This is a genomic window from Dorea acetigenes, from assembly GCF_025567385.1.
GTDB classification, from domain to species: Bacteria; Bacillota; Clostridia; order Lachnospirales; family Lachnospiraceae; genus Claveliimonas; species Claveliimonas acetigenes.
This window is the reverse complement of the sequence record NZ_JAOQJU010000002.1, coordinates 173,015-230,685: the sequence shown is the minus strand read 5'-3', so window position 1 is coordinate 230,685 and position 57,671 is coordinate 173,015. Positions and strand designations below refer to the sequence as shown.

At 41.9% G+C, this 57,671-nt stretch carries 58 protein-coding genes, 1 tRNA gene and 1 pseudogene (2 of these 60 running past the window's edge); 45 read left to right on the top strand and 15 right to left on the bottom strand.

Translation table 11 applies throughout. From position 1 onward, the window contains the following. Both OCV99_RS03530 and trpS read left to right on the top strand, forming a co-directional pair. Positions 1-326, top strand: the 3' portion of a protein-coding gene (locus OCV99_RS03530) for a histidine phosphatase family protein (RefSeq protein WP_158368219.1). Its footprint begins 313 nt before the window's first position; only the last 326 of its 639 coding nucleotides appear in the window; the start codon falls outside the window, past its left edge; it ends in the stop codon at positions 324-326. Positions 327-366: 40 nt separating this feature from the next. Beyond that, positions 367-1,371 (top strand): tryptophan--tRNA ligase, encoded by a 1,005-nt coding sequence (trpS, locus tag OCV99_RS03525; protein WP_158368216.1) that lies wholly within the window; start codon positions 367-369, stop codon positions 1,369-1,371. Positions 1,372-1,451: 80 nt separating this feature from the next. Here trpS and truA read toward each other — a convergent pair whose 3' ends face one another. Continuing rightward, complete coding sequence (truA, locus tag OCV99_RS03520; RefSeq protein WP_158368213.1) at positions 1,452-2,186, bottom strand: tRNA pseudouridine(38-40) synthase TruA; 735 nt, start codon at positions 2,184-2,186, stop codon at positions 1,452-1,454. 112 nt (positions 2,187-2,298) lie between these two features. Between truA and OCV99_RS03515 the strand changes: the two genes are divergently transcribed. Next, positions 2,299-2,778: an acyl-CoA thioesterase gene (locus tag OCV99_RS03515; RefSeq protein WP_158368210.1), complete on the top strand. Its 480-nt coding sequence runs from the start codon at positions 2,299-2,301 to the stop codon at positions 2,776-2,778. Positions 2,779-2,787: 9 nt separating this feature from the next. Here the strand turns inward: OCV99_RS03515 and OCV99_RS03510 are convergent, their stop codons facing one another. The 3 genes from OCV99_RS03510 to OCV99_RS03500 all read right to left on the bottom strand — a co-directional run bounded on the left by OCV99_RS03510 (position 2,788) and on the right by OCV99_RS03500 (position 3,905). Further along, positions 2,788-3,066 carry a hypothetical protein gene (locus OCV99_RS03510; protein WP_158368209.1) on the bottom strand — a complete coding sequence of 93 codons (279 nt, stop codon included), beginning with the start codon at positions 3,064-3,066 and terminating at the stop codon, positions 2,788-2,790. Continuing rightward, positions 3,026-3,523: a hypothetical protein gene (locus tag OCV99_RS03505; protein WP_262574734.1), complete on the bottom strand. Its 498-nt coding sequence runs from the start codon at positions 3,521-3,523 to the stop codon at positions 3,026-3,028. Before OCV99_RS03505 ends, OCV99_RS03510 begins: the two co-directional genes overlap by 41 nt. A 115-nt stretch (positions 3,524-3,638) precedes the next feature. Continuing rightward, on the bottom strand, positions 3,639-3,905 hold the full coding sequence (locus OCV99_RS03500) for a chorion class high-cysteine HCB protein 13 (protein ID WP_158368203.1): 267 nt from the start codon (positions 3,903-3,905) through the stop codon (positions 3,639-3,641). A 146-nt stretch (positions 3,906-4,051) separates the two neighbouring features. Between OCV99_RS03500 and ylxM the strand changes: the two genes are divergently transcribed. The 14 genes from ylxM (at position 4,052) to OCV99_RS03430 (ending at position 13,021) form a co-directional block, all read left to right on the top strand. Next, positions 4,052-4,396 carry a YlxM family DNA-binding protein gene (gene ylxM, locus OCV99_RS03495; RefSeq protein ID WP_158368200.1) on the top strand — a complete coding sequence of 115 codons (345 nt, stop codon included), beginning with the start codon at positions 4,052-4,054 and terminating at the stop codon, positions 4,394-4,396. 1 nt (position 4,397) lies between these two features. After that, a complete protein-coding gene (ffh, locus tag OCV99_RS03490; RefSeq protein WP_158368197.1) occupies positions 4,398-5,759 on the top strand; it encodes a signal recognition particle protein in 1,362 nt (453 codons plus the stop codon). Positions 5,760-5,792: 33 nt separating this feature from the next. Next, positions 5,793-6,038 (top strand): 30S ribosomal protein S16, encoded by a 246-nt coding sequence (rpsP, locus tag OCV99_RS03485; RefSeq protein ID WP_158368194.1) that lies wholly within the window; start codon positions 5,793-5,795, stop codon positions 6,036-6,038. A gap of 24 nt (positions 6,039-6,062) precedes the next feature. Further along, positions 6,063-6,293, top strand: coding sequence for a KH domain-containing protein (locus tag OCV99_RS03480; protein WP_158368191.1), 231 nt, complete (start codon positions 6,063-6,065; stop codon positions 6,291-6,293). Positions 6,294-6,361: 68 nt separating this feature from the next. Further along, on the top strand, positions 6,362-6,868 hold the full coding sequence (gene rimM / locus OCV99_RS03475; protein ID WP_158368188.1) for a ribosome maturation factor RimM: 507 nt from the start codon (positions 6,362-6,364) through the stop codon (positions 6,866-6,868). A gap of 10 nt (positions 6,869-6,878) precedes the next feature. Continuing rightward, positions 6,879-7,637, top strand: coding sequence for a tRNA (guanosine(37)-N1)-methyltransferase TrmD (gene trmD, locus OCV99_RS03470; RefSeq protein WP_158368186.1), 759 nt, complete (start codon positions 6,879-6,881; stop codon positions 7,635-7,637). Positions 7,638-7,718: 81 nt separating this feature from the next. Further along, positions 7,719-8,066, top strand: coding sequence for a 50S ribosomal protein L19 (gene rplS, locus OCV99_RS03465; protein ID WP_158368184.1), 348 nt, complete (start codon positions 7,719-7,721; stop codon positions 8,064-8,066). Positions 8,067-8,150: 84 nt separating this feature from the next. Then, entirely contained in the window at positions 8,151-8,792 is a 642-nt protein-coding gene (gene lepB / locus OCV99_RS03460; RefSeq protein WP_158368183.1) for a signal peptidase I, read from the top strand. Between the two features lie 13 nt (positions 8,793-8,805). Then, the gene (gene ylqF, locus OCV99_RS03455; RefSeq protein WP_158368181.1) at positions 8,806-9,654 is read left to right on the top strand and encodes a ribosome biogenesis GTPase YlqF; all 849 of its coding nucleotides are present in this window, start codon (positions 8,806-8,808) and stop codon (positions 9,652-9,654) included. Between the two features lie 32 nt (positions 9,655-9,686). After that, positions 9,687-10,256: a signal peptidase I gene (gene lepB / locus OCV99_RS03450; protein WP_158368179.1), complete on the top strand. Its 570-nt coding sequence runs from the start codon at positions 9,687-9,689 to the stop codon at positions 10,254-10,256. Next, positions 10,249-10,911: a ribonuclease HII gene (locus OCV99_RS03445; protein ID WP_158368178.1), complete on the top strand. Its 663-nt coding sequence runs from the start codon at positions 10,249-10,251 to the stop codon at positions 10,909-10,911. The genes lepB (OCV99_RS03450) and OCV99_RS03445 overlap by 8 nt, the downstream gene beginning before the upstream one ends. A gap of 9 nt (positions 10,912-10,920) precedes the next feature. Then, entirely contained in the window at positions 10,921-11,289 is a 369-nt protein-coding gene (locus OCV99_RS03440) for a YraN family protein (protein WP_158368175.1), read from the top strand. Between the two features lie 8 nt (positions 11,290-11,297). Then, on the top strand, positions 11,298-12,146 hold the full coding sequence (gene pgeF, locus OCV99_RS03435; RefSeq protein ID WP_158368174.1) for a peptidoglycan editing factor PgeF: 849 nt from the start codon (positions 11,298-11,300) through the stop codon (positions 12,144-12,146). 5 nt (positions 12,147-12,151) lie between these two features. Continuing rightward, positions 12,152-13,021 carry a mechanosensitive ion channel family protein gene (locus tag OCV99_RS03430; protein ID WP_158368172.1) on the top strand — a complete coding sequence of 290 codons (870 nt, stop codon included), beginning with the start codon at positions 12,152-12,154 and terminating at the stop codon, positions 13,019-13,021. A gap of 30 nt (positions 13,022-13,051) precedes the next feature. Here OCV99_RS03430 and OCV99_RS03425 read toward each other — a convergent pair. Next, positions 13,052-13,124: transfer RNA gene (locus tag OCV99_RS03425), tRNA-Thr, on the bottom strand. 119 nt (positions 13,125-13,243) lie between these two features. On the opposite strand from OCV99_RS03425, the gene OCV99_RS03420 reads away from it, so the two are divergent. After that, positions 13,244-13,489 (top strand): hypothetical protein, encoded by a 246-nt coding sequence (locus OCV99_RS03420; protein ID WP_158368170.1) that lies wholly within the window; start codon positions 13,244-13,246, stop codon positions 13,487-13,489. Between the two features lie 59 nt (positions 13,490-13,548). Here OCV99_RS03420 and OCV99_RS03415 read toward each other — a convergent pair whose 3' ends face one another. From OCV99_RS03415 to OCV99_RS03400, 4 genes and pseudogenes are all read right to left on the bottom strand, one after another. Next, positions 13,549-14,181, bottom strand: coding sequence for a PepSY domain-containing protein (locus OCV99_RS03415; protein ID WP_158368169.1), 633 nt, complete (start codon positions 14,179-14,181; stop codon positions 13,549-13,551). A 60-nt stretch (positions 14,182-14,241) separates the two neighbouring features. Continuing rightward, positions 14,242-15,615 (bottom strand): sensor histidine kinase, encoded by a 1,374-nt coding sequence (locus OCV99_RS03410; protein WP_158368167.1) that lies wholly within the window; start codon positions 15,613-15,615, stop codon positions 14,242-14,244. 3 nt (positions 15,616-15,618) lie between these two features. Next, positions 15,619-16,293, bottom strand: a complete 675-nt coding sequence (locus tag OCV99_RS03405) for a response regulator transcription factor (RefSeq protein ID WP_158368165.1) — start codon at positions 16,291-16,293, stop codon at positions 15,619-15,621. Between the two features lie 157 nt (positions 16,294-16,450). Then, positions 16,451-16,579: pseudogene (locus OCV99_RS03400) on the bottom strand (ABC transporter permease); the annotation flags it as partial. A gap of 107 nt (positions 16,580-16,686) precedes the next feature. Between OCV99_RS03400 and OCV99_RS03395 the strand changes: the two are divergent. Both OCV99_RS03395 and OCV99_RS03390 read left to right on the top strand, forming a co-directional pair. Further along, complete coding sequence (locus tag OCV99_RS03395) at positions 16,687-16,824, top strand: hypothetical protein (RefSeq protein WP_227191931.1); 138 nt, start codon at positions 16,687-16,689, stop codon at positions 16,822-16,824. Continuing rightward, the gene (locus tag OCV99_RS03390; protein ID WP_262574723.1) at positions 16,821-18,593 is read left to right on the top strand and encodes a recombinase family protein; all 1,773 of its coding nucleotides are present in this window, start codon (positions 16,821-16,823) and stop codon (positions 18,591-18,593) included. Before OCV99_RS03395 ends, OCV99_RS03390 begins: the two co-directional genes overlap by 4 nt. A gap of 63 nt (positions 18,594-18,656) precedes the next feature. Here the strand turns inward: OCV99_RS03390 and OCV99_RS03385 are convergent, their stop codons facing one another. The 3 genes from OCV99_RS03385 to OCV99_RS03375 all read right to left on the bottom strand — a co-directional run bounded on the left by OCV99_RS03385 (position 18,657) and on the right by OCV99_RS03375 (position 20,801). Next, a complete protein-coding gene (locus OCV99_RS03385) occupies positions 18,657-19,214 on the bottom strand; it encodes a hypothetical protein (RefSeq protein WP_158368162.1) in 558 nt (185 codons plus the stop codon). Between the two features lie 107 nt (positions 19,215-19,321). After that, positions 19,322-20,041: an ABC transporter permease gene (locus OCV99_RS03380; protein WP_158368160.1), complete on the bottom strand. Its 720-nt coding sequence runs from the start codon at positions 20,039-20,041 to the stop codon at positions 19,322-19,324. Further along, the gene (locus OCV99_RS03375; protein ID WP_158368157.1) at positions 20,034-20,801 is read right to left on the bottom strand and encodes an ABC transporter ATP-binding protein; all 768 of its coding nucleotides are present in this window, start codon (positions 20,799-20,801) and stop codon (positions 20,034-20,036) included. Before OCV99_RS03375 ends, OCV99_RS03380 begins: the two co-directional genes overlap by 8 nt. A 148-nt stretch (positions 20,802-20,949) precedes the next feature. Between OCV99_RS03375 and OCV99_RS03370 the strand changes: the two genes are divergently transcribed. The 9 genes from OCV99_RS03370 (at position 20,950) to OCV99_RS03330 (ending at position 29,733) form a co-directional block, all read left to right on the top strand. Next, positions 20,950-21,573 (top strand): epoxyqueuosine reductase QueH, encoded by a 624-nt coding sequence (locus OCV99_RS03370; RefSeq protein WP_158368155.1) that lies wholly within the window; start codon positions 20,950-20,952, stop codon positions 21,571-21,573. A gap of 20 nt (positions 21,574-21,593) precedes the next feature. Next, the gene (argH, locus tag OCV99_RS03365; protein ID WP_158368153.1) at positions 21,594-22,973 is read left to right on the top strand and encodes an argininosuccinate lyase; all 1,380 of its coding nucleotides are present in this window, start codon (positions 21,594-21,596) and stop codon (positions 22,971-22,973) included. Between the two features lie 57 nt (positions 22,974-23,030). Continuing rightward, positions 23,031-24,116 (top strand): aspartate-semialdehyde dehydrogenase, encoded by a 1,086-nt coding sequence (gene asd / locus OCV99_RS03360; protein WP_158368574.1) that lies wholly within the window; start codon positions 23,031-23,033, stop codon positions 24,114-24,116. 240 nt (positions 24,117-24,356) lie between these two features. After that, positions 24,357-25,457: a recombinase RecA gene (gene recA / locus OCV99_RS03355; protein ID WP_158368151.1), complete on the top strand. Its 1,101-nt coding sequence runs from the start codon at positions 24,357-24,359 to the stop codon at positions 25,455-25,457. A 1-nt stretch (position 25,458) separates the two neighbouring features. After that, positions 25,459-26,073, top strand: a complete 615-nt coding sequence (locus tag OCV99_RS03350; RefSeq protein WP_158368149.1) for a regulatory protein RecX — start codon at positions 25,459-25,461, stop codon at positions 26,071-26,073. 72 nt (positions 26,074-26,145) lie between these two features. After that, complete coding sequence (rny, locus tag OCV99_RS03345; RefSeq protein WP_158368147.1) at positions 26,146-27,699, top strand: ribonuclease Y; 1,554 nt, start codon at positions 26,146-26,148, stop codon at positions 27,697-27,699. A 101-nt stretch (positions 27,700-27,800) separates the two neighbouring features. Beyond that, positions 27,801-28,343 (top strand): NUDIX domain-containing protein, encoded by a 543-nt coding sequence (locus OCV99_RS03340; RefSeq protein WP_158368145.1) that lies wholly within the window; start codon positions 27,801-27,803, stop codon positions 28,341-28,343. 59 nt (positions 28,344-28,402) lie between these two features. Next, entirely contained in the window at positions 28,403-28,942 is a 540-nt protein-coding gene (locus OCV99_RS03335; RefSeq protein ID WP_262574716.1) for a stage II sporulation protein M, read from the top strand. Positions 28,943-28,995: 53 nt separating this feature from the next. After that, complete coding sequence (locus OCV99_RS03330) at positions 28,996-29,733, top strand: tyrosine-type recombinase/integrase (protein WP_158368141.1); 738 nt, start codon at positions 28,996-28,998, stop codon at positions 29,731-29,733. A gap of 37 nt (positions 29,734-29,770) precedes the next feature. On the opposite strand, the gene OCV99_RS03325 is transcribed toward OCV99_RS03330, so the two are convergent. Continuing rightward, entirely contained in the window at positions 29,771-31,099 is a 1,329-nt protein-coding gene (locus OCV99_RS03325; protein ID WP_158368139.1) for a polysaccharide biosynthesis protein, read from the bottom strand. A gap of 137 nt (positions 31,100-31,236) precedes the next feature. Here OCV99_RS03325 and OCV99_RS03320 point away from each other — a divergent pair, with 137 nt between their 5' ends. The 10 genes from OCV99_RS03320 (at position 31,237) to OCV99_RS03275 (ending at position 41,068) form a co-directional block, all read left to right on the top strand. Next, positions 31,237-31,698, top strand: a complete 462-nt coding sequence (locus tag OCV99_RS03320; protein WP_158368137.1) for an RrF2 family transcriptional regulator — start codon at positions 31,237-31,239, stop codon at positions 31,696-31,698. A 14-nt stretch (positions 31,699-31,712) separates the two neighbouring features. Beyond that, complete coding sequence (gene nifS / locus OCV99_RS03315) at positions 31,713-32,894, top strand: cysteine desulfurase NifS (RefSeq protein WP_158368135.1); 1,182 nt, start codon at positions 31,713-31,715, stop codon at positions 32,892-32,894. A gap of 16 nt (positions 32,895-32,910) precedes the next feature. Next, positions 32,911-33,354 carry a Fe-S cluster assembly scaffold protein NifU gene (nifU, locus tag OCV99_RS03310; RefSeq protein ID WP_158368133.1) on the top strand — a complete coding sequence of 148 codons (444 nt, stop codon included), beginning with the start codon at positions 32,911-32,913 and terminating at the stop codon, positions 33,352-33,354. Between the two features lie 14 nt (positions 33,355-33,368). Next, positions 33,369-34,457: a tRNA 2-thiouridine(34) synthase MnmA gene (mnmA, locus tag OCV99_RS03305; protein ID WP_158368131.1), complete on the top strand. Its 1,089-nt coding sequence runs from the start codon at positions 33,369-33,371 to the stop codon at positions 34,455-34,457. Next, positions 34,458-35,261 (top strand): histidinol-phosphatase HisJ family protein, encoded by an 804-nt coding sequence (locus tag OCV99_RS03300; protein WP_158368129.1) that lies wholly within the window; start codon positions 34,458-34,460, stop codon positions 35,259-35,261. 160 nt (positions 35,262-35,421) lie between these two features. Next, positions 35,422-36,435: a type I glyceraldehyde-3-phosphate dehydrogenase gene (gene gap, locus OCV99_RS03295; protein WP_158368127.1), complete on the top strand. Its 1,014-nt coding sequence runs from the start codon at positions 35,422-35,424 to the stop codon at positions 36,433-36,435. Positions 36,436-36,540: 105 nt separating this feature from the next. Next, positions 36,541-37,734, top strand: a complete 1,194-nt coding sequence (locus OCV99_RS03290) for a phosphoglycerate kinase (protein ID WP_158368125.1) — start codon at positions 36,541-36,543, stop codon at positions 37,732-37,734. Positions 37,735-37,794: 60 nt separating this feature from the next. Further along, entirely contained in the window at positions 37,795-38,544 is a 750-nt protein-coding gene (gene tpiA, locus OCV99_RS03285; RefSeq protein WP_158368123.1) for a triose-phosphate isomerase, read from the top strand. A gap of 76 nt (positions 38,545-38,620) precedes the next feature. Further along, positions 38,621-40,159, top strand: a complete 1,539-nt coding sequence (gene gpmI / locus OCV99_RS03280) for a 2,3-bisphosphoglycerate-independent phosphoglycerate mutase (protein WP_158368122.1) — start codon at positions 38,621-38,623, stop codon at positions 40,157-40,159. A 15-nt stretch (positions 40,160-40,174) separates the two neighbouring features. Next, the gene (locus tag OCV99_RS03275) at positions 40,175-41,068 is read left to right on the top strand and encodes a LysR family transcriptional regulator (RefSeq protein WP_158368120.1); all 894 of its coding nucleotides are present in this window, start codon (positions 40,175-40,177) and stop codon (positions 41,066-41,068) included. 49 nt (positions 41,069-41,117) lie between these two features. On the opposite strand, the gene OCV99_RS03270 is transcribed toward OCV99_RS03275, so the two are convergent. Further along, positions 41,118-43,499, bottom strand: a complete 2,382-nt coding sequence (locus tag OCV99_RS03270) for a phosphoketolase family protein (protein ID WP_158368118.1) — start codon at positions 43,497-43,499, stop codon at positions 41,118-41,120. Between the two features lie 288 nt (positions 43,500-43,787). Here OCV99_RS03270 and OCV99_RS03265 point away from each other — a divergent pair, with 288 nt between their 5' ends. The 3 genes from OCV99_RS03265 (at position 43,788) to arsS (ending at position 49,814) form a co-directional block, all read left to right on the top strand. After that, positions 43,788-46,547: an S-layer homology domain-containing protein gene (locus tag OCV99_RS03265; RefSeq protein ID WP_262574709.1), complete on the top strand. Its 2,760-nt coding sequence runs from the start codon at positions 43,788-43,790 to the stop codon at positions 46,545-46,547. A gap of 142 nt (positions 46,548-46,689) precedes the next feature. Continuing rightward, positions 46,690-47,781 (top strand): GTP-binding protein, encoded by a 1,092-nt coding sequence (locus OCV99_RS03260; RefSeq protein WP_158368114.1) that lies wholly within the window; start codon positions 46,690-46,692, stop codon positions 47,779-47,781. 2 nt (positions 47,782-47,783) lie between these two features. After that, the gene (gene arsS / locus OCV99_RS03255; RefSeq protein ID WP_158368112.1) at positions 47,784-49,814 is read left to right on the top strand and encodes an arsenosugar biosynthesis radical SAM (seleno)protein ArsS; all 2,031 of its coding nucleotides are present in this window, start codon (positions 47,784-47,786) and stop codon (positions 49,812-49,814) included. A gap of 197 nt (positions 49,815-50,011) precedes the next feature. On the opposite strand, the gene OCV99_RS03250 is transcribed toward arsS, so the two are convergent. Next, the gene (locus OCV99_RS03250) at positions 50,012-54,256 is read right to left on the bottom strand and encodes a 2-hydroxyacyl-CoA dehydratase (RefSeq protein WP_158368110.1); all 4,245 of its coding nucleotides are present in this window, start codon (positions 54,254-54,256) and stop codon (positions 50,012-50,014) included. Positions 54,257-54,474: 218 nt separating this feature from the next. On the opposite strand from OCV99_RS03250, the gene OCV99_RS03245 reads away from it, so the two are divergent. The 3 genes in view from OCV99_RS03245 to OCV99_RS03235 are tightly spaced (at most 38 nt apart) and all read left to right on the top strand, a layout consistent with a single transcriptional unit that may run on beyond the window. Then, the gene (locus OCV99_RS03245) at positions 54,475-55,332 is read left to right on the top strand and encodes a rhomboid family intramembrane serine protease (RefSeq protein ID WP_158368108.1); all 858 of its coding nucleotides are present in this window, start codon (positions 54,475-54,477) and stop codon (positions 55,330-55,332) included. A gap of 21 nt (positions 55,333-55,353) precedes the next feature. Beyond that, on the top strand, positions 55,354-56,790 hold the full coding sequence (gene pyk / locus OCV99_RS03240) for a pyruvate kinase (RefSeq protein ID WP_158368106.1): 1,437 nt from the start codon (positions 55,354-55,356) through the stop codon (positions 56,788-56,790). Positions 56,791-56,828: 38 nt separating this feature from the next. Then, on the top strand, positions 56,829-57,671 hold the 5' portion of the coding sequence (locus OCV99_RS03235) for a diaminopimelate decarboxylase (protein WP_158368104.1). Its footprint extends 432 nt past the window's final position; only the first 843 of its 1,275 coding nucleotides appear in the window; it begins with the start codon at positions 56,829-56,831; its stop codon lies beyond the right edge, outside the window.

The following is a 57,671-nucleotide window of genomic DNA, read 5'->3' as shown; positions in this document are numbered from 1 at the left end:
GTTTTTTTACAGATCCGGTAAATTATATCGCGCCGAAAGGCGGAGAAGGCTTTGCTGATGTAAAGAAAAGGACAGGTGATTTTCTGGAAGAGCTTTATCAGAAAGAAGAGTACAAGGATAGTAATATCCTGATTACAACGCATGGCGCGGCGCTTGCCGGATTGCTGAACAATATCAAGAAGCGGTCGCTTGCAGAATACTGGGGCGTTGGCGTGCATAAGAACTGCGCTGTAACAGAGGTTCTTGTGGAAGAAGGCGTCCCCAGGATTATTTTTGAGAATAAGGTTTACTATGATGATGTGACAGAACCATGGGAAGATCTTTAGACTATTTGGAAAATGTACATAGATAATGGAGGATAATGAGATGATTAATGACAAAAAGGTATTATTTAGCGGAATGCAGGCAACTGGTAATCTTACGCTTGGCAATTATCTGGGAGCGCTGAAAAACTGGGTAACATTAAGTGACGAGTATGAGTGCTTCTATAGTGTGGTAGACATGCATTCTATAACGGTAAGACAGGATCCCGCAACCCTGAGAAAGCGTGCAAGAGCGCTTCTCACTCTTTATATTGCAGCGGGGCTGGATCCGGAGAAGAACTGTATTTATTATCAATCGCATGTATCAGGCCATGCAGAGCTTGCATGGATTTTGAACTGTTTTACTTATATGGGAGAACTGAACCGGATGACACAATTTAAGGATAAAGCTGCGAAACATGCAGATAATATCAATGCCGGGCTTTTTACTTATCCGGTTCTGATGGCGGCGGATATCCTTCTGTATCAGGCAGATGTTGTCCCGGTTGGTATCGATCAGATGCAGCATCTTGAGCTTACCCGCGATATTGCTGAGAGATTCAATAATATTTATGGGGATGTATTTACCATCCCGGAGGCGTATATCGGAAAGGTGGGGGCAAAGATTATGAGTCTTCAGGATCCATCTAAGAAAATGTCTAAATCAGATGAGAATCCCAATGCAAGTATTTATCTGATGGATGATCCGGATACGATTATGCGGAAATGTAAGCGTGCTGTGACGGACTCACAGGCACAGATATTATACCGGGATGAGCAGCCGGGTGTGAAGAACCTGATTGACATTTACAGTGCATGTACAGGCATGAAGCCGGATGAAGTTGTCAAAGAATTTGACGGCAAGGGCTACGGAGAATTCAAGCTGGCAGTAGGCGAGGCGGTAGTATCCGTTCTTCGTCCTCTTCAGGAAGAGGTGGCGCGCTTGAATAAAGATAAAGCTTATATTGATGGGATTATTAAGGAAAATGCGGAAAAAGCAGGATATTATGCCAATAAGACTCTGCGTAAGGTGCAGAAAAAAGTAGGTTTCCCGGAAAGAATCCGTTAGCAGATGAGATAACATATAGCAGGCAGAATGCCGAATCAACGAAGACTGCCTGCTATTGATATACCTGACGGCATGCGTTCTTAATAGATGATTTCCTGGAGGTACAGACCTTTGGGATCGCAGGGGGCGCTTGGAAGCAGCTTGCCGGCGAAAATGCCTTCGATGTCTTCCTTGGGCCTGGTGCCCATGCCGATTTCTAAAAGAGTTCCTACAATCAGGCGCTGCATATTGTGAAGGAAGTCATTGGCATGAATGGTAATCAGCATTTCTTCACAATCACCATAAATATCAATGTCATAGATCACTTTTTCTGTTGATTTGCTTTGCTTGGAAGAAGAGAAGTTTTTAAAATCATGGTTACCTACAAGCAGCAGTGCGGCTTGTTTCATGGCTGATATGTCTGGTGTACGGAAGCAATGATAAGTATATTTGCGCTCAAATACACTGGGGACATCGTCTATTGTCATCCGATAAACGTATATCTTTGATTTTGCATTCAGGCGGGCGTGGAAACGCTCAGAGACCTCTTCTACGTTGGTTATAGCGATATCCATGGGAAGATAGCGGTTGAGATAATGCTTAATATCAGAAACCGTTTTGTCGGTATTGGTTTTAAAGTTTGCAATCTGTGCATAGGCATGGACACCGGATTCTGTACGCATTCCGCAGAATAACTCGATGGTTTCGCCGGTCATTTTTTCGATGACCTCGGTGATTTTATTAGAAATTGTATTGGAAGATTCGTTTTTTCCAAGACGGGTCCAGCCCTGATAACGGCTGCCGTCGTATTCAATTGTAAGTTTTATATTTCGCATAAGAGTCACACTCCTGATATTTTAGTTAGATTTCTTATAGTATAGCAGATGTTTGTATAGGCTGTCCAGCGGACAGAAATTGAAATAATAAGAAAATGTGGAGGAATATTGTATGTTAGTGGAGAGCAGAAAGGTATCCGATTCTATTGTTGAGACGGTACACATGATAAGACCGAATCATTTGAATTCCGCAGGCCGCCTTTTTGGCGGGATGCTAATGCAGTGGATGGACGAAATTGCAGGGATTGTTGCCAAGAGGCATACCCGGATGAATGTGATTACTGCATCTATTGATAATCTCAGGTTTTTAAAGGGTGCATATCAGAGAGATATCGTTATTATCATAGGAAAGATTACTTATGTTGGGAAAACTTCTATGGAAGTTAAGGTGGATTCCTATGTCGAACACCCGGAGACAGGAGAAAGGACATTGATTAATCGGGCGTATTTTACGATGGTGGCGTTGGATGTTAACGACCGGCCGACGCTTGTTCCGAGGTTGGAGCTTACTACAGATGAGGAAAGAGAAGAGTGGGAGAAGGCTGAGAAACGAAGAGAGATGCGGAAAATGCGGAAAGAGGAAGGATTTTGATTTCCTTCCTCATTTCTTTTTCATATATGTGGTTACCATTCGAACCATATTGTCAATTTGCAGTTTCTCTTCCGTAGTTTTTCCCTCTTTCAAGATTTCCAGAATCAGGGAAATTTCTTCGGATGTAAACTGGATTCCTTTCTTATTGGCAGAAGCAATCAGCGCCATCATGACTGTTGCAAGGGAATTCCCTTTTTTCCCGGAAGTCTGCGCGGCTGCGGTTTTAATCAGCTCCAGCTTGACAGGGTCAATGGTTTTCATTGCTGGATGATTCATCCATTCGTTCATATTCCTCAGATCCTTTCTTAGTGTTATTTTCGGTATCTTGATAGTCGTCATCATCAGGATTGCCTGTAAACATGTTCATCATGTCCATCATACCGGACAGATCACCCATTTGAGAGAAATCTGGCATATCCATATTTTGCATCATATTCATTATGTTCATGGCAGAAAGGATGGAATCGAGTGTCTCGGCATCCTTTCCAATATAGGGTCTTAAGTCTTCCAAAATATCTATTGGTGAGGAAGTTTCTTTTCTAAAGGAATCTTTGCTGTGTCCCCGGCCGGAAGGATTAAAGTAGCGAATGGTATTCTGCAGTTCGGAAAATTTAATAAAAAAAGCAAGAAAACGCTGATAAAAGTCAGGAATATAGGGGAGCAGAAGCTTCATCATCTGTAGCTCGGAGGATGTAACAAGAATATCAAACGGTGTCATGGGAAGCGGCGGATGTTTCTCCATCAAACCCCACCTTCCGTAGCGTTATAACCATGTATATGAAAATAGATGGAGATTTATGAAAAACGAATAAAGTAAAACGCAGGGATACCATAAAAGGTATCCCTGTATGCCATTATAACTAGCATCCACAACCGCATCCGCAGTCATTGCCATTTCCGAAACCGCCGCAGCAGAAGAGAAGCAGGATAATCCAGATACAGCTATTATTGCCACAGCCGCATCCACAGTCATTGCCGCGTCCGAAGCCGCCGCAGCAGAAGAGAAGCAGGATAATCCAGATACAACTGTTGTTGCCGAAGCCACATCCACATCCACAATCCATGCTGCGTCCACAGCCTCCGTTAGATTCACAGCCACATCCGCAGTTTGATGATAAGTCACCCATAAAATTGCCTCCAAAATTGTTTGTTTACACTATATAGTATGTGAAACCTGCAAATGTGTTCCGAATGAAAGAAAAAAATTAAGGTGTCAAGAAAAAATACTTGACACCTCATGGCTTTTAGTATATGATTACACAGGTGAGAAATGATGAATGAAATTTTAGAACAAGCCTTACTATTTGATTTTTATGGGGAGCTTCTTACAGAGCATCAAAAAGAGATTTACGAACAATTTGTGTTGGAGGATCTGTCGCTGGGTGAGATTGCGAAGGAGACAGGAATCAGCCGGCAGGGAGTTTATGATCTGATTAAGCGCTGTAATAAGATATTGCAGGAATATGAAGAGAAGCTTCATTTAGTGGAAAAGTTTTTGAAAATTAAGAGTAAGGTTCATCAGATTGATTCCATATTGAATGATTATCAGGAAACGGACAGCCGGAAGATGGCAGAAGAGATCCGAAAGATTTCTGGTGAAATTATAGAGGAGTTATAGAATGGCATTTGACAGTTTGACAGAGAAGCTTCAGAATATTTTTAAAAATCTAAGAAGCAAAGGACGTTTGACGGAAGACGATGTAAAGGAAGCATTGAAGGAAATCAAGCGTGCGCTTTTGGCGGCGGATGTCAGCTTTAAGGTCGTTAAGGATTTTATAAAGAATGTTCAGGAACGGGCGGTAGGGCAGGATGTGATGAATGGCCTGAATCCCGGGCAGATGGTGATTAAGATTGTAAATGAAGAACTTGTGAAGTTGATGGGTTCTGAGACGACGGAGATTAAGCTTCAGCCCGGAAGCGCTGTTACGGTAATTATGATGGCTGGTCTTCAGGGTGCTGGTAAGACAACTACAACTGCGAAGCTGGCAGGAAAATACAAATTAAAAGGTAAGAAACCGCTTCTTGTCGCATGTGATGTGTACCGTCCTGCGGCAATCAAACAGCTGCAAGTCAATGGAGAGAAGCAGGGAGTGGAAGTGTTCTCTATGGGAGAAAATCACAGACCTGCCAATATTGCAAAAGCTGCCTTGGAACATGCGCAGAAAAATGGGAACAATATCGTAATTCTGGATACTGCCGGGCGTCTTCATATTGACGAGGATATGATGGCTGAACTTCAGGAAATCAAAGAGACGGTCACGGTGCATCAGACGATTTTGGTTATTGATGCTATGACCGGTCAGGATGCAGTAAATGTTGCGGCCGATTTTAATAACAAGATAGGTATTGACGGAGTCATCATTACGAAGCTTGACGGTGATACCAGAGGCGGTGCTGCGCTATCAGTAAAGGCTGTGACAGGAAAGCCAATCCTGTACGTTGGTATGGGTGAGAAATTATCTGATTTGGAGCAGTTTTATCCAGATAGAATGGCGTCCCGTATTCTTGGTATGGGCGATGTGCTGACGTTGATTGAGAAGGCAGAAGCACAAATTGATGATGAAAAAGCAAGACAGATGAGTCAGAAACTTAAAAAGGCTCAGTTTGATTACGAAGATTTCCTGGAAAGTACACAGCAGATGAAGAATATGGGTGGCCTTTCCAATATTATGAATATGCTGCCGGGTATAAGCGGCATGGGAGGTATGGGAAAGAAAGGGATGCAGATTAATGAGGAGCAGACCGAGCTTGCAGAAAAAAGTATGGCGCGTATGGAGGCAATGATTTATTCTATGACTCCGGAAGAACGCAGAAATCCGGATCTGATGAATCCGTCCAGGAAGCATCGTATTGCAAAAGGTGCAGGAGTTGATATCAGCGAAGTGAACCGAATGGTTAAGCAATTTGAAAATATGAAAAAGATGATGAAGAAAATGGGAAACATGGGTGGTAAAAAGGGAAAATTCAGATTACCTTTTTAACATATAGATTAAAATAATATGGAGGTGAATAAAATGGCAGTAAAAATCAGATTAAGAAGAATGGGACAGAAGAAGGCTCCTTTCTATAGAATCGTTGTAGCTGATTCCAGGTCTCCGAGAGACGGCAGATTCATTGAAGAGATTGGTACTTACGATCCGAATCAGGATCCAAGCGTATTTTCAGTAGATGAAGAAGCAGCTAAGAAGTGGTTGAACAATGGCGCACAGCCTACAGAAGTAGTTGGAAAGATTTTCAAAGCAGCTGGCATTGAAAAATAGTAGTCTTGCGGAGGTGCGCATATTATGAAAGATTTAGTGGAAGTCATTGTGAAAGCATTGGTAGACGATCCGGACGGTGTTGTTGTGACAGAACGTCAGGATGGGCGAACTACGGTTGTTGAAGTAAAGGTAACAGAATCCGATATGGGGAAGGTTATTGGCAAGCAGGGAAGAATTGCAAAAGCAATTCGTTCCGTAGTAAAAGCTGCTGCTGCTAAGGATGACAAGAAAGTGATTGTAGATATCGCTGGATAGTGAAAAGCTGTCACAAAGCTTTCGGGTTTTGCGGCAGCTTTTTGTATATAACATGACAGGAGAAATATATGGAGACAAGACTGCAGGTAGGGATTATTTCTTCTACTCACGGTATCCGTGGAGAAGTGAAGGTGTTCCCTACAACAGATGATGCAAATCGTTTTAAAAACCTTAAGAAAGTTTATCTGAATACGGGAAAAGAGCAGATTCCTTGTGAAGTACAACATGTAAAATTTTTTAAGCAGTTTGTGATTGTTAAGTTCAAAGGAATTGATAATATAAACGATATAGAGATGTATAAAGGCAGCAGCCTTTTGGTTGACAGGGAAGATGCGGTGCCTTTGGAAGAGGATGAGTATTATATTGCTGATATGCTGGGAATGGAAGTGTATACAGAAGATGGAGAAAAATTGGGCATTCTGAAAGATGTGATAGAAACAGGAGCCAATGATGTGTATGTTATTGCTTCGGAGAAATATGGAGAGGTGCTGGTTCCGGCAATTAAACAATGCATTTTAGATGTAGATATGGAACAGGGTAGAATGGAGATTCATCTGCTGGATGGATTAATATAGGAGCAGAGTTATGAAGTTTTATATTATGACACTATTTCCCGACATGGTTTTGCAGGGACTTAACACCAGTATTATTGGCAGAGCTATGGATAAGGGGATTCTATCAATAGAGGCTGTTAATATCAGAGATTATGCGTTCAATAAGCATAACAGTGTAGATGATTATCCCTACGGAGGCGGAGCGGGGATGTTGATGCAGGCAGAACCCGTATATCAGGCATATAAAGCAATTGAAAAGAAAAAGACGGCAGAGCAAAGCCCCAGAGTTATCTGTCTTTCCCCCCAGGGAAGAACCTTTAGCCAGGGAATGGCAGAAGAACTGGCGGGTGAGGAAGAACTCATATTTTTGTGCGGACATTATGAAGGGATTGACGAAAGAGTCCTGGAGGAAATTGTAACGGATTATGTATCCATCGGCGATTATATTTTGACCGGCGGTGAGCTTCCGGCAATGATTATGGTAGATGCCATATCCAGGTTGGTTCCGGGCGTCCTTCACAATGATGTATCGGCGGAATTTGAGAGTTTCCAGGACAGTCTGCTGGAATATCCGCAGTATTCCAGACCGGAGATATGGCATGATAAAAAAGTCCCGGAGGTATTGTTGTCCGGACATCATGCGAATATTGAAAAATGGCGGAGAGAACAGTCAGTTATCCGGACAGCCAGAAACCGTCCGGATTTATTAGAGAAAGCAGCACTTACAGAAAAAGAGAAAGAACTGGCAGAAAAGTTCTTGCAACCTGAAGATAACTGTGATAACATATAACTTGTTGTGGAATGAAAAGAGATGGTCCTCTGGTACAGTATAATGTATTAAGAACATCCGATAAAATAAGGAGGTTACACAATGAACGAAATTATTAAGAACATTGAAGCTGAGCAGCTCAAAGAAAATGTGTCAGCATTCCGTGTTGGCGATACCGTAAAGGTATATGGCAAAATCAAAGAAGGAAATCGTGAAAGAATTCAGGTGTTTGAGGGTACTGTCCTTAAAAAACAGGGCGGAAGTTCAAGAGCTACTTTCACGGTAAGAAAGATTTCCAATGGTGTAGGTGTTGAAAAGACATGGCCGCTTCACTCACCAAATGTAGAAAAGGTTGAAGTTGTGCGTAGAGGTAAAGTAAGAAGAGCGAAGCTTAATTATTTAAGAAAACGTGTTGGTAAGGCTGCTAAGGTAAAAGAATTAGTAAAATAGTAAAAAGGGTGAGGAAGGGACAATACATATCATGTATATTGTCCCTTTTCCTGCTTTCATAAGAATTAATAAAGGGCAACCATTATGGATAAAAGGAAAATCAATAGTAAACGCAGAGCGAAAAAAAGAGCACAGAAATTAAAGAAGCTGCAGCGAATGCAGAAAAAACAGAAGAAGCAGATAAAGCTGAATTTGCGAATGTTAAAGCAGATCGGTTCGTGGGTTGTAAAGATAGGGATTGTTTGTCTGTTGGCATTTGTCTTTGTATGGTATTTCGGGCAGCAGATTAGTACGGTTGGAGATTCTATGAATCCGGTACTCAGCAATGGAGATGTGGTGTTGGTAAATCGGATTGTATATGATGCTACATCGCCGAAACGTGGAGATATTATTGTATTTAAACCGAAAGGAAATGAAAATTCCCATTATTATACAAAACGGATTATAGGTCTTCCGGGTGAGACTCTGGAGATTATTGAAGGTTCAGTTTATATTGATGGAGAGAGGCTGGAAGAAGACTACGAGACAACAGAGATTAAAGATGTAGGGATTATAACAGAAAAGATGAAGCTTGATGGGGATGAATATTTTGTGCTTGGGGATAACAGAGAGAACAGTGAGGATAGCCGTATGGCAGATGTAGGGACTGTAAAAAGGTCATATATATACGGAAAAGCCTGGTTCGTGGTGTCGCCTTGGAAGCATTTTGGATTTATAAAAGATTAACAGGAGGAGAAGTATGCATTTTCAGTGGTATCCCGGACATATGACGAAGGCAAAGCGTATGATGCAGGAAAATATAAAATTGATAGATTTGGTGATAGAGCTTGTGGATGCAAGAGTGCCCATAAGCAGCAGAAATCCTGACATTGATGATTTGGGAAGAAATAAGGCAAGGATGATTCTTCTGAACAAGGCAGATCTTGCTGAAGAGAGATGGAATGATGCCTGGGTCGATTATTTTAAGGAAAAAGGATTCTCTGTGGTGAAAGTAGATTCCAGAAAAGGCAGCGGTATGAAAAACATTCATTCCGTTATACAGGAAGCTTGCAGAGAAAAGATAGAAAGGGACCGGAGAAGAGGAATTTTGAATCGTCCTGTGAGGGCAATGGTGGTGGGAATTCCCAATGTAGGGAAATCTACATTTATTAATTCACTGGCTGGTAAAGCATGTGCAAAAACCGGGAATAAACCGGGAGTTACAAAGGGAAAACAGTGGATACGACTGAATAGGAATGTAGAACTTTTGGATACTCCCGGAATACTGTGGCCGAAATTTGAGGATCAGCAGGTTGGACTCCGTCTGGCGTTCATTGGTTCTATTAAGGATGAAATCCTCAACGGTGAGGAGCTTGCCGCGGAATTTATTTTATTTATGGGAAAGAATTACCCTGGCGTGCTTGCAGAGAAATATGCGATAGAAGAGATGGAAGATCCTTATGCTGTTCTGGCAGAGATTGCCGAAAGCAGGCATTGCCTTATAAGAGGAAATGAATTAGATACGAATAAGGCCGCTTCACTTCTTTTGGATGATTTTAGAAATGGAAGGATTGGACGGATGACACTGGAATACCCGGTGCAGATGTGATATGATGAATTAGCAGGAAAGGGGCGAGAAATATGGCGGAACGTACTAAAAAGCGAGAAGGAGAGACTAGCATTATAAGAGAATTATTAGGATGGATTGTGTATATCATTATTATTATAGCTTTGACTTATCTGATTGTAACCTATATCGGACAGAGGACAAGCGTCCAGGGTTCATCCATGGAGACTACATTAAGCGATGGAGATAATCTGATTGTAGATAAAATTTCTTATCGTTTCCGTGATCCATCCAGATATGATATTATTGTATTCCCCTATCAGTATGAGGAAGATACATACTATATTAAGAGGATCATCGGTCTTCCGGGCGAGACAGTCCAGGTGAAAGATGGGGCGGTATATATTAATGATGAACTCCTGGAAAGTGATATATATGGCAGGGAGCCTATGAATGATCCGGGGATTGCCGCAGAGCCTATTACCTTGGGAGAAGATGAGTATTTTGTGTTGGGTGATAATCGAAATAACAGTTCAGACAGCAGAAGCCCGAGTGTAGGTGTTCTTCACAGAGAAGATTTAATCGGAAGAGCCTGGGTGAGAATCTATCCATTTAGTAAAATGGGAGTTATCAAACATGAATAAGCGCGAAGAAGAAAAAAGAAGGCGCCGGGAAGAAAAACTACAAAAAGAAATTGCCCGCACAGAAGCTATGAGTGTTTATGAGAAAAAATATGGAAGCTATCTGGCAATCTGCGGGATTGATGAAGTAGGCAGGGGACCGCTTGCAGGGCCGGTTGTGGCAGGTGCGGTCATCCTGCCTAAAAATCATCAGATACTGTATCTGAATGATTCCAAAAAGCTGTCTGAAAAAAAGAGAGAAGAACTTTTTGCTGTTATTATGAAAGAAGCAGTGGCGACAGGAATTGGGATGGTGAGTCCGGCAAAGATAGATGAGATTAATATTCTGCAGGCAACTTATGAAGCAATGCGTCTTGCGATTGCCGATCTGGGTACAGAACCCGATCTTCTGCTGAATGATGCGGTGACGATTCCCGGGGTTCCCTATAGGCAGATACCGATTATAAAAGGAGACGCTCAAAGTGTATCTATAGCGGCTGCAAGCATTATAGCCAAGGTTACGAGAGATCGTCTGATGGTAGAGTATGATAAAGTCATACCAGGTTATGAGTTCGCGAAAAACAAAGGTTATGGCACGAAAGCGCATATTGCGGCATTAAAGGAGCTAGGACCATCACCTATTCACAGAGCAACATTTATTAAAAATTTTGTCGACTGATGGAGGAATATGGAAGGAAATAAACGAAAAACAGGAGCAGCGTATGAAAAACTTGCCGGAAAATATCTGGAAGGGCAGGGGTACCAAATACTGGAATATAATTTTCGCTGCCCGGCGGGTGAGATTGATATTATTGCCCGGGATGGAGAATATCTGGTATTTTGTGAAGTAAAGTACCGCAGAGATTCCCGAAAAGGGACACCGGCAGAGGCAGTTACCCGCGCTAAGCAGAAAACGATCTCTAAATGCGCCCTGTTCTATATGATGATGAAAGGGCATGACAATGTGCCTTGCAGATTTGATGTTGTGGAAATTAGCGGAACAAAGGGAAAAGAAAGTGTGAGAATCATAAAAAATGCATTTGATTACGCAGAATAGGAGGTTATATGAGTCTGGGATTACGATATAAAAATAATGACCTTGTCTTGGAAGAAAGAGAGGTAAACGGTGTGCCTTTTTTAAGTTATCCGCTGCTTGATGGAACCGGATGTGTGCTGCACGGCTTCTCCACAAGACTTGGGGGTGTCAGCGAAGGGCACTGTAAAACGATGAATATCAGTACGAAGAGAGGAGACAAGCCGGAAGCTGTGGAAGAAAACCGCAGAAGGATAGCTGCCGCAATTGGCGTAGAGCCGGACAGGATGGTTTATACACAGCAAACCCATACAACGAACGTGGTTGTAGTACATGCCGGGGACGAAGGCAGGACTTTTGAAGAAACAGATGGAATGATTACCAATGTTCCAGGTATCTGTCTGGTTACTTTCTATGCAGACTGTGTGCCCTTGTATTTCGTGGATCCGGTAAAAAAAGTAATTGGGTTAAGCCATTCCGGATGGCGGGGAACGGTTGGCAAGATGGCAAAAGTAACGGTGGAGCGTATGACCGAAGAATATGGAACGAGGCCGGAAGACATTGTTGCTGCTATTGGACCTTCCATTTGTCAGGACTGTTATGAAGTAAGTGAGGATGTTATTGCCCAGTTTCAGGAAAATTATGATAAGAAATATTGGGACAAGCTATATTATGCCAAAGGAAATGGCAAATATCAGCTAAATCTGTGGAAAGCAAATGAAATTAATTTTCTTGAGTCGGGAATTTTAAAAGAACATATAGCGGTAACCAATGTGTGCACATGCTGTAATCCGGATATATTATTTTCCCATAGAGTGCTTGGATGGGAGAGAGGAAATTTAAGCGCATTTCTTGCATTAAAAGAGAATAAAAGGAGTTAATCTTTATGGATACAACGGAAATTACGGAAGAAACAACAAAAGAGGTGAATGCTTTTTTACAGCAGCTCCAGAATCATTCGCCATCTCTTATCAATATGGGGATAAAAGTGGTAGTGTCCCTGGTAGTATTTTTTGTTGGGCGAATTCTCATTAATTGGTTTCGCAGGATTGTCAGAAAGGCTTTTGAGCGCTCTAAGATAGATGTAGGCGTGGCGCAATTTATTGATTCTTTATTAAAAATTGTTTTGTATGTGCTTTTGATTATTTCTATAGCTACGAATTTGGGAGTTGATACGGCGTCGGTTGCAGCGGTTATAGCATCTGCAGGTGTGGCAATTGGTCTTGCCCTGCAGGGAAGCTTGTCAAATTTTGCTGGTGGTGTGTTGATTTTATTGCTGAAACCTTTTGTTGTGGGCGATTATATTATTGAGGATACTTGTAAGAATGAGGGTACGGTAAAAGAAATACAGCTTTTTTATACAAAGCTTACTACAATTGACAACAGAACAATTGTTATTCCGAACGGCACGCTGGCGAATAACAGTTTGACAAATGTGACAGATAAGGATGAGCGGAGGCTGGATCTTAAAATAGGTATTTCCTACGAAGCGGATTTGAAAGAAGCTAAAAAAATTATTGCAAAGCTTTTGGAGAAGGAAGCAAGAATCAGGACAGACAAGGAAATTTTAATTTTTGTAGACGAATTGGCGGCAAGTGCAGTGGTGTTGGGAGTGCGTGCCTGGGTGAAGACAGAAGATTTTTGGGACGTAAAATGGAAATTTCTGGAAGATGTAAAGCAGGAAATGGATTCTGCGGGAATCGAAATTCCTTATCAGCAGGTGGCAGTCCATATGTGTCAGCCGACAGAAAAGTAAAAAAAGAAGTCCTTCAAGGACTTCTTTCTAAGCTGGAAATCGGACTTGAACCGACGACCCCTTCATTACGAGTGAAGTGCTCTACCAACTGAGCTATTCCAGCAAAGCAGTTACTTTGTAACAGCCACAAATACTATTATATATATTTTTCGGAAATTTGCAACAACTTTTTGAAAAAAATTGCAGCAATGTGATATGAGATAAAAATATGGGAGGAATAATATGCTGGTTACAAGACAGATGCTTTTTCCGCTTGCATTTTATAAAAAGGCAAAGTTTCATGGAAGCAGGGGAAAAATGAATTATCGGATTGAAAAAATAGAGGAGAATGAGGAAGAAAAATTCTTACTGACAGTCTGGGAGGGACCGGAATGTTATGATGTGACAAAATCAGAAAAAAAGGTTTCAAAATATCCGTTTAGTGATGCGGGGATGGAAGAAATCGTAAAATATCTGAATGAGATATAACATTTAAAATGACAGGGCAGAACACTTGCATGTCCTGCCCCGAATGGATGAATCGACAGTTAATCGTAAATAGATTCTTCTTCCCAGGAGATGATTTCCCCTGTTGAAGCGTCAATTTCAAATTCGTATTCCCGGTCTCCATGATAAATAGAACCTTCATAAATCTGGCGCCCGTCATCCCAGTCTGCATGTATGCGGATATTTTGTTCCGTTGCACCGTTTACTTTCGCGAGTGCAGTTTTTTTTGCTTCCTCTTCACTGACTGCTGCGGAACTGTTCTGAGAGTTGTTTTCGGCCTGTGTGTTTTCCGTATAAAAATCGTTTTCAATTTCCATGTCTTTACTTACAATTTCTCCGGTGGAAGCAAGAATGCTATAGTCATATTCCTGGCTGCCGGCGTAAAATTCCACTTCATATTCCAGAATGCCATCGTCTTTTTCTAATTTTACACGGATATGGCTGACGTCGTTTTCAGACACACCCGCATCTTCCAGAGCAATTGTTTTGGCTTCTTCCTCGCTTAAGGCAGCGTCCGACGATATGTTTTCGGTAGTGGTACCGTCAGAACTTTTTGTCTGTGAAGCAGTATTTTGCTGAGGCTGAATGCCGCTGTTTCCTTTATTTGCGTTACAGCCGGCTGTTATAACGGATATTCCAAGTATGCTGATAAAAAGTAAAATTTTTTTATTCATAGAATCTGTCCTCCTTTTGTTTTCTTGAGCTTAGTATATATTACAAATATTAAAGAAACATTAAATATCCATTTTTTTTGGAAATTTTATTGTAAATATGGTTCCCCGATTTACTTGGCTGTCTACGGAAATAGAACCATTATGGATGCCTACCATCCATTTTACCATGGACAGCCCCAGACCGGAGCTTCCGGAATCTTTTTTCTCTCTGGAAGGATTTACCTGGTAAAAGCGTTCCCATATTTTATCCAGTTTATCCTTTTCCATGCCAATTCCATTATCCTGTATTACTATTTGTATTTCCTGATTCTGTTCTTTCAGTGACACATGGATCCATCCGTTTTCCCGTCCATATATGACCGCATTTTGCAGTAAATTCACGAAAATACGCATTAGCATGGTTTCATCAGCCAGCATTTTGATGTGTGGTTCTTCAATATCTGTGGAGATAGAGATTCCCTTTTCACCGGCAGATGTTTGCATTTCCAGAATGGTTATTTCCAGAAGTTCGCTGATATCCAGCATTTCCAGATTTGGTTTTATTTTTCCGCGGTCTGCCCGTGCCAGTGTCAGGAGCTGAGAGATAAGTGATGACATTCTCTTTGCCTGACGGAATATGACGGTAAGGCTTTCGCGTGCATCTTCCAGGGTAGCTGCATTTTTCAATGCATATTCGCTTTGCGCAAGGATTACGGAAGTCGGCGTTCTTAATTCATGAGAGGCATCGGAAGTGAACTGCTTTTCCCGTTCAAAGGATTCTTCCAGACGATCTAACATATAATCAAAAGTCTCGCCTAATTGATAGATTTCATCTTTGCCATTCCCTAATTCGATACGTTTAGACAGGTCGCCGCCATGGGCGATTTCTTCTGCTGTCTTCCGGATTCGTTCGACCGGACGGAAAGCGCGTTTTGTTATATAATATCCACCCAGCGCAATAAAACCTGTCAATACGGGCAGCGCGACTGCAGTCAGTCGAATCATGATTCCGAAGTTGGATTCTGCTTCGGTCTTTGAAATAACACCCCGTATCCAGAATCCCTGTTCTTCCTGTATGGTGTAAATATCGTAAATCAGATAATGAGTTCCCTGTATAGTACTTTCCTGAATCTGATCTTCGTAGAAAAAGGGGGTTTCTTCTATGGGAACCTGCGTAGGAAGGTGCCCAAAAAGCAGGATTCCCTCTGCGTCATAAATGGAGAGATAGACTCCATCCCGGAAAAAATCCAAATCGTCATCAATTTCAAGGCGTCCGTCTTCGTATTCCAGTTCGGATACGGAATCATTGACAGCAGAACGAAGTTTCCCGGATAAGGATTGCAGCATTTGGCTGTTTCCAACAGAGAACAGTATTATCTGTATCAAAATCACCAGAATTGTCATAAAAAGTGTGTACCATAATGTAACTTTTCGCTTGATTGACCATTTCTTCATTTTCTAGTCCTTTACTTTTAAAACGTAGCCTGATCCACGGATTGTATGGATTAATTTTGGCTCATATGCATCATCGATTTTTTTCCTTAAATAACGAATATAAACATCTACCACGTTGGAACCGCCTTCGTAGTCATAATTCCAGACATGCTGTTCAATTCTTTCCCGAGAGAGTACGATGCCTTTGTTGCGGATCAGGTATTCCAAAATGGCAAATTCCTTGTTTGACAGTTCAATTTCTATATTGTCACGGTAAACACAGCGGGTATTGCAATCTACTTTCAAATTAGCCTCCGTCAGACAATGATCCGGATTTCCGGAATTTCTGCGTATCATTGCCCGGATACGCGCCAGCAGTTCATCGAAGGCAAAAGGCTTCACTAAATAATCATCAGCTCCGATATCTAATCCTGCTACACGGTCCTCAATACTGTCTTTGGCGGTCAGAAACAGTATGGGAACAGGATTCTTTTCCTTTCTGAGCGCATGTACAACTTCAGTTCCGCTCATGATGGGCATCATGATATCCAGGATAATAGCGTCATATTCGGCACAACGGATATAGTCTAATGCTTCCTGGCCGTCATAACATGCATCCACAGAATAATGATTTTTTATTAATTCTTTTACGATTACCCGATTTAAATCTTTTTCATCTTCTGCTACTAGAATACGCATATGGATTCTCCTTTCAAAGATATTATAACACTTAAATATTAAAAGAAAATTAAAAATGGATTTTATAATTACAAGAAAAGTGAAAGAAAAAATTATTTGAAGATATAGAAAGATATGTAGGCAGTTGCTTTCTTAGCAACTGCTATTTGCTACAAAGTCATATCCGCTTCTGATAAAGCCTTTCCAGAAGGTTTATCAGCGAATACAACCCCATTGCCATGATACAAAGAAGTACGATGGACATCAGAAGCCAGTCAAGTTTAAAAACCTGACGTGGGAAAGAGATATTTTGGATATCCAGGTGGCGGTAAGAATAATGCCCTTGTTGCATAAATCCATTTCTCTTGCATAGGATATCAGGAAAACATATCACTGTGCAGGTAGAAAAGTTATATGGAAAGAGCAGATTTTAATATTGATGAGAAGAAATTAGTGATGAAATTGATAGATATGCTGTTCCGGGAGCGTTTCATTACATATACAGAGAAAGTAGAAGCAGACAGACTCGTTCGGGAATGCGGCAAAATATGATTTGGCGGGCGGTTGTTTACTGCCGGTGTTCTACAGAAGAAGAAGCCCAGAAAGATGCGCTTGCTAAACAGGTACAAGAGGCAGAAGAATGTATTCTTCAAAAAGAATGGATGCAGGTGGATTCTTACGTGGAAAGCAAGTCGGGAACGACGACAAAAGGCCGGGCGGAATATAACCGCTTGTTTGACGATTTGCTGGAAGATAAGTTTGACATTGTGGTGGTAAAATCACAGGATCGCTTGATGCGTAATGCAAAAGACTGGTATTTATTTTTAGACCGTCTTGTGGCCTCAGGCAAGAGGCTTTATCTCTATATTGAAAATAAATTTTATACGCCGGATGATGCGCTTATTACAGGAATTAAAGCAATTCTGGCGGAAGAGTACAGCAGTGAGCTATCAAAAAAGATTAACAATGCACATAAAAACAGGCAGAAAAAAGGAAAGGTATTTATTTTCCCGCCTAACACATATGGTCTTTGTAAGATTTCCAAAGGGCGGTATGAACTTGTGGAGGATGAGGCGGAAGCTATCCGTCTTATATTTCAATTGGCAAAAAACTATGGTTGTGGTACGATTGCAGATATTCTGGAAGAAAATGAAATATATGACCGTGAAGGAAAGCCTTTTGAAGAGGAAGCCATCCGAAGGATTATCCGAAATCCAATCCGCTGTGGGACGATAGTTCAGAATAAGAGACATTGGGATTTTCAGACGAAACGGATGGTCCAGGTGCCGAAAGAAAAGTGGGTCGTTCACAAAAATGCAGTCCCGGCCTGTGTGACGGAGAAAGAGTGGCAGGAAGCCAATCGGGCAATGGATGAGCGTGCGATGGCAGGAAATGTAAAAAATTGTAAGCCGGAGAGCAGCCATAGGGGAAAATATATTTTGTCAGGAAAGTTAAAATGTGGACAGTGCGGCGCAGTTTTTTATCGCAGATATCGGAAAAAGTATAAGGATGATTCTTATATTGTTGAATGGAAATGCAGCAGTTACCTTTATCATGGAAGGCGAGCGGAAGGATGCGATAATATCGTTCTGAATGAGGAGAAATTGTTTGATTTGCTGCAGAATTTTCAGAGGGACTCCTATAGGGAAGGACAGAGAGACCCTATGGATATCGTAGAAAAGGTTATGGCTTTCATAGAGAAAGTCCTGGAAAAAAATCAGGATTTCCAAAAGAAAAAAAGATTAGAAGAAAAGTTGTGTTTTCAAAAAACGCTTTCGGACAGACTGCTTGACAAACTGCTTTATGGAGTTATCACAGATGATATCTACAAAATAAAAATGGAAGAATTGGAAGAATCTATAAAGAAGACGGAAGAAGAACTGGAGAGACTTCCGGATGAAGCGGAGGTCAAGAAAATGTTAGAGAATAGAATGTATGTTATCCGACAGAAATTAGAAAGCAGTTTTGTAAAGAAAGCGGTAGTTTCTGAAATGTTGGATAGTATAGAGGCAATCTTCGTTTTTCCCGATCATCTGGAAATTCATTTCTATCTGGAAAAATCCCGGAAAACAGCAGTGTGCTGCGTGTTGCCGGATGATTTTGTGTATCAGAAAAAGAAGGCTATGGAATGCATAAGAATCGAGAAATATATGAGAGAAAATCCATGCATTACGGCGAAAGAAATTGCCGGACTGGAAGGAGTAGGTTTGTCTGCTGTGAACTACAGAATCAGAAAATTAAGAAGGCAGGGAAAGATCTGTTTTGATGGAAAAGGCGGTCATGGAAAATGGATAGTGTGCGACGATAAAGAAGGAGAATAGAATAATCTCCGATAAAAGCATATCAGGCAGAGATATGGGTTATACATATCTCTGCCTGAATGATTAATCCTCAGGTGTGTGTTTTGAATGTTTCCAAAACCATATAAAAAGCAGGATTCCGCCAATGTACAAAATATTAATGAGGACAGTCGGGTTGTCCTTTAAGAACCAGACGATTAATATAATTGCAAGTGCAATGATAACTATCTGAAGTATGGAATAGATTCTGGAATTGCGGAGTTCCTTTCTTTCCTGTGTCTTTTCTTCTCTGCGTTCCTGCATCCGCAGATATTCCATCAGATCTTCGTCACGGAGTTTCATAAGGATGTAATCTTCCTGCGTAAATTCATAGTCATAATCACTTAAACTAAAATGTTCAGCAAAAGGGCACTCTGGCAATTGGCTTGAATCTGTCTGGTTATTAGATATTGTTTTTTTGTCTGCTTCAGCTACGGCTGCCGGTTCTTTGTCAGGCTTTTCCACAGATTTTTTTATGTTTTTTTCTGCAGACTTTTCTACAGATGCTTCTATATGTTTTTCCGCAAATTCTGGGGTAGACTGTTCTGTAGATTCTGCCGTGGACTCTTCTGGTTTTTTTTCTTCTGTAAGAGCTTCTGACATAAAAGCACCTCCACTTTTTCTCTTGTTTTCTTTTATCATAACAATTTATAGACAAGAATGCAAACTTATTTTCAGAATCTTTGGGATTGATTTAGACTTAACGATACTCAAAATGTCTTTTTCCCTTGTCGGTTAAATGTTTGACTTGCGTAGATAATCAGATATCCAAGACCATTTCTTGCGGCGAGAAATTCGCCGATGATTACTCCTACCAGGCAGAGACCGATATTAACTTTCATTGTGCTGATGATTGCGGGGATAGAACTTGGGATTACGACTTTGGTAAGGGCGTGATATCGGTTGCCGCGTAAAGTATAAATTAGCTTAATTTTTTCCGGGTCAACGGTTGTAAAACTGGTGTAAAGATTCAGGATGCTTCCGAAAATTGCTACTGACATGCCGGCTACGATAATCGTAGTTTTTGTGGCGCCCAGCCAGACAATCAGGAGGGGCGCCAGAGCAGATTTCGGGAGACTATTTAAAACAACAATATAAGGATCAAGGATTTCTGATAATTTAGGACTGAACCAAAGGGCAATTGCTATCAGAGTGCTGACAGCGATTACCAACAGGAAGCTGATAATTGTTTCGTACAGTGTAATTCCTATATGCAGAAAAATGCTTTTATCTTTTACCATTTGAAAAAAACAGATGGCAATCTTAGATGGACTGCTGAAAATAAAGGAATCGATGATTCCTACATTGGAGGTAAATTCCCAGACGAACAGAAAGCTTAATAATATAAGGATTCTCGATACACTGACAATTCTTTTGTGTTTTTTCTGCTGGTAGAGATAATTTTGCTGGCCAGCTGAAAGATTAGTCATTTTCATTCAGCTCCTTCCAGATTAGGTTAAAATAGTTTTTGAATTCTGGTGTATTTCTGCGATTTAATGGTGTATCCTTTTCCAGATCGAAGATAAGAGGAAGTGTTTGTTGTATGCTTGCAGGCCGTTTGGATAATATGATTACCCGGTCTGCTAAAGAGATGGCTTCTGAGAGATCGTGCGTAACAAGGATTGCGGTTTTTTTCTCCCGGCGGATAATTTGACCGATATCGTCACTTACGTTTAAACGAGTCTGATAGTCCAGAGCAGAGAAGGGCTCATCAAGCAGAAGAATATCCGGTTCTAGTACTAAAGTGCGGACCAAAGCCGCACGCTGGCGCATTCCGCCGGACAATTCTGATGGTTTAGCATTTTCAAATTGTTTCAGACCATAATCCGCGAGAAGTTCGTGGGCTTTTGCTTTTGCTTTGGTGGTAAGCATATGCTGTACTTCCAGTCCGAGAATGACGTTATTGTAGATGGTTCGCCATTCAAAAAGCTGGTCATGCTGGAGCATATAGCCGATATTGGTTGTGCTTTCTCTCAGATATTTTCCGCTGATTTTAATCAGTCCCTTTTCAGGTTCGAGCAAACCGGCAATCAGAGACAAAAGTGTGGATTTACCGCATCCTGACGGCCCGACAATGGCAATGAATTCACCTTCGTTTATTGCAAATGAAATATCGGTCAGTGCTGGAGTTTCGCCGTCCATATTATGGTATGCATAGTGAATATGTTTGAGTTCCAGTATTTGTTCCATGAAAACCTCCTAAAGATAGGGTGCAGACGTTGCAAAGTATACATTAGTTTATGTAGAAAACCTGAAAGGGTGCTTGCATACGGAGGCAAAATCTCATATACTAACAGAAGAGCAATCTGCGCTATAGAAAAAGACGGGAGAGGATTGGATGAATTATCAGAAAGAGTTGGACGGGTTGATAAGCAGACTTGAAGAACAAAAAGAAGTGCCAAGGCTTCTGCTTCACAGCTGCTGTGCTCCGTGCAGCAGTTATGTGCTGGAATACCTGAGTGAATATTTTGAAATTACTGTTTTCTATTATAATCCGAATATATACCCAGACGAAGAATATGATAAGCGGGTGCTCGAGCAGCAGACACTAATCAGGAAAATGCATTTTCGGTATCCGGTATCTTTTATCGCTGGTCAATATGATAAAGAGAAGTTTTATGATATGGCGAAAGGATTGGAATACGTGAAAGAAGGCGGAGAAAGATGCCGCCGCTGTTATGAGCTGAGGCTTCGTAAGACGGCGGAGATTGCGGCAAAAGAAAAATTCGATTATTTTACGACTACTCTCAGTATCAGCCCTATGAAGAATGCGGATTGGCTGAATGAAATTGGACGCAGCCTGGAGAAAGAATATCCGGTAAAATACCTTTTATCGGATTTCAAAAAAAGGAACGGTTATAAGCGCTCTGTGGAATTGTCCCGGGAGTATGGGCTGTACCGTCAGAATTATTGCGGATGTGTATTTTCATTTAAAGAAAGAAACGATTTACCAGAAGATTAAAAAAGAAAGAAGGATTTTTTATGGCACAGTTATGGGGTGGACGATTCACCAAGGAAACAGATCAGTTAGTATATAATTTTAATGCTTCTATTTCTTTTGATAAGAAGCTTTATGCGCAGGATATAAGAGGAAGTATCGCACATGTGATGATGCTGGCAAAGCAGGGAATTCTTACGGATGCGGAGAAGGATCAGATTATTGAAGGACTGGAAGGGATACTTTCCGATATAGAACGTGGAAAACTGGTGATATCTGAGCAGTGTGAAGATATACATAGTTTTGTAGAGGCAACCTTGATTGAAAGAATCGGAAATGCGGGAAAAAAGCTCCATACCGGGAGAAGCAGGAATGATCAAGTTGCCTTAGATATGAAAATGTATGCCAGAGATGAAGTGCTGCTGGTGGATAATCTGATAGAGGATATGCTGCATGTTCTTCTTTCTATTATGGAAGAAAATACGGAAACTTTTATGCCCGGATTTACACATTTGCAGAAAGCACAGCCAATTACGCTTGCTCATCATATGGGTGCCTATTTTGAAATGTTCAGAAGAGACCATGAGCGGTTGAAAAGCATTTATGAGAGAATGGACACCTGCCCTTTAGGATCGGGAGCACTGGCGGGAACCACTTATCCGCTTGATAGGGAGTATTCAGCGACGCTGCTGGGATTTGAAAAACCTACGATGAATAGTATGGATGGGGTATCGGACAGGGATTATCTTATAGAATTTTTGTCAGCTCTTTCTGTTATTATGATGCATTTGAGCCGCTTTTCCGAAGAAGTGATTATCTGGAATTCTAATGAATACCAGTTTGTTGAAATAGATGATGCTTATAGTACAGGAAGCAGTATTATGCCACAAAAAAAGAATCCTGACATCGCAGAGCTTGTGCGGGGAAAAACCGGAAGAGTTTATGGCGCGTTGATGTCACTTCTTACGACGATGAAGGGGATTCCTCTTGCTTATAATAAAGATATGCAGGAAGACAAAGAGATGGTTTTCGATGCAATTGATACAGTAAAGGATTGTCTGACGCTTTTTACCGGTATGATACGTACGATGCAGTTTAAAAAGGACAGAATGGAAGCAAGCGCAAAAAATGGATTCACAAATGCGACAGATGCGGCAGATTATCTGGTAAATCATGGGGTGCCGTTTCGGGATGCCCACGGTATTGTAGGTCAGCTTGTGCTTTATTGCATTCAGAAAGGGATTGCTCTTGATGACATGGAATTAAGTGAATTTCAGGAGATTTCGCCTGTGTTTGAAGAGGATATCTATGAGGCAATCCGGATGGATACTTGTGTAAATAAACGTGTGACGACGGGGGCTCCGGGGAAGGCTGCTATGGAAGAAGCGATAGAAAGTTACAAAAAGTATTTGCAAGAATATTAAAAAAGAGGTATATTCTATAGATGTATATTAGGAGAAAGGATAGGAGAGACAGATATGGTGGAACAGAAGTTAAAAGTCGGTATTTTAGGGGCAACCGGAATGGTTGGGCAGCGTTTTATCTCTTTGCTTGAAAATCATCCCTGGTTTGAGGTAACTGTCGTGGCAGCCAGCCCGAGATCAGCAGGAAAGACCTACGAGGAAGCAGTGGGCGGACGCTGGAAAATGGATACTCCTATGCCGGAAGCTGTGAAGAAGCTGACGGTGCTTAATGTAAATGAAGTAGAGAAAGTGGCTGCGGAAGTGGATTTTGTGTTTAGTGCTGTTGATATGTCAAAAGAAGAAATCAAAGCGATTGAAGAAGCATATGCGAAGACAGAGACACCTGTGGTTTCTAACAATAGCGCTCACAGATGGACGCCGGATGTACCGATGGTAGTTCCGGAAATTAATACAGAGCATTTTGAAGTGATTGCGGATCAGAGGAAACGTCTTGGTACGCAGAGAGGATTTATTGCTGTGAAACCGAACTGCTCTATACAGAGTTATGCGCCGTGCCTTGCAGCGTGGAGAGAATTTGAACCGACAGAGTTGGTGGTTACTACATATCAGGCTATTTCAGGAGCAGGAAAGACATTTAAGGATTGGCCGGAGATGGTTCAGAATATTATCCCTTATATCGGCGGAGAGGAAGAAAAGAGTGAGCAGGAGCCACTGCGTGTGCTTGGAAAGGTTGAGAATGGACAGATTGTAAAGGCGGAAGCTCCCAAGATCACTTGTCAGTGTGTCCGTGTTCCGGTATTAAATGGACATACTGCTGCAGTCTTCATTAATTTTGCACAGAAGCCGTCAAAAGAGCAGTTAATTGAAAAACTTGTAAGTTTTAAAGGTTTTCCACAGGAGGCAGAGCTTCCAAGCGCCCCAAAACAGTTTATTCAGTATCTTGAAGATGATAATCGCCCGCAGGTTGCGCTGGATGTGGATTATGAAAGAGGAATGGGTGTATCTATTGGCCGTCTGAGAGAGGACACCATGTATGACTACAAATTCATTGGTTTGTCTCATAATACTGTGCGCGGCGCCGCCGGTGGAGCAGTATTGTGTGCAGAAACTTTGACAGCAAAAGGATATATTACTAAGAAATAGAATGTGTAAGGCAGTATGAATGTAAAGGAGCGGTGTACCTGGAAATAGGTGCGCCGCTTTTTTATTGGTTATTTCATGGAAGTTAGAACAGTTTAGATTTAAGGATTGATTTTTCTACAAGAGCATGATATTATGTCTACTATAATCATTTTATCAAATAAATGTTGACTTTTTGAAACAAGTATAATACTATATTAATCAGAGATACGAACATCCGTTCGCAAACAAGGAGAATAGGTTATGTTAAATGAAGAGAAGAAAAAAGCGTTAGATGCTGCGATAGCGAAATTGGAGAAAGATTATGGAAAAGGAACCGTGATGAAGCTTGGCGACCCGGCGGCACGGGTGTCGGTAGAGACGATACCGACAGGTTCTTTGAGCCTGGATCTGGCTCTGGGATTAGGAGGAGTGCCGAGGGGAAGGGTTGTAGAAGTATATGGTCCTGAGTCCAGCGGTAAGACGACGGTTACATTACATATGATTGCAGAGGTTCAGAAGAGAGGCGGTATTGCAGGGTTTATTGATGCGGAACATGCTTTGGATCCTGTATATGCAAAAAATATAGGCGTGGATATTGATGAGCTTTATATTTCACAGCCGGACAGCGGAGATCAGGCACTTGAGATTGCGGAGACGATGGTACGGTCCGGAGCTATGGATATTATTGTTGTGGATTCGGTTGCTGCTCTTGTACCCAGACAGGAGATAGAAGGAGATATGGGAGATGCACATGTCGGGCTTCAGGCAAGGTTGATGTCCCAGGCGCTCAGAAAGCTTACTCCGGTTATCAGTAAATCTAATTGTGTTGTTGTTTTTATTAATCAGCTTCGTGAGAAGGTGGGAGTTATGTTTGGTAATCCGGAAGTTACTACAGGAGGACGTGCGCTTAAATTCTATGCTTCTATCCGTATGGAAGTCAGGAAGACGGAGACGCTGAAGCAGAGCGGAGAGATGGTGGGGAACCGGGTGCGCGTCAAGGTTGTAAAGAATAAGATCGCTCCTCCGTTTAAGGAAGCAGAATTTGATATTATGTTTGGAAAGGGAATTTCAAGAGAAGGAGACATTCTGGATCTTGCTGTGTCCATTGATGTCGTGAATAAGAGTGGTTCCTGGTATGCATACGGTGGAAATAAGATTGGGCAGGGGCGGGAGAATGCCAAGCTCTATTTTATAGAACATCCGGAGATTATGGATGAGATAGAAGCAAAAGTGAGAGAACATTTCCAGTTTGAAGGTAAAAAGGAAGAACAGGATGCAGCGGAAGATGCGACCAAGAAATCTTCAGAACAGAAACCTTCAGGAAAGAACAAACCGGAAGCAGAAGAGGCTAAGGAGCAGTAGAATGACAGTTACTTGTGTTGAACCTGTGACGAAGACAAAGTCCCGTGTATTTATAGATGGAGAGTTTGCCTTCATCTTGTATAAAGGCGAGCTGTTTCATTATCATATTGTGGAAAATAAGGAAATAAAAGAAGAAGTTTACCGGGAAATCAAGGATGACGTCGTCCTGAAGCGTGCCAAGCTTCGGGCGTTGTATCTTTTGAAAGATATGGACAGGACAGAAGAACAGCTCAGAGGAAAGCTCAGAGGCAGTGAGTATACAGAGGATATTATTGAGAAAGCACTTGAGTATGTGAAATCTTTTGGATATGTTGATGACAGTGCATATGCCAGACGTTTTGTAGAAGCGAACAGAAAAAGAAAAAGCAGGAGAGACATATATTTTTCATTGTATAAAAAAGGAGTCCCGGGGGAATTAATTGAACAGACGATAGAAGAATGCTATGAGACAGAAGATTCTGTGTCGGCGATAAAAGAGATTATGAGAAAAAAGCATTATAGTTGTGAGACTGCTTCCGAGAAAGAGACTCAGAAAATGTACGCTTATTTAGTGAGAAAAGGATTCCGTTATGAAGATGTACGGCAGGTTATACAAGTTTCTGAGGGGAACGCTTGACATATCTGTTAAAACAGTATAAAATTTAAGTGTTGTATTTGTACAATGAAAATTAAATAAGGAGGTGCTCCTGTGCCGACAGGGATATTAATTGCTGTAGCCCTTGTATTAATCGTGTTAGCAGCAGTTATCAGTCATTTCGTTACGGTGTCCAATTTGAAGAAGAGCGCACAATCTAAAATTGGAAATGCGGAAAGCAAGGCCAGAGAAATTATTGATGATGCGGTGAAGACGGCTGAGGCTAAGAAGAAAGAATCTCTCTTGGAAATTAAGGAAGAATCTATCAGAACAAAGAACGAGCTCGAGAAAGAGACAAAAGAACGAAGAGCAGAGTTGCAGCGTTATGAGAAGAGGGTCCTTTCCAAGGAAGAAGCGTTAGATAAGAAGTCAGAGGCTATTGAAAGACGAGAGACAAGCTTTACGGCAAAAGAGGAACATTTGCGTCAGCGCGAAGCGAAAGTGGAAGAGCTGGGCAGACAAAGAGTACAGGAACTAGAAAGAATCTCAGGACTTACCTCCGAACAAGCAAAAGAATATTTGTTAAAAACTGTTGAAGAAGATGTAAAACATGATACTGCCAAAATGATAAAGGAATTAGAGGCGCAGGCGAAGGAAGAAGCAGATAAAAGGGCAAAAGACTATGTTGTCACTGCTATTCAGAGATGCGCGGCAGATCATGTAGCTGAAACTACAATTTCGGTTGTACAACTCCCAAGTGATGAGATGAAAGGGCGGATTATTGGTCGTGAAGGGCGGAATATACGTACCTTGGAGACGATGACAGGTGTAGAATTGATTATTGATGATACACCGGAAGCGGTTGTTCTCTCAGGTTTTGATCCAATCAGAAGGGAAGTTGCAAGAATTGCTCTTGAAAAATTGATTGTTGACGGACGTATTCACCCGGCAAGAATTGAGGAAATGGTAGAGAAGGCACAAAAAGAAGTAGACGCAATGATTCGTGAAGAAGGTGAGGCGGCAGCGTTGGAGGTTGGCGTTCATGGCATTCATCCGGAATTGATTAAACTTCTGGGAAGGATGAAGTTCAGAACCAGTTATGGTCAGAATGCTTTAAAGCATTCCATTGAAGTGGCGCAGCTGTCCGGTCTTTTAGCGGCAGAAATCGGACTGGATGTCCGTGTCGCAAAGAGAGCCGGTTTATTGCACGACATTGGTAAATCTATAGATCATGACGTTGAGGGATCCCACATACAGATTGGAGTTGATCTTTGCAGAAAGTATAAGGAGTCAGCTACGGTTATTAATGCAGTAGAGTCTCATCATGGAGATGTAGAACCGGAATCTTTGATTGCATGTGTAGTTCAGGCCGCTGATACAATTTCAGCAGCGCGCCCTGGTGCAAGAAGAGAAACAATTGAAACATATACAAACAGATTAAAACAATTAGAAGATATCAGCAACCAGTTTAAGGGTGTTGAAAAGTCTTTTGCTATTCAGGCGGGTAGAGAGATTCGTGTTATGGTAGTTCCAGAGCAAGTATCTGATGCAGATATGGTGTTGCTGGCAAGGGATATTTCTAAGCAGATTGAATACGAACTGGAATATCCTGGACAGATTAAGGTAAATGTAATCCGTGAATCAAGAGTGACGGATTATGCGAAGTAAAAAATAAATTGTGGAGACCGTTGCTGATAGCTGGACAGTTACTATTAGCAGCGGTTTTTTGATACCCTAATCATATTTGCAAAAGGCATAGGGGGAAATGTATGGGTGAAGAAGTAAGACGTGTAAAGCGTGAGTTAGCATATAAAGGAACAGTATTGAATGTATATAAAGATTATATGGAATTTGCTAATGGGAATACAGCAGAATGGGATTATATCCATCATGATGGAGCGGCGGCTGTAGTGCCTGTTATGGAGGACGGGCGCATTTTAATGGTCAGGCAGTACAGAAATGCATTGGAAAGATATACGATAGAACTGCCGGCCGGGAAACTGGATGATCCTGATGAGCAGGGAATTGTGTGTGCTTCCAGAGAATTGGAGGAGGAGACGGGTTATCGTAGTGAAAAGTTAGAGTGGCTTATTACACTTCGGACAACGGTAGCGTTCTGTAATGAAAAAATAGAAATTTTTGTTGCCAGAGATCTGATACCGTCGAAGCAGCACCTTGATGAAGATGAATATATTGATGTGGCAGCATATACGATGGAAGAGTTGAAAGAAATGATATTTTCTGGAGAAATAGAGGATTCAAAGACGGTCTCAGCTATTCTTGCGTATGAAGTAAAGTACGGCAGAAAATAACGAATATATGGATTCCATAAGCATATAATGGAAGTATCTTAGCAACAGGGGGAAGGCTTTTGCAGATACAGAAAAATGGAAAATATTTCTTTTTATTTTATATGCTTGGTTTTTTTGCAGGAATACTATATACTAATATTGTATCAGCGGATTATGTCATGGCAATGGGAGTTTTTAATGAGTACTTTCTGAATCAATATATGCAGACAGAAGTTGCAATGCCGGAATTTTTTTGGTATCTTTTTAAAATCCGCATGACGGCTTTTATTATGACAGTGGTATTGGGGTGTACAAAAATCAGGAAGGCCGCGGTGATTATATCTCTGGCATGGACAGGTTTTTTAAGTGGGATTCTTATAACATCAGCTGTTATAAGGATGGGAATGACAGGAATTTTGCTCTGTTTAGTAGCAATTACACCGCATCTTCTGTTCTATGTTCTGGCTTATTTGGTTTTAATATGGCATCTATATTTCTATCCGGTTTATAAGTGGAATCTGTCAAAAACAGTAGCGGTAATATTGCTGTTTGGGATTGGAATTACATTAGAATGCTATGTAAATCCAATCCTTATGAAGATGTTTATAAAAACAGTTTGATTTTTATGTTGTTTGTTCGTATAATCTAAGATATACGATAGGAGATAAAGATTATGGATAAAACAGTATTGGATTATGTGGAAGATTTAAAGAAAACAAAAGGAATTTCTGTTAATACAGAAATGGCGTATAGACGAGATTTAATGAAATTGGTGAGATATCTTGCCGATCAGGGAATTTTTGAAGTTGACAAGATTACTGCTACAAATTTGAATTCTTATATGCTGTATATGGAGAAGGAAGGACTTACAAATACGACGATTTCCAGAAACATTGCGTCGATAAAAGGTTTTTTTGCTTATCTGATCAGACAGGGACTGGTGAAAGAAGATATATCAGAATGCCTTACGGCTCCCAGAATTGAACGTAGGGCGCCCAAGAGTGCGGCGAAAGAAGATGTGGAGAAGGTTCTTTCTGTTCCGAATGGGAAGACACCGAAACTTTTGAGAGATAAGGCTATGATCGAACTGCTCTATTCTACGGGAATTATGGTAGAGGAGTTGGTGAGTTTACGGATACAAGACGTGAATTTGAATGTAGGATATCTGCAGTGTCATTTTGAAAATAATCAAAATGCATATCCCATTGATAAACAGGCGCAGAAGGCATTGCGGGCTTATCTGAAGAATGGGCGTGAGAAGCTTTTGAAAGGGCGCGAGTCAGATGTATTGTTTCCGAATATAAGCGGCCGGAAGATGAGCAGGCAGGGATTCTGGAAAATTTTAAAAGGTTATGCTGCGAAAGCAGGAATTAAGGGCACAATTACCCCGAGTATGTTAAGACATTCATAGAGAAAATCGGAAACCGGCACAAACATGTGCCGGCTTTTTATTTTTTTGACAAATAATGGGTCAGAAATGTAAGACAGCATAAGAATGTAAAAAGCTGGCTTCCGAGAAGCCCCCACAGATAACCGCGGATTCCCAGGAATGGAATGAGAAAAAATACACTTCCAATACGGATGATTAATCCCAGGGTATTAAAAAGAAAGGAAATCATGGTGTAACCTAATCCGTTGATAATACTGATAAAATTACTGTTTGTATAGAGAAAAGGACAAATCCATGCCAGGGTTATGATAAATTCTCCGGCAAGCCGGCTGTGAAAAAGAATATTTCCGGCAAGACGTCCGAATAAAAGCAAAAAAATGCAGCAAAAACAACCCAGGGAAAAGCACAAAACAGAAACTTTTTTTACGACGGATGTCATTTCTTTTCGATTATTCAATGCCTGAATTTCTGCAATTGTTGGGAGGAGCATAGTTGCAACTGCATTTGTTATAGCAGATGGGAACAGAACACAAGGCAGTGCCATGCCGGTAAGTACGCCGTATGTACTGAGTGATTCACTGGTTGAAAAACCGAATGTCTGGAGCTGCAAAGGGATAGAAACAGATTCAATGCTTTGCAGTATATTAAGCAGGACACGGTTGCATGTTAGCGGAACAGACAAAAGCAGGAGTTCTTTCATGTGGCAGGTATAACCGGACAGGAAAGAGGGGATGGAAATAGTACCGCTTTTTTTGCTGTTAATTACCTGGATACAGAAGAAAGAAGAGGCAATTTCTCCGATGGTTAATCCGATAACAGCAATTATAATTCCGGCGTTTAAGGAATGTTTTATAAAAAACAGGTAAAGGATATACACAGAAAGAACGCGTGTGATCTGTTCAATCAGTTGTGAGATGGCCGGGATTTTTGTCTGTTTCAAGCCGAAATAATAACCACATATACAGCTGTGTATAGATGCGAACGGAAAGGCGTAGGACAGGATAACAAGTAGAGATTCACATCTTGGTTCGTTTAAGAACTGTTCGGCGATAAAAGCAGAATGGCGTTGAAGAAAAAAGGTGGCAAGGCAGGAAAGTGCGATGGAAATACTGATTCCTGTGTAAAGAATTTCTTTTGCATGGGAGGCTTTTCCAAGAGAAACCTTGCTGGCGACGCATCTGGAAATGGCAGTCTCTATCCCGGCGGCGGTCAAAGAAAATCCAAGGGCATAAATCGGGAAGATTAATTGATAGAGACCGACGCTTTCTTCTCCAAACGTACGGCTTAAAAATATCCGGTAAAAAAAGCCGATGAATCTGGTAATAAATCCTGTCATCGTAAGAATAAAAGCTCCTTTAATAATTGGATGTTTTTGAATTTGTATCATAAAGAACTCCCTGGCGTCTATCCCTATAAGATATTCGTAAGATGTGCTTGACAGAACAAGCGTAAGATGATATTCTACATAAAAAGAAATCCTAGTATTTTACTAGGATTTAAGAAAGAATAAAAGAAGGTGAGTGTTTGAAACTATCAACAAAAGGGCGGTATGGCCTTCGGGCATTGATAGATTTGGCGAAATATAGTGAGATAGAACCGGTTCCTATCAATAGTATTGCGGCCAGGCAGGGAATCTCGGAAAGATATTTAGAACAATTGATGGCACTTTTGAAAAAGGCGGGGCTGGTTAGGAGTATCCGCGGCGCCGGAGGAGGCTACGTACTTGCCAGGGAGGCAGGAGATATATCTGTCGGTGATGTACTGCGTGCGTTGGAAGGAAAGCTGGAGCCGGCAGAATGTGCCGCTTTTCATGAAGAAGATGGATGTGCAGCATCTGACGGATGTGTTACCAAATATGTCTGGAAAAAAATAAATGAAAGCATTAACAACACTGTTGATGAAATAAAGATTGATACATTGATTGCGGAAAGCAAGAAGCTGGATGGAAAGTTAGAGGAAAAATCCAAAGCATGCAGCCGGTCATAACAGGAGGATGGAATATGGAAAGATTAATATACTTGGATAATGCAGCAACTACAAAAACAGCACCAGAGGTGGTAGAAGCGATGCTTCCTTATTTTACGGAGAAATATGGGAATCCCTCTAGTGTATATAGTTTTGCGGCGGGAAATAAGGAAGATATTGCGAAGCAAAGAGATATTATTGCAGAAGCGTTAGGGGCGAATGGAAATGAAATTTATTTTACGGCAGGAGGATCGGAGTCGGATAACTGGGCGCTTAAAGCGGCTGCTGAAGCTTATCAGAACAAGGGAAATCATATTATAACGACCAAAATAGAACATCATGCGATTTTGCACACAGGGGAATATCTGGAGAAAAAAGGTTTTGAAGTAACTTATCTGGATGTGGATGAGAATGGCGTGGTAAAACTGGAAGACCTAAAGGCAGCAATCAGACCAACCACGATTTTGATTTCGGTTATGTTTGCGAATAATGAGATTGGTACGATTCAGCCGATAAAAGAAATCGGTGAGATAGCTCATGAGAATGGCATTTTATTCCATACGGATGCTGTACAGGCTTTTGGGCAGGTTCCAATTCATGTGGACGAGTGCCATATAGATATGCTGAGTGCCAGCGGACATAAGCTGAATGGGCCAAAAGGAATCGGGTTCTTATATATACGAAAGGGCGTGAAGATTCGTTCTTTTATTCATGGAGGAGCACAAGAAAGGAAGCGGCGTGCAGGAACGGAGAATGTTCCGGGGATTATTGGACTTGGGACGGCAGTAGCAAGAGCTGTTCGCACAATGGAAGAACGTACATCGCAGGAAAGTGCGCTTCGTGATTATTTGATTGAACGTGCATTAAATGGGATTCCGTATTGCAGACTGAATGGACATCGTCTAAAGAGACTGCCGAATAATGCAAATTTCAGTTTTCAGTTTATTGAAGGAGAATCCTTATTGATTATGTTAGACATGAAAGGAATCTGTGCATCCAGCGGTTCGGCATGTACATCAGGATCATTGGATCCCTCGCATGTCCTTCTTGCAATCGGATTGCCGCATGAAATTGCGCATGGTTCGCTCAGGCTTACTTTAAGTGAAGAGACAACAAAGGAAGATATAGATTATGTGGTAGATAGTCTGAAGGAAATTGTATCAAAACTCAGAGATATGTCGCCGCTTTACGAAGATTTTATCAAGAAAAATTCATGATTTAGGAGGATATGTTATGTATACAGAAAAAGTAATGGATCATTTTCAGCATCCGCGAAATATGGGGGAAATTGAGAATGCCAGTGGAGTAGGTACTGTTGGTAATGCAAAATGTGGAGATATTATGAGAATTTATCTTGACATTGATGAGAATCAGATTATCAGGGATGTAAAATTTAAGACATTTGGCTGTGGAGCGGCGGTTGCAACCAGTAGTATGGCTACGGAGCTGGTAAAAGGGAAAAATATTCAGGAAGCAATGGCTGTGACGAATAAAGCGGTTATGGAAGCGCTGGACGGGCTTCCGCCGGTAAAGGTTCATTGTTCACTTCTTGCAGAAGAAGCCATTCATGCCGCACTCTGGGATTATGCGGAGAAACATGATATAAAAATAGAAGGCCTTGAGAAACCCAAATCAGATATACATGAGGGTGAAGAAGAGGAAGAAGAGGAATATTAGGCAGAGGATGCAGGATGGAAAAGAAAAAGGTAGTTGTAGGGATGTCAGGCGGCGTAGATTCCTCTGTTGCCGCATATCTATTAAAAGAGCAAGGATATGACGTGATCGGAGTTACCATGCAGATCTGGCAGGACGAGAAGGAGTCTTTGCAAGAGGAAAATGGAGGATGCTGCGGGCTTAGCGCTGTTGATGATGCAAGGCGCGTGGCGTCAGCGCTTGGAATCCCCTATTATGTAATGAACTTTAAACGGGAATTTAAAACTTCTGTCATAGATTATTTTATAGCAGAGTATGAGCACGGCAGGACGCCGAATCCCTGTATTGCATGCAACCGCTATGTAAAATGGGAATCTTTGTTAAAGCGAAGTATGGATATTGGTGCGGACTATATTGCCACCGGGCATTATGCAAGAGTAGAAGAGCTTCCTAATGGAAGGTATGCACTGCGTACGTCTGCAACGGATCAGAAGGATCAAACTTATGCGCTTTATAATCTTACGCAGGATCAATTAAAGCGTACGCTTATGCCGGTCGGAGAATATACAAAGGAGCAGATCCGTGCAATTGCAGATCATATTTCTCTGCGGGTCGCAAATAAGCCGGACAGCCAGGATATTTGTTTTGTGCCGGATGGGGATTATGCGTCTTTTATTGAGGAAACACGGGGAGAACCGTTCCCGGAAGGTAATTTTGTGACTGCGGATGGCACGGTGTTGGGGCGGCACAGAGGAATTATTCATTATACGGTCGGACAGCGAAAAGGATTAGGGCTGGCAATGGGATATCCGGTATTTGTTCTGGAAATACGCCCGGAGACGAATGAAGTGGTGATAGGGAGTAACGAAGATGCTCTGTCACTTCGGGTCCGGGCAAATAAGCTGAATTTTATGGCGGTGGAAGATATACGGGAGCCTGTACGTGTATGGGCAAAAATCAGATACAATCATAAAGGGGACTGGTGTACGCTAGAAAAGACCGGAGAAGATGAAGTTCTGTGTACCTTTGATAAACCACAGAGGGCTGTGACGCCGGGGCAGGCTCTGGTGTTTTATGACGGGGAATATGTGCTGGGCGGCGGAACAATTATAGGAGGCGAGAAGTAATTGAGAGCAGATGTTCATATGCATACATCTTTTTCGCATGATTCAGAATCCTGTCCGGAAGAGATGATAAAGGGAGCAATTGAAAAAGGTCTGGAGGTAATCTGTTTTACAGATCATTATGATAAAGATTACATGGGCTGGGGAGATGAAAGTATTTTTGATCCGGAAGAGTATTTTAAGGTTCTTGTCCCTCTTCAGGAAAAATACAAAACACAGATAGATGTAAGAATCGGAGTGGAGTTGGGAATGCAGCCTCATCTGGGAGAGTGTTTCACGGCGCTTACAAAGAGCTATCCTTTTGATTTTGTGATAGGATCTGTGCATGCTGTCCAGGGAACGGATCCGGCTATGGGGATGTTGTTTGATGGAAGAACGGATGAAGAAGCTTATCGAGCTGCTTTTGAGGAAACATTGGAGGATATTAAAAAAATCGAAGATTTTGATGTGCTTGGGCATTTGGATTACGTGGTGCGTTATGGAAAAGAAAGAGAGAAGCACTATTCTTACATGAAATATGCAGATATATTAGATGAAATACTGAAGATGCTTGTTGAACATGGAAAAGGATTGGAACTTAATACGGCAGGGCTGAAGTACGGTCTTCCATTTGCACATCCGCATCCGGATATATTGAGAAGATACCGGGAATTAGGTGGTGAAATCATTACGGTGGGGGCGGACGGACATAAGCCAGAGCACATTGCTTATGATTTTCAGAAGGTAAATGATATTTTACGAGAATGCGGCTTTACTTATTATACAGAATTTCGGAAAAGGAAGCCTGTTTTTAAGCAACTTTCATAAAAATAGTAATCGCGTGTTACAAAAATAGAAAAGATACTTGAATTTTTGTATGAGATTTAGTACAATTAAAGACAGTTGATGATTCTTTAACAATGTTAGAGAGTTTCAAAAATAAAGTGCTGTATAACAGTTAATAAACAAACTTTAGGAGGAATTAATCATGGCAGTAAAAGTAGCGATTAATGGATTCGGACGTATTGGACGTCTTGCTTTCAGACAGATGTTCGGAGCAGAAGGATATGAAGTAGTTGCAATCAACGATTTAACATCACCGAAGATGTTGGCACATCTGTTGAAATATGACTCTTCTCAGGGTAAATATGCTCTGGCTGACAAAGTAGAAGCTACAGAGGATTCTATCATCGTTGATGGAAAAGAAATCAAAATCTATGCAAAGGCTAACGCTGAAGAGCTTCCTTGGGGAGAAATCGGTGTTGACGTTGTTCTGGAGTGTACAGGTTTCTATACATCAAAGGAAAAAGCATCTGCACACGTAAAGGCAGGAGCAAGAAAAGTTGTTATCTCTGCACCAGCAGGAAACGATCTGCCAACTATCGTATATAATGTAAACCATGACACATTGAAGGCTGAGGATACGGTTATTTCTGCAGCTTCCTGTACAACAAACTGCCTGGCACCAATGGCAAAAGCTTTGAATGACCTCGCAGCAATCAAGTCCGGTATCATGTGCACAATTCACGCTTATACCGGCGATCAGATGACACTTGACGGACCACAGAGAAAAGGTGATTTGAGAAGATCTCGTGCAGCAGCTGTTAATATCGTACCTAACAGCACAGGCGCAGCAAAAGCTATCGGTCTTGTTATTCCGGAACTGAATGGAAAGCTGATCGGATCTGCTCAGCGTGTTCCAACACCAACAGGTTCTACAACAATCTTAACAGCAGTTGTTGAAGGAAATGTTACTGTTGATGAAATCAACGCAGCAATGAAGGCAGCATCTAATGAGTCCTTCGGATATAACACAGATGAAATCGTTTCCAGTGATATTGTTGGAATGAGATATGGTTCTCTGTTCGATGCTACTCAGACAATGGTATGCCCATTAGACAATGGAACAACAGAAGTACAGGTTGTATCTTGGTATGACAATGAGAATTCATACACAAGCCAGATGGTAAGAACAATCAAATACTTCTCTGAATTAGCATAATTTAGAGTATTTTAGAAAAGACTCACCAGGGGTCCGGTCTTCAGAGGACCGGGCTCCTTTTTGTATGATTTGTTTTAAATGTATAAAATTAAAGGAGGCAGACATATGCTTAATAAAAAATCAGTAGATGATATTAATGTAAAGGGCAAAAAAGTCCTCGTGAGATGTGATTTTAATGTTCCGCTTATTGATGGAAAGATTACAGATGAAAACCGTCTTGTCGCAGCTCTTCCTACAATTAAGAAATTGATTGCAGACGGAGGAAAGATTATTCTTTGCTCTCATCTTGGGAAACCAAAGGGAGAGGCAGTTCCTTCTTTGTCTCTTGCGCCGGTTGCCGTTCGTTTGTCTGAACTGCTTGGACAGGAAGTAAAGTTTGCTGCAGATCCAGAGGTAGTTGGACCGAATGCAAAAGCAGCAGTAGAAGCTATGAAAGATGGAGAAGTTGTTCTTCTTGAGAATACACGTTACAGAGCTGAAGAAACAAAGAATGGAGAAGCTTTCTCCAAAGAGCTTGCTTCTTTGTGCGACGTATTTGTAAATGATGCTTTCGGTACTGCCCACAGAGCACACTGCTCTAATGTAGGTGTTACACAGTATGTTGATACGGCAGTAGTTGGTTATTTAATGCAGAAAGAAATCGATTTCCTTGGCAATGCAGTAAATAATCCGGAGAGACCATTTGTCGCAATTCTTGGCGGAGCAAAGGTTTCCAGTAAGATTTCCGTAATCGAGAACCTTCTGGACAAAGTAGATACTCTGATTATCGGAGGAGGAATGTCCTATACATTCAGCAAGGCGCAGGGTGGAAGCGTTGGAAATTCTCTTCTGGAAGAAGATTACTGTGAATATGCATTGAACATGTTAAAGAAAGCAGAGGAGAAGGGAGTAAAATTACTTCTTCCTGTAGATACCATCATTGCGGATGATTTCTCTAATGATGCAAATTCAAAGGTTGTACCGGCCGGTGGCATTCCGGATGGATGGCAGGGACTTGATATCGGACCTGAGACAGAAAAGATTTTCTGCGATGCTGTAAAAGATGCGAAAACAGTTGTATGGAATGGACCGATGGGATGCTTTGAGATGCCGAATTTTGCACATGGTACAGAGGCGGTTGCAAAAGCGCTTGCAGATACAGAAGCAGTTACCATTATTGGCGGCGGTGATTCTGCGGCTGCAGTTAATCAGCTGGGATATGGCGATAAGATGACTCACATTTCTACAGGCGGCGGCGCTTCACTGGAATTCCTTGAAGGCAAAGAACTGCCAGGCGTAGCAGCAGCTAACGATAAGTAGAGCGTTTGCAGGGAAAGAAAATTTCTCGACTAAATATAAGATAAATGAAAGGAAACGAAAATGGCAAGAAAGAAAATTATTGCAGGCAACTGGAAGATGAACAAAACTCCAAGCGAGGCAGTTGCTTTGGTAGAAGAATTAAAACCTTTAGTAGCTAATGAAGAGGTTGACGTTGTTTTTTGTGTTCCGGCGATTGACATTATTCCGGTTGTAGAAGCGTGCAAAGGAACCAATATTCAGGTTGGCGCTGAAAATATGTATTTTGAAGAGAAGGGAGCCTATACAGGCGAGATTGCTCCGAATATGCTCGTTGATGCAGGCGTTAAGTATGTTGTCCTCGGACATTCTGAGAGAAGAGAATATTTTGCAGAGACAAATGAAACTGTAAATAAAAAAGTGCTGAAAGCGTTTGAACATGGTATTACACCAATTATGTGTTGTGGAGAGACTCTTGAACAGAGAGAGCAGGGTGTGACGATGGATTTCATCCGTCAGCAGGTTAAGGTTGGCTTGCAGAATGTGACAGCAGACCAGGCTAAAGCGATGGTAATTGCTTACGAGCCAATCTGGGCTATTGGAACAGGTAAGACAGCTACAACGGAGCAGGCTGAAGAAGTGTGTGCCGGAATCCGTGCATGTGTTGCAGAGGTTTATGACGAAGCAACTGCAGAGGCTATTCGTATTCAGTATGGTGGATCTGTAAATGCAGGAAATGCTGCTGAATTATTTGCACAGGCAGATATTGATGGAGGTCTTGTGGGCGGAGCTTCTCTTAAAGCTGATTTTGGTAAGATTGTCAACTACAAGTAAGAGGTTCTGAAAGTCGTAGGAGACAAGCAGTGTCTCCTGCGGCTTTTACTTTTGTATGAGAGAAGGAGATATAGTAATGAGTAAGAAACCGACAGTACTTATGATCTTAGACGGTTATGGTTTGAATGAGAAAACTACCGGAAATGCTGTTTTTGAAGGGAACACTCCGGTTATGGATAAACTGATGGCAGAGTGCCCGTTCGTAAAAGGTAATGCAAGCGGAATGGCAGTTGGACTTCCGGATGGGCAGATGGGAAATTCTGAGGTAGGACATCTGAATATGGGAGCAGGGCGTATCGTATATCAGGATCTTACTAAGATTACAAAGGCGATTCAGGATGGAGATTTCTTTGAAAATAAAGCGCTTCTTGCTGCTTGCGAGAATGCGAAGAAGAATGACAGTGCGCTTCACATGTTTGGCCTGGTATCAGATGGTGGTGTGCACAGTCATAATACACACATTTATGGCTTGTTGGAGCTGGCAAAGAGACAGGGGCTTGATAAAGTCTATGTGCACTGTTTCCTGGATGGACGTGACACTCCACCGGCATCCGGCAAAGAATATGTGGAAGAATTAGTTGCGAAGATGCAGGAAATCGGTGTCGGCGAAGTGGCGACGGTTATGGGACGCTATTATGCAATGGACCGTGATAACCGCTGGGATCGTGTGGAGAAGGCTTATAGAGCTATGGTATATGGAGAAGGAGAGACTGCTGTAAGCGGACCAGAAGGAATCCAGGCTTCTTATGATAAAGAGACGACAGATGAGTTTGTACTTCCTACTGTCGTGGTAAAAGACGGCGCTCCGGTTGCAACAATTAAAGACAATGATTCCATTATCTTTTTTAACTTCCGTCCTGACCGTGCAAGAGAAATTACAAGAACATTTTGTGATGATGAGTTTTCCGGTTTTGAAAGAGGCGAGAGAGTAAAAACAACTTATGTTTGCTTTACTGAGTATGATGTGACAATCCCGAATAAGCAGGTGGCATTCGTAAAAGAAGAGATTACGAACACATTTGGCGAATTCCTTGCAAATAATGGTTTGAAACAGGCTAGAATTGCTGAGACGGAAAAATATGCGCATGTTACCTTTTTCTTCAATGGAGGCGTAGAGGAGCCAAATGCGGGAGAGGACAGGATTCTTGTAAAATCTCCAAAGGTAGCAACCTATGACCTGAAGCCGGAGATGAGTGCATATGAAGTATGTGATAAGCTGACAGATGCAATCAGATCAGAAAAGTATGATGTAATCATCATTAACTTCGCTAATCCTGATATGGTTGGGCATACCGGTGTAGAGGCAGCGGCAATTAAAGCAATTGAAGCAGTGGATGAATGTGTTGGCAAAGCTGTGGAAGCGATTCGGGAAGTGGATGGGCAGATGTTTATCTGTGCCGATCATGGAAATGCTGAACAGTTGATCGACGAAGAGACAGGAGAGCCCTTTACGGCACATACGACAAATCCGGTTCCTTTTATCTTGGTAAATGCTGATCCGGTTTATAAATTGAGAGAGGGCGGATGCCTGGCGGATATTGCTCCGACTCTGATTGAGCTTATGGGTATGGAACAGCCAAAAGAAATGACGGGAAAATCTTTGCTGGTAAAATAATTTTGAGGAACCATAATGAATTCTAATTTTGAGTACTACAAAATATTTTATTATGTGGCAAAATACGGGAACCTTACGCGGGCAGCTAATGTGATGAGAACCAGTCAGCCCGCGATAACCCGTACCATACACAATCTTGAAAATGAATTGGGATGCCGTTTGTTTATCAGGAGTAAAAAAGGAGTAGAGCTGACACCTGAGGGAAGGATGTTTTACGATTATGTGTCTGCGGGATGCGCTCAGTTTTTCAGAGGAGAAAGCGAGCTGTCCAGTATGGTCAGCCTGGAGTATGGAACGATTTATATCAGTGCAACAGAAACAGCGCTTCATTGCTATTTATTTCAGGCGATGGAGGAATTTAATAGGAAATATACAAATGTTCATTTTAAGATTTTAAATAACAGTACGAAAGAATCTATCCAGGCACTTCGGGAAGGGAAGGTCGATGTTGCAGTAGTGTCAGCACCTTTCCATATTGTGAAACCGCTGAAGATGATGAAAGTCTGTACATATCACAATGTTTTAATTGGAGGAAGAAGATTCCGTAATTTGGAAGGGAGAAAGATACCCATTAGGGAATTGTCGGAGTGCCCGTGGATCAGCCTGACATCGGAGTCTATTACCAGAAAATTTCTAAATGAGTACTTTGAAACTCATGGACTGATTTTTGCTCCGGCGGTAGAGCTTGCAACAACAGATATGATCCTTCCTGCTGTCAGGCATAATTTAGGAATAGGTTTTATCCCTGAAGAATTTGCAAGTGGAGATGTGAAGGCAGGGGAAGTCTTTGAAATTGAGATGGAAGAGAAGCTTCCTGAACGAGACATCACTCTGGTATATGATTCGGAATATCCAAGGAGTATAGCTGCTAAGGCATTTCAGAAATATCTGGAAAGCAGATATATATAATGTATATAAAAGGAAGCGTTTATAAGACGCTTCCTTTTTGCTTCTTGCTTTATTTTTCTGGTGTATGCCATTCCCAGTTGCGGATTTCTTCCAGATCCTGTCCATATTCAGCAATGTACTGTCTGTGCTCAACAAGCTTGTTGTTCATCTTCTGAATTAAGAAGGAACCTTTGTTGCCAAGCTGTGGAAGATGCATAATTGCATCCTTTACAAGGTTGAAACGGTCGATCTGGTTCTGGACACGCATATCAAATGGAGTAGTAATTGTACCTTCCTCCAAGTATCCATGGACAGACATATTGTGGTTGTTACGCTCGAATGTCAATTCATGGATCAGTGTCGGATAACCATGGAATGCGAAAATAACCGGTTTATCCTTTGTGAAGATTGCATCGTATTCGTTGTCGCTTAATCCATGCGGATGCTTGTGGTCAGACTGCATCTTAAAGAGGTCTACTACATTGACAACACGAATCTTCAGATCCGGCATCTCATCACGAAGGATTGTAACAGCCGCCATAACTTCCAGTGTCGGTGTATCACCGCAGGAAGCCATTACAATGTCTGGCTCCTGGCCATAGTCGTTACTTGCCCATTCCCAGATACCGATACCCTGCGTACAATGTTTTACTGCCTGTTCCATAGACAGCCACTGGCAGCTTGGATGTTTAGATGCAACGATAGCATTTACATAGTTCTTGCTCTTGATACAGTGATCAAAGCAGGAAAGCAGGCAGTTTGCATCCGGTGGAAGATACATGCGGACAACATCTGCTTTCTTATTAGCGATATGATCCAGGAAACCAGGATCCTGATGTGTAAATCCGTTGTGATCCTGCTGCCATACGTTAGACGTCAGAATGAAGTTGAGTGATGCAATCGGCTGTCTCCAGGAAAGTTGATTGCAGACTTTGAGCCATTTTGCGTGCTGTGCAGCCATGGAGTCTACGATACGGATAAATGCTTCATAACTTGCAAAGAAGCCATGACGTCCGGTAAGAAGATAACCTTCCAGCCAGCCTTCGCACATATGCTCGCTCAGCATACCATCCATAATACGTCCGTTTCTTGCAAGACAATCGTCGGTATCCAGAAGTTCAGCGTTCCAGTCACGGTTTTCTTCTTCAAATACATGATACAGACGGTTAGACATACTTTCATCTGGTCCGAAGATACGGAAGTTTTTGTTTTCTTTATTTAATTTGAAAATGTCGCGGATATATCCTCCGAGTTCGATCATATCCTGCGCCTTTGTTTTTCCAGGATCTACATCAATTCCGTATTCACGGAAATCCGGGAGACGAAGGTCTTTCAGAAGGAGACCGCCGTTTGCATGAGGATTTGCACCAAGGCGCGCATCACCCTTTGGAGCAAGTTCGGCAAGCTCCGGAATCAGACGGCCGTGTTCATCAAAAAGTTCTTCAGCATGATAGCTTTCAAGCCATTCTTTTAAAAGATCCAGATGCTCAGGAGATTCCATAGTAAGAGGTACCTGATGAGCGCGGAAAGAACCTTCAATCTGCAGTCCGTCTACAACCTTTGGACCTGTCCATCCCTTTGGTGTGCGCAGAACAATCATTGGCCATACCGGACGCTCCGGATTATTATTTTCACGTGCATTTTTCTGAATAGCCTTAATCTCTTCAATAACGGTATCCATAGTCTCTGCCATCTTTTTGTGCATCGTCATCGGATCGTCGCCTTCTACAAAATAAGGCTTCCAGCCACAGCCCTTGAAGAAACTCTCGATTTCATCATGAGGAATACGAGAGAAAATAGTTGGGTTGCTGATTTTATATCCATTCAGATGAAGGATTGGAAGTACAGCACCATCTGTAATAGGATTTAAAAATTTATTGGACTGCCAGGAAGTAGCAAGAGGACCGGTTTCAGCTTCTCCGTCACCAACGATAGCAGTTGCAATCAAATCCGGATTATCAAATACAGCTCCAAATGCATGTGCGATAGAATAACCAAGCTCACCACCCTCATTGATAGAACCAGGTGTTTCCGGAGCACAATGGCTTGGAACGCCACATGGGAAAGAGAACTGTTTGAACATTTTCTTCATACCGTCCTCATCCTGGCTGATATTTGGATATACTTCACTGTAGCTGCCCTCAAGATATGTATTGGCAATCAGGAAGTTTCCGCCGTGTCCCGGACCGGAAAGTAAAATCATATCCAGATCATAACGCTTAATTGCGCGGTTGCAATGTACGTAAATAAAGTTCTGTCCAGGTACGGTTCCCCAGTGACCTACAATTTTTTTCTTAATGTGATCCATTGTTAATGGTTCACGGAGCATTGGATTATCTAACAGGTATAACTGACCGGCAGATAAATAATTGGCAGCGCGCCAGTATGCGTTCATTTTTTCGAGCATCTCCTGAGATAACGGCTGTTTCTCAAGGCACATAGTATCTTGCATCTTCATCCCTCTTTCTTTATAAAATTTTAGTTAATTTTTTAACTATTTCCATTCTAACATGAAAATAACATATCGTAAAATAACATTATCGCATTAAATCCATAACATTCTGATATGGATATAGTGCGATTTTTTTGGCAGTTATTTATTATATTTTACATGAAAAACATCAAAAAATATAGTTTTTTCATAAAAAAACACAAAAATCTATTTTTTGTCAGGTTGAAGCGAGTAGAAAAATATTCTATAGTTTATTATAATCTATTTTATTCGGAAGGAGAAATGAGAATGAGGATAAAGAAAATTGCTAAGAAGTGTATGGCGGCTCTTTTGCTGTTGACAATGTCAGTAGGAACAGATTCCGTGGCTGCGCAGGCAGATCGAAAAGTAAGTGATGTCTTTGAGGACGTGAATGCAGGGGATTGGTATGAGGATTATGTACAGTATGTATATAATAATGAAATTATGACAGGGCTGAATAATAAGCAATTCGGTCCCAATGATTTGTTGGTGAGAGCGCAGTTTGCTGTTATTGTCTGGCGCATGGAAAAGTCGCCTGCGATGGCGTTTGAAGAAGTGTTCCCGGATGTAGAAGATGAAGTCTGGTATACGGATGCTATTATTTGGGCGGCTGAGAAAAAGATTGTCAATGGGTACACGGATACAGGGTATTTCGGACCGGCTGATCAGATTAATCGCGAACAGATGGCTGTTATGATGTACCGTTATGCAGATTATCTTGGGTATGACACGGAGACAAAGGCTGATTTCAGTAAATTTACGGATGCAGACCAGGTAGATGAATTTGCAGATGAAGCAATACAGTGGGCAGTTGCTAATAAGATTATCAGCGGTAAATACGAAGGAAAAGTTCTTGACCCACGAGGAAATGCAACCAGAGCTGAATGTGCTGCAATCATCCAGAGATTTATTGAAAATGTAGTTTCGGCTGCTCCAGACGATCCGGACCCGATTGCTCCAGACGATCCAGACCCGATTGATCCGGACGATCCGAATCCGGTTGACCCGGACGATCCAGACCCGGTTGACCCGGCAATGACTTCGACGGAATATATGCAGGCCGTCAGGAAGTTGGTTACGGAAAAAGAGCCCAACGGAATTACCGATGAGAAAGCTGGTGTGGATTATGGTGATCTTAGAAAATATACCTATTATTCCACTACAGCACAGCGGAATACTAATGTAAATGTGCTGCTTCCGGCAGGATATTCTGAGGAAGAAGAGTATCCGGTTCTGTATGTACTTCACGGTTACTGGGGGACAGAAGATGCGCTTTTAGATGCAGGAGACGCTTCCCTGCGTCTTAAACAGATGATTGGCAACCTTACGGCACAGGGCGAAGCGGAGAAGATGATTGTTGTATTCCCATATATTTACTGCAGCAAAGACCAGCAGTACTGCAGTGGGTTAGATCTGCAGAATTCATTGAATTATGATAACTTCATCAACGACCTTACTACAGATCTTATGCCATACATAGAAGAAAATTTTGCTGTCGCTACTGGCAGGGAGAATACGGCCATTACAGGTTTTTCAATGGGAGGACGCGAATCTCTGTTTATCGGACTTACAAGATCAGATTTATTTGGGTATGTAGGCGCTGCCTGCCCGGCTCCGGGACTTACCCCGGGGGATGATCCGAATTTCCATCCGGGACAATTGAAAGAAGACAAGCTTTTGTTCGATAAAGAAAAGGGTGAGCCAAGTCTTATTATGGTGAGTGCTGCGGTAAATGATGGAGTTGTAGGAAATGCACCGCAGAATTATCATACTATTCTGACAGAAAATGGAGTGGATCACGTATGGCATACCGTTGCTGACGGAGATCATGGCGGAATGACTATACGGCCACATATTTACAATTTTGTGCGGTCTATTTTCAAAAAAAGTTTTGACGTAAGTACAGAACCGGATGAAAATGAGTGGGATGATTATAAAGAAACGGACAGTGCTGAAATGCAGGAATTTTACCAAAATGCAATTTATAACATGGGAAACACTTACAGGCTGCGCAGTAAAATAGAAAAAGCGCAGAAGGGAGAAGAGGTTAAGATTGCTTATCTGGGAGGCTCGATTACAGAAGGCGTCGGAAAGGACAATACCTGTTATGCAAAGCGCTCTTATGATTATTTTGCAGATACATTCGGGACAGGCGATAATGTAAAATATATCAATAAAGGATTATCAGGAACGTCCTCAGTGGTAGGGTTGATCCGTGCGCAGTATGATATATTGAACGATGATCCGGACGTCGTTTTTATTGAATTTTCAGTGAATGATAATGCAAGTGAACTGTGCAAGAAGAGCTTTGAGGGGCTGGTGAGGCAATGTCTGTCCTGGAAGAGCGAGCCTGCGGTTATCATTGTAGTTAATCGTTCCAAAGGTGGGAATACCATGCAGGAACAGATGGGGGCAATTGGCAAGAATTATGACGTGCCTGTCTTAAGTATGGATATTGCATTGACGAAAGCATTTGCATCCGGACTTTTGACAACGGACGATTATTTTGAAGATGAGTTCCATCCCCATGACGCAGGAAATAAGTTGATTTCTGATGCTATTGCATATTACTATCGTCAGGCACTTAAGACGGTCAACAGGGATGAATCTTACAGAATGCCAGTTACATCTGTTTATGGAACGGAATATGCGACAGCAACTCTTGCACCGCCGTGGGAGCTTGCAGATGTGGTAAATGGTTCCTTTGCATCCAGTGATTCAAATTACCGTTTCCCATATGGATGGAAGTTTGTAAAGGGAAGCGCTAATACGCCTATGACCTTTAAAGCAACTGGAAAAGGGATTTTCATTTTGTTCCAATCCAAGGATGATGAAACATTCGGGAATCTTAAGGTGACTGTAAATGGACAAACATCTGTTATCAGTGGGAAGCGTCCATATACATGGGGAGGACCGGATGCAGATATTGCATATATTCAAAATGAAAGCGGAACGCTTGATGTTTCTATCTGCATGGAAGATGTGGATAAAGAATTTTCCATTTGGGGAATTGGGGTTATAAAATAAATAGTAATAGATTGTATCAATACATATTCGTTGAAGATAGAGGAGATTGATTGGAATAAATGCCATAAATCAGTTATTATTATTGTATAGGCTTTGCAAATTATGATTAAAATTGACAATTTACATTTTGGAGGTAGTAGCTATGGACAAGAAAAGATTTATGGTAGTTAGTGGATTTTTGGGTGCAGGAAAAACAACCACAATGGTGGCGCTGACAGAGTACATCAATAGTATTGGTAAGCATGCTGCGATTATTGCAAATGATCTTGGTGCAAATTACATTATAGATGCGGAGTATTCCAGCCGTCAGAATGTAGAAGTTACACCGATTGGAGGAGATTGTATTTGCTATATTCCAGATACGCTGATTGAAAGGATTAACCGTCTGAATAAAGAACCGAAGGATATCGTTATGTCAGATATACCGGGATGTGGGATTGGCGCACTGGATCATGTATACGGTAATCTTGACAAGAATCATAAAGATGAATTTACACTGGCTCCATTTACCGTTATCGCAGACCCGGAAAGGCTCCGCATGATTATGCCGGAACAGGCAGATATTAATCTACCGGAAGAACTGAAATTTTTATTAGATGCACAGTTGAGAGAAGCAGACTGTATTGTCCTCAATAAAACAGATCTTATGAGTGAGGAAGAAGTTGCCCGCTATGTGAAGTTTTTGCAGGAAGCATGCCCGGGTATTCCGGTATTCCCGATTTCTGCAAAAGAAAAAACGGGCTTAGAAGCTTTAGCGGATTACGTGCTGACGGCAGAGAGCCGTGTTAATATTACGGATATTGGATATGGCGGCCCGGAATTTATTTCTGCAGAGAAGAAAATGTCCTGGTTTAATCGGAATGTATTTATTACTTCTAAAGATGGAATCGAATTTGATGGTAATCAGTTGGTAGATGACGTTATTGATGAAATTCGCGACGGATTAATAGCCAACAAGAGAAACGTGCCGCATCTTAAGACTTTTGCAGTAGGAAAGGAAAATGATTATGGCAAGGCAAGTTTGATTGGTGTAGATTATGATATTATCCATGATCAGGAACTTAAGGAAAATACATCCAAATTACAGCTTGTAATCAATGCCCGTGCTGTATGTGAATCTGATCTTCTGCTTGACATTGTGGACGAGGCTTTTGAAGTGATTGCAGAGAAGTATAACGTAAAAGTAAAGCTTTTCTTCAATGAGTGCTTTGGTATGATGGATGAAGGAAGATAAATATGGCAGATGCAATTCATGAACAGATAAAAGAATACTATGGTGTGACTCTTCAAAGCAGCGATGACCTGAAGACAAATGCCTGCTGCTGCAGTTCGGCGCCTCCCAGATATGTAAAAGATGTTCTTCCGCTTATTAAAGATGAAATCAAGAAACAATTTTATGGCTGTGGGTCGCCGATTCCCATGGGACTTTCCGGATGCACTGCGTTGGATCTTGGCTGCGGGACAGGAAGAGATGTGTACATTCTTTCTAAGCTTGTCGGAGAGCGGGGACACGTGTATGGCGTGGATATGACAAAAGAACAGATTGACGTTGCTATCCGCTGTCAGCAGGAGCAGGCAGAAATATTTGGCTATAAGCAGCCGAATACCAGTTTCCATCTGGGATATATAGAAGATTTGAAAAGCCTTGGTATTGAAGATGATTCTGTAGATGTAGTGACATCCAACTGTGTGATTAATTTGTCACCTTTTAAGGAGCAGATATTTACAGAAGTATACCGCGTCCTGAAGGAAGGCGGAGAATTATGTTTCTCCGATGTCTTTGCGGACAGACGACTTCCTGATGAAATTAAGAATGATCCGGTAATGCGTGGAGAATGTATGGGAGGTGCCATGTATCTGGAAGATTTCCGCAGACTCATGCATCGGTGCGGCTTTATTACCTACTATATGGTTGAGAAAACACTTATTCAGCCCCATGATTTTGAGATAGTCCGGCTGGTAGGAGATATTAAATTTTATTCTTGTACAGTTCGTGCATTTAAAGTAAAAGGGTTAGAAGACCGGGAAGAGGACTACGGACACAGTGCGGTCTATCTCGGGACAATGGAGGAAAATAGAAGGTATTTTGATTTTGATGAAACGTGCCGTTTTATTAAAAATAAGCCACTTGGAGTTAGTAGGAATGTTGCGGCTATCTTGAAGACTTCGCGCATGAAAAACCATTTTACGGTGACGGGAGAGGGAGAGACCCATCGGGGATTATTTGGAGAAATTGCGCTTCAATTGAATCCGACCCAATATGATAAAACCCAGAAAATTTCGATAAAAACCCTGAACGATGAAATGAAGCGTTATGATATACCGGAATTTATGGACAAGGTAAAGAGTATAGATAAATTGTATTCTAAGCCAAAGTTGACAACTATGCAGGTTAATGTGGGGTATCGCTGTAATCTGTCTTGTACGCATTGTTTTTTGGAATGTGGTCCGGAGCGGACGGAGATGATGACGAAAGAAACGATGGATTTTTGTCTCCGGGCATTTAAAACCGGTGGTTATGAAGTCATGGATATTACAGGTGGTTCGCCGGAAATGAATCCGAATCTGGAATATTTTATTGATGAGGCATCAAAACTTGGCAAAGTCATTGTGCGGACGAATCTTACTATATTAAAGAATGAAAAATATGCGCATTTTATTGATGTGTATATGAGAAATAAGGTACGGATCGTATGCTCTTTGCCCTATTACAATAAAAAAGTGGTGGAAAAGCAGAGAGGTTCCTGTGTGTTTGATCCGGCGATTGAAATTCTGCAGAAGCTTAATGCTATTGGTTATGGTAAGAAGGATGAGCTTCAGCTCTCTTTGGTATATAATACAGATGGGCCGTATCTGCCTCCGAATGAGATTATGCTGGAGAATACATACCGTAAGGTTCTTAAGAATGAATATGACATTGAGTTTACAGATTTGATTGCGATAGGGAATGTACCCATTGGCCGATTTGGACAGGAGCTAAAGTGCCAGGGGAAATTAGGGTCTTATCTGAAGCTTCAGAGTGAGAATTTTAATGAAGATAATCTGCCCGGGGTTATGTGCCGGGATCAGATTAATGTAGATTATGACGGAAGCCTGTATGACTGTGAATACTATCATGTGCTTGGCATTAAACCGATGAGAGAGAAGAATATTGCAGATATTGCAGACAAGCCGCTTACACAGCGGGAGATTCCGACTTGTGCTGTCTGCTATAGCTGTACGGCGGGATATGGAAGCAGCTGTGGCGGGAATCTTTCGCATGGATAAGTTGATATGAGCAGTGCGACTTCGCCATTGCTACGCAGCCTTACGTCACGAGCTTCGCTCTGAGAAGCATGAGCAGTGCGACCTCGCCATTGCTATGTAGCCTTACGTCACGAGCCTCGCTCTATAAAAAATAAGAAGATACGCCATATATGTGCGAGCACATATGGCGTATCTTCTTATTTTTTACACTGCTCATGCTATTCGTGGACGTTTTTGTATGCGGTTGAGAGCATGAGTTTGATTCGGTTTAATTGGTTGACTTCGCTGGCGCCTGGGTCGAAGTCGATTGCTACGATGTTGGATTCGGGGTAACGCCGTCTTAGTTCTTTGATGACTCCTTTTCCTACTACGTGGTTTGGCAGGCAGGCAAAGGGCTGCGTACATACGATATTCGGAGCGCCGTTATGGATGAGTTCCAGCATCTCTCCGGTCAGGAACCAGCCTTCTCCGGTCTGGTTGCCCAGAGATACGATTTCAGATGCCATTTTTCCCAGGTCTTCGATGTGCGCCGGTGGGTCGAAGTGTTTGCTTTCTTTGAAAGCTTTTGTTGCAGGGGCGCGGAACCATTCCAGCGCTTTAATGCCGAGGTTTCCAAGGGTTGCTTTTTTCTTGGCAAAGCCAAGCTTCTGTACCTTGAAATTTTGGTTGTAGAAGCAATAAAGGAGAAAGTCCAGAAGGTCAGGCACAACAGCCTCTGCGCCTTCGCTTTCCAGAAGGTCTACCAGGTGGTTGTTGGCTGCCGGAAGGAATTTCACGAGAATTTCTCCTACGACACCGACGCGGGGTTTTTTAATATCTAAGAGTTCGATGTTATTGTCGAAGTCTTCAATAATGTCTTTGCACAGTTTTTTGAACTTTCTTCTGGATGGATAGCCGGAAGATACAAAATCAGCGCAGACTTTCTTCCATTTTTCATGCATGGCGTTTACGGAACCGGGAATAGCTTCGTAAGGACGCAGGCGATAGACGCATTTCATGAAAATATCCCCGAAGATAGCGGCGTATACTCCGCGAAGTACCAAAGGAAGTGTGATTTTAAATCCGGGATTTCCCTCTAATCCGCTTAAGTTAATGGAAATAACAGGGATGTGTTCATATCCGGCTTTCTTCAGTGCACGGCGTATAAAGCCTATGTAGTTGGATGCGCGGCACCCGCCACCGGTCTGGCTGATGATGACGGCAATTTTATCGGTATCGTATCTGCCGGATAAAATTGCTTCCATAATCTGGCCCACAACCATGAGAGAAGGATAGCAGGCATCATTATTTACATATTTCAGTCCCATATCTACGGCGTGTTTGTTGTCATTTGGCAGGACTTCTACCTTGTATCCGGATGCGCGGAAAGCCGGTTCCAATAATTCGAAGTGGATCGGAGACATTTGCGGGCAGAGAATTGTATATTCTTTGCGCATTTCCTTTGTAAATGGAACTTTTGTGATGGCAGAAGAATGGATTTCTCGCTTCTCATTACGCTTTTCTCTGACACGGATTGCCGCAAGGAGGGAGCGGACACGGATTCTTGCCGCACCAAGATTATTTACTTCGTCAATTTTCAAAGTTGTATAAATCTTGTCGGAACCCGTCAGAATGTCGGCTACCTGGTCGGTAGTCACAGCATCCAGACCACATCCGAATGAATTGAGCTGAATCAATTCCAGATTATCTTTTGTCTTTACGTAGTTTGCGGCAGCGTACAGCCGGGAATGGTACATCCACTGGTCCATAACATTTAAAGGACGTTCCACAGGATTCAAATGTGATATAGAGTCCTCGGTTAGAACAGCTATATTATAGGAATTAATTAATTCGGGAAGTCCGTGGTTGACTTCAGGGTCAATATGATAAGGACGGCCGGCAAGCACGATTCCCCGGTTTCCTGTTTTGTCCAAATAAGCAATTGTCTCTTCGCCTTTCCGGCGTATGTCTTCGCGGCAGGCATTTAATTCCATCCATGCTGCGTGGACAGCAGTTTTAATCTCTTCCGGCGGAATGGAGAACTTAGAGGACAGTTCTTCAATCAGCCGTGACGAAAGGGTTTCTTCGTTTTTAAATGAAATAAACGGGTGGATAAAATCCACTTCACCATTTACAATGGCATCAATATTATTTTTAATATTTTCCGGATAAGAAGTTACAATCGGGCAATTGTAATGATTGTTGGCATCTTCAAATTCATTCCTTTCGTAAGGGACGGAAGGATAGAAAATGTGAGGCACTTTTTCATTAATCAGCCATTGTACATGGCCGTGAGCCAGCTTTGCCGGGTAACACTCAGACTCGCTTGGAATAGATTCAATACCAAGTTCGTAAATCTTTCTGGTAGAAGCAGGAGAGAGGATTACACGGAATCCCAGCTCTGTGAAAAAAGTATGCCAGAAAGGATAGTTCTCATACATGTTCAGTACTCTTGGGATACCAATTATGCCGCGTTTTGCTTCTTCTATTTTCAGCGGTTCGTAGTTAAAATATCTCTGGTTTTTATAAGTAAATAAGTTCGGCAGTTTGTTTTCGCTTTTTTCTTTCCCCAGACCACGTTCGCAGCGGTTGCCTGTGATAAATTTTCTTCCGCCGCTGAAATGGTTGATTGTCAAACGGCAATTGTTCGTACAGCCTTTACATTTCGTCATTGTTGTCCGGTATTCCAATGTATTGATATCTTCAATGGAAAGCATGGTAGTACCTTCACAATCCGCGTAGCGTTCTCTTGCAATCAGAGCGGCACCGAAAGCTCCCATGATACCGGCAATGTCAGGACGGACTGCTTCACAATTTGCAATTGTTTCAAAACTTCGCAGCACTGCATTGTTATAGAAGGTCCCGCCCTGTACAACAATATGTTTTCCAAGCTCAGATGCATCCGATACTTTGATTACTTTGAAAAGGGCGTTTTTAATTACAGAGTAAGCAAGACCGGCAGAAATATCAGCGACCTCTGCCCCTTCTTTTTGTGCCTGCTTTACTTTGGAATTCATGAATACAGTACAGCGGGTTCCAAGATCAATAGGATTTTTTGCAAATAATGCTTCGTGTGCAAAATCTTCTACGGAATAGTTCAGAGATTTCGCAAATGTTTCAATAAAAGAACCGCACCCAGAGGAGCACGCTTCATTAAGCTGTACGCTGTCTACCGTATGGTTTTTGATTTTGATGCATTTCATATCCTGGCCGCCGATATCAAGAATGCAGTCAACTTCCGGGTCAAAGAAGGAGGCAGCATAGTAATGGGCAATGGTCTCTACTTCGCCTTCATCTAACATCAGCGCGGCCTTCATCAGAGCCTCCCCGTAACCGGTGGAGCAAGAGTGAACAATTTCTACTTCTTCCGGAAGTTGGCTGTAAATATCTTTAATAGCGGAAATGGCAGTACCGAGAGGATCCCCATCATTATTGTGGTAAAAGGAATATAAAAGAGTTCCGTCTTCCCCTACTAAAGCAGCCTTTGTCGTGGTAGAACCGGCATCAATTCCGAGAAAGGCCTTACCTGTGTAGGATGACAGATCTTTTACCGGAACCTGGTGTCTGGCATGGCGCTCTGTAAATGCCTGGTAATCTTTTTCTGTTGCAAATAGAGGCTGCATACGCTCAACTTCAAATTCCATCTTAATCTTACCGGAAAGACGGTTCTGCAGTTCGCGGACAGGAATGTCCAAATCCTTTTTGGAATTAAGAGCAGAACCGATTGCAGCAAAAAGATGGGAATGTGTTGGCGCAATTGTGTGCTCCGCATCTAAGTGTAAGGTCCGCACAAAGGCTTCTTTCAGTTCAGAAAGAAAATGAAGCGGACCGCCTAGAAAAGCGACATGTCCGCGGATTGGTTTGCCGCATGCAAGACCGCTGATTGTCTGGTTGACAACAGCCTGGAAAATGGAAGCGGCCAAATCCTCTTTGGATGCTCCGTCGTTAATTAGAGGTTGGATATCTGTTTTGGCAAATACGCCGCAGCGGGCGGCAATAGAATATAAAGCTTTATAGTTTTTGGCATATTCATTGAGACCAGATGCATCTGTCTGGAGGAGAGAGGCCATCTGGTCAATAAACGATCCTGTACCTCCGGCACAGACGCCATTCATACGCTGCTCAATATTTCCGCCTTCAAAATAAATAATCTTGGCGTCTTCGCCGCCAAGTTCAATTGCAACGTCGGTATGCGGAGCATAATCCTGCAAGGCAGTAGATACAGCGACCACCTCCTGGACGAAGGGGACGCCGAGATGTTTTGCAAGAGTCAGACCGCCAGAACCTGTTATAACCGGAGATACATGAATGGAACCCAATTTATAAACGGCCCTGCCGAGCAAGTCGGATAAGGTTTCCTGAATGTTTGCATAATGACGTTCGTAATCGGAGAAAGCTACATCGTTATTGTCATCCAGAATGGCAATTTTAACCGTTGTTGAACCGATATCAATTCCGAGTGTATATAATTCTTTTTGACTCATAATATGTACTCCTATCAAACAAAATATGTGTTATTACTTATTAAATGTCGTTTTTTGTTTTTGACCTGTAACATTATACGACAAAAAAATCCAAAAGACAATTAACAAATATTATAAGACTGTAAAATTACTGTTAAAATTTTTGATATAATTGACAAACAATCCACAAGACGGTAAAATTACTACATACATTTTATAGGCAGATAAGGAGTAGTCAGATGGATTGGTTAAGTAAACTGGAACGCAGATTTGGAAAGTATGCGATTCCAAATTTGATGTACTACATTATTATTATGTATGCGGGGGGATTTATACTTCAATTGATAAATCCGAGCTTTTATTATCAGTACTTAAGCCTGGACGCGTCGGCAATCCTGCATGGACAGATATGGAGAATTATAACCTTTATGATTCAGCCGCCCTCAACGAGTGTGATTTTCATTATTTTTGCTTTGTATCTGTATTATATGATCGGTACGCAGTTGGAGAGAGCATGGGGAGCTTTTCGGTTCAACGTATATTTTTTTGCCGGGATTTTGTTCCATGTCCTTGCTGCAATTCTCGTATATCTAATTACCGGCATATCTTTGCCGATTGACACGTGGTATTTGAATATGTCATTATTTTTTGCGTTTGCGGCATTGTATCCGAATGTGCAATTCCTTCTGTTTTTTGTTATTCCGGTAAAGGTGAAATGGCTGGCGCTGCTTGACGGAGCATACTTCTTGTATACGGTTATTCTCGCGTTTTTTCCTTCTTATGGAGGAGGAATTTTTGGCATAATATATAAAGCCAATGCGGTTGCCGCGGTTGTTTCGATTCTGAACTTTATTATTTTTTTCCTGGGTTCCAGGAATATGAAGCCTTATTCACCGAAGCAGGTGAAGCGTAAGAGAGAATTTCAAAAGAAGATTCGCCCGGTAAATACTTATGCCAACGGAGCAAAGCACAGATGTGCCGTCTGCGGTCGGACGGAGCTTGATAATCCGAATCTGGAATTCAGATACTGCTCAAAGTGCAATGGCAATTATGAGTATTGCCAGGATCATTTGTTTACACATACACATGTGAATTAAAAGGAGAGGAATGGAGAAAAAATGAAAAAAACAAAAATAGTCTGTACGATGGGACCGTCGGCCAATGATGCTGAAATGATGAGAAAGTTAATTCAGAATGGCATGGATGTGGCAAGGTTTAATTTCTCGCATGGAACGCATGAAGAACAGAAGGCCAGGATGGATACCCTGAAGAAGGTACGGGAAGAAGAGAGAAAGCCGGTTGCAATCCTGCTGGATACCAAAGGCCCTGAGATTCGGACAGGACTTTTGAAAGATGGCAAAAAGGTGACTTTAGAAGCGGGAAAGAGATTCGTCCTTAGTACCGTGGAAAAAACAGGGGATGAAACGGGGGTTTCCATTACTTATCCGGGACTGGCGGAGGATGTTGAGATTGGGAAGAGAATTCTGATTGATGACGGGTTGATTGAGCTTGTTGTTCAGGATAAAAAGGATACGGAGATTATATGTACGATTGTAAATGGCGGAGAGCTGGGCGAGAGAAAAGGTGTTAATGTGCCGAATGTACCGGTGCGCCTTCCCGCGATTACGGACAAAGACAGAGAAGATATTAAATTTGGTGTAGAGCAGGGAATTGATTTTATTGCAGCGTCTTTTGTGCGTAACGCAGAGTGTATTTTGGAGATAAAAGCATGGCTGAAAGCATGTAAAGCTCCTTATATTCCCATTATAGCCAAGATTGAGAATGCAGAAGGAATCAGAAATATTGATGAGATTATCCGCTGTTCTGATGGAATTATGATTGCACGCGGCGACTTGGGTGTTGAGATTCCGGCGGAAGAGGTTCCATACCTTCAGAAAATGCTGATACAGAAATGCAATGATTACTATAAGCCGGTTATCACGGCGACACAGATGCTGGATTCTATGATTCGCAATCCGCGTCCGACCCGTGCGGAAGTTACGGATGTGGCAAATGCTGTCTATGATGGAACGGATGCGGTAATGCTTTCAGGAGAGACTGCATCAGGGAAATATCCGGTAGAGGCATTGCAGATGATGGTTCATATTGTGGAGAATACAGAAGAGCATTTGGATTATGAGATTATATTAGAAAAATCAAGAGAGCATCAGAAAAAAGGCATTTCCAGTGCAATTGGTTATGCTTCAGTTGCTGCGGCAGTGAGCCTGAATGCAAAATGTATTGTAACGCCGTCTGTATCCGGCGCAACGTCAAGGGTTGTTTCTAAGTTTAAGCCTAAGGCAGAGATTATTGGCGTAACTCCGAATGAGGAGACATTGAGAAGAATGCAGCTTTATTGGGGTGTGAGACCATATAAATCAATTGAATTTCATACAACAGAGGATATTTTAAGCGGAGCGATTGACCTTCTCTCTGCGAAGCAGGTGGTGGAGACGGGAGATGTTGTCATTCTTACGGCAGGAATCCCTTCGCCAAGTATTAAAGCAGAAAAAGAAAGCGTAAGCAATATGATGCGGATAGCAGTTATAGATTAATGCACAATAGATATTACAGAAAAGAGGAACAAATAGCTATGATAAAAGAACCATTTGTAACAAAAGAGCAGGTCGCTGAGATTACGAAGACCTGGCCGACACCCTTTCATCTTTATGATGAGAAAGGAATCAGAAGGAATGCGGAAGCATTAAAGAAAGCTTTTTCCTGGAACAAAGGGTATAAGGAATACTTTGCAGTAAAGGCGACGCCCAATCCATTTCTTATTCGTATTTTAAGGGAATATGGCTGTGGATACGATTGCTCTTCACTGACGGAATTAATGCTTTCTGATGCAATCGGTGCCGAGCCGGGCGACATCATGTTCTCTTCGAATGATACTCCGGCGGAAGAATTCGCATTGGCGGATAAACTGGGGGCAATTATTAATCTGGATGATATTACACATATTGATTTTCTGGAAAAAACAATCGGACATATCCCTGAGACGATAAGCTGCCGTTATAATCCGGGTGGATTGTTTAAAATCAGTAATGATATTATGGATAATCCGGGGGATGCCAAGTATGGCATGACTACAGAGCAAATTTTTGAAGCTTTCAAAATTCTCAAAGCGAAAGGCGCGAAGGAATTCGGAATTCATGCCTTTCTTGCAAGCAATACCGTGACTAATGATTATTATCCAATGTTAGCGAAGGTTTTGTTTGAAGTGGCTGTAAAGCTTCAGAAAGAGACAGGTGCACATATTAAGTTCATTAATCTGTCTGGTGGAATCGGGATTCCCTATAAGCCGGATCAGGAGCCGAATGATATTCAGGTAATCGGAGAAGGTGTGCGGCGTGTGTATGAAGAAGTACTCGTTCCGGCGGGAATGGGTGATGTAGCGATCTATACAGAACTTGGCCGTTTTATGATGGGGCCA

Coding starts and splice junctions, on each gene's coding strand:
- trpS (WP_158368216.1), top strand. CDS start 367: ATGATTAATGACAAAAAGGTATTATTTAGCGGAATGCAGGCAACTGGT.
- truA (WP_158368213.1), bottom strand. CDS start 2,186: ATGCGAAATATAAAACTTACAATTGAATACGACGGCAGCCGTTATCAG.
- OCV99_RS03515 (WP_158368210.1), top strand. CDS start 2,299: ATGTTAGTGGAGAGCAGAAAGGTATCCGATTCTATTGTTGAGACGGTA.
- OCV99_RS03510 (WP_158368209.1), bottom strand. CDS start 3,066: ATGAACGAATGGATGAATCATCCAGCAATGAAAACCATTGACCCTGTC.
- OCV99_RS03500 (WP_158368203.1), bottom strand. CDS start 3,905: ATGGGTGACTTATCATCAAACTGCGGATGTGGCTGTGAATCTAACGGA.
- ylxM (WP_158368200.1), top strand. CDS start 4,052: ATGAATGAAATTTTAGAACAAGCCTTACTATTTGATTTTTATGGGGAG.
- ffh (WP_158368197.1), top strand. CDS start 4,398: ATGGCATTTGACAGTTTGACAGAGAAGCTTCAGAATATTTTTAAAAAT.
- rpsP (WP_158368194.1), top strand. CDS start 5,793: ATGGCAGTAAAAATCAGATTAAGAAGAATGGGACAGAAGAAGGCTCCT.
- OCV99_RS03480 (WP_158368191.1), top strand. CDS start 6,063: ATGAAAGATTTAGTGGAAGTCATTGTGAAAGCATTGGTAGACGATCCG.
- rimM (WP_158368188.1), top strand. CDS start 6,362: ATGGAGACAAGACTGCAGGTAGGGATTATTTCTTCTACTCACGGTATC.
- trmD (WP_158368186.1), top strand. CDS start 6,879: ATGAAGTTTTATATTATGACACTATTTCCCGACATGGTTTTGCAGGGA.
- rplS (WP_158368184.1), top strand. CDS start 7,719: ATGAACGAAATTATTAAGAACATTGAAGCTGAGCAGCTCAAAGAAAAT.
- lepB (WP_158368183.1), top strand. CDS start 8,151: ATGGATAAAAGGAAAATCAATAGTAAACGCAGAGCGAAAAAAAGAGCA.
- ylqF (WP_158368181.1), top strand. CDS start 8,806: ATGCATTTTCAGTGGTATCCCGGACATATGACGAAGGCAAAGCGTATG.
- lepB (WP_158368179.1), top strand. CDS start 9,687: ATGGCGGAACGTACTAAAAAGCGAGAAGGAGAGACTAGCATTATAAGA.
- OCV99_RS03445 (WP_158368178.1), top strand. CDS start 10,249: ATGAATAAGCGCGAAGAAGAAAAAAGAAGGCGCCGGGAAGAAAAACTA.
- OCV99_RS03440 (WP_158368175.1), top strand. CDS start 10,921: ATGGAAGGAAATAAACGAAAAACAGGAGCAGCGTATGAAAAACTTGCC.
- pgeF (WP_158368174.1), top strand. CDS start 11,298: ATGAGTCTGGGATTACGATATAAAAATAATGACCTTGTCTTGGAAGAA.
- OCV99_RS03430 (WP_158368172.1), top strand. CDS start 12,152: ATGGATACAACGGAAATTACGGAAGAAACAACAAAAGAGGTGAATGCT.
- OCV99_RS03420 (WP_158368170.1), top strand. CDS start 13,244: ATGCTGGTTACAAGACAGATGCTTTTTCCGCTTGCATTTTATAAAAAG.
- OCV99_RS03415 (WP_158368169.1), bottom strand. CDS start 14,181: ATGAATAAAAAAATTTTACTTTTTATCAGCATACTTGGAATATCCGTT.
- OCV99_RS03410 (WP_158368167.1), bottom strand. CDS start 15,615: ATGAAGAAATGGTCAATCAAGCGAAAAGTTACATTATGGTACACACTT.
- OCV99_RS03405 (WP_158368165.1), bottom strand. CDS start 16,293: ATGCGTATTCTAGTAGCAGAAGATGAAAAAGATTTAAATCGGGTAATC.
- OCV99_RS03395 (WP_227191931.1), top strand. CDS start 16,687: ATGGAAAGAGCAGATTTTAATATTGATGAGAAGAAATTAGTGATGAAA.
- OCV99_RS03390 (WP_262574723.1), top strand. CDS start 16,821: ATGATTTGGCGGGCGGTTGTTTACTGCCGGTGTTCTACAGAAGAAGAA.
- OCV99_RS03385 (WP_158368162.1), bottom strand. CDS start 19,214: ATGTCAGAAGCTCTTACAGAAGAAAAAAAACCAGAAGAGTCCACGGCA.
- OCV99_RS03380 (WP_158368160.1), bottom strand. CDS start 20,041: ATGACTAATCTTTCAGCTGGCCAGCAAAATTATCTCTACCAGCAGAAA.
- OCV99_RS03375 (WP_158368157.1), bottom strand. CDS start 20,801: ATGGAACAAATACTGGAACTCAAACATATTCACTATGCATACCATAAT.
- OCV99_RS03370 (WP_158368155.1), top strand. CDS start 20,950: ATGAATTATCAGAAAGAGTTGGACGGGTTGATAAGCAGACTTGAAGAA.
- argH (WP_158368153.1), top strand. CDS start 21,594: ATGGCACAGTTATGGGGTGGACGATTCACCAAGGAAACAGATCAGTTA.
- recA (WP_158368151.1), top strand. CDS start 24,357: ATGTTAAATGAAGAGAAGAAAAAAGCGTTAGATGCTGCGATAGCGAAA.
- OCV99_RS03350 (WP_158368149.1), top strand. CDS start 25,459: ATGACAGTTACTTGTGTTGAACCTGTGACGAAGACAAAGTCCCGTGTA.
- OCV99_RS03340 (WP_158368145.1), top strand. CDS start 27,801: ATGGGTGAAGAAGTAAGACGTGTAAAGCGTGAGTTAGCATATAAAGGA.
- OCV99_RS03330 (WP_158368141.1), top strand. CDS start 28,996: ATGGATAAAACAGTATTGGATTATGTGGAAGATTTAAAGAAAACAAAA.
- OCV99_RS03325 (WP_158368139.1), bottom strand. CDS start 31,099: ATGATACAAATTCAAAAACATCCAATTATTAAAGGAGCTTTTATTCTT.
- nifS (WP_158368135.1), top strand. CDS start 31,713: ATGGAAAGATTAATATACTTGGATAATGCAGCAACTACAAAAACAGCA.
- nifU (WP_158368133.1), top strand. CDS start 32,911: ATGTATACAGAAAAAGTAATGGATCATTTTCAGCATCCGCGAAATATG.
- mnmA (WP_158368131.1), top strand. CDS start 33,369: ATGGAAAAGAAAAAGGTAGTTGTAGGGATGTCAGGCGGCGTAGATTCC.
- gap (WP_158368127.1), top strand. CDS start 35,422: ATGGCAGTAAAAGTAGCGATTAATGGATTCGGACGTATTGGACGTCTT.
- OCV99_RS03290 (WP_158368125.1), top strand. CDS start 36,541: ATGCTTAATAAAAAATCAGTAGATGATATTAATGTAAAGGGCAAAAAA.
- tpiA (WP_158368123.1), top strand. CDS start 37,795: ATGGCAAGAAAGAAAATTATTGCAGGCAACTGGAAGATGAACAAAACT.
- gpmI (WP_158368122.1), top strand. CDS start 38,621: ATGAGTAAGAAACCGACAGTACTTATGATCTTAGACGGTTATGGTTTG.
- OCV99_RS03275 (WP_158368120.1), top strand. CDS start 40,175: ATGAATTCTAATTTTGAGTACTACAAAATATTTTATTATGTGGCAAAA.
- OCV99_RS03270 (WP_158368118.1), bottom strand. CDS start 43,499: ATGCAAGATACTATGTGCCTTGAGAAACAGCCGTTATCTCAGGAGATG.
- OCV99_RS03265 (WP_262574709.1), top strand. CDS start 43,788: ATGAGGATAAAGAAAATTGCTAAGAAGTGTATGGCGGCTCTTTTGCTG.
- OCV99_RS03260 (WP_158368114.1), top strand. CDS start 46,690: ATGGACAAGAAAAGATTTATGGTAGTTAGTGGATTTTTGGGTGCAGGA.
- arsS (WP_158368112.1), top strand. CDS start 47,784: ATGGCAGATGCAATTCATGAACAGATAAAAGAATACTATGGTGTGACT.
- OCV99_RS03250 (WP_158368110.1), bottom strand. CDS start 54,256: ATGAGTCAAAAAGAATTATATACACTCGGAATTGATATCGGTTCAACA.
- OCV99_RS03245 (WP_158368108.1), top strand. CDS start 54,475: ATGGATTGGTTAAGTAAACTGGAACGCAGATTTGGAAAGTATGCGATT.
- pyk (WP_158368106.1), top strand. CDS start 55,354: ATGAAAAAAACAAAAATAGTCTGTACGATGGGACCGTCGGCCAATGAT.